Origin of the sequence: Roseovarius amoyensis, from assembly GCF_003260265.1 — a bacterium.
In the GTDB taxonomy this organism is placed as follows: domain Bacteria; phylum Pseudomonadota; class Alphaproteobacteria; order Rhodobacterales; family Rhodobacteraceae; genus Roseovarius; species Roseovarius amoyensis.
The window spans coordinates 169845-226030 of sequence record NZ_QITQ01000003.1 but is presented as its reverse complement, the minus strand read 5'-3'; the positions used below and the strand labels follow the sequence as shown (position 1 = coordinate 226030).

The 56186-nt window shown below is 64.0% G+C and carries 55 protein-coding genes (2 of these 55 cut by a window edge); 32 read left to right on the top strand and 23 right to left on the bottom strand.

What is annotated here, in order from left to right:
• Both bmt and DL899_RS04900 read right to left on the bottom strand, forming a co-directional pair.
• Positions 1–335 carry the start of a betaine--homocysteine S-methyltransferase gene (bmt, locus tag DL899_RS04905; RefSeq protein WP_111732859.1) on the bottom strand. Its footprint begins 691 nt before the window's first position, so only the first 335 of its 1026 coding nucleotides appear in the window; its start codon is at positions 333–335; its stop codon lies beyond the left edge, outside the window.
• 85 nt (positions 336–420) lie between these two features.
• A complete protein-coding gene (locus DL899_RS04900; protein ID WP_111732858.1) occupies positions 421–735 on the bottom strand; it encodes a DUF1476 domain-containing protein in 315 nt (104 codons plus the stop codon).
• Positions 736–927: 192 nt separating this feature from the next.
• On the opposite strand from DL899_RS04900, the gene purC reads away from it, so the two are divergent.
• The 6 genes from purC (at position 928) to DL899_RS04870 (ending at position 8915) form a co-directional block, all read left to right on the top strand.
• On the top strand, positions 928–1689 hold the full coding sequence (gene purC, locus DL899_RS04895; RefSeq protein ID WP_111732857.1) for a phosphoribosylaminoimidazolesuccinocarboxamide synthase: 762 nt from the start codon (positions 928–930) through the stop codon (positions 1687–1689).
• Between the two features lie 28 nt (positions 1690–1717).
• Positions 1718–1957, top strand: a complete 240-nt coding sequence (gene purS / locus DL899_RS04890) for a phosphoribosylformylglycinamidine synthase subunit PurS (RefSeq protein ID WP_111732856.1) — start codon at positions 1718–1720, stop codon at positions 1955–1957.
• Positions 1957–2625 (top strand): phosphoribosylformylglycinamidine synthase subunit PurQ, encoded by a 669-nt coding sequence (purQ, locus tag DL899_RS04885; RefSeq protein WP_111732855.1) that lies wholly within the window; start codon positions 1957–1959, stop codon positions 2623–2625. Before purS ends, purQ begins: the two co-directional genes overlap by 1 nt.
• Positions 2626–2664: 39 nt before the next feature.
• Complete coding sequence (locus DL899_RS04880; RefSeq protein ID WP_111732854.1) at positions 2665–4449, top strand: sensor histidine kinase; 1785 nt, start codon at positions 2665–2667, stop codon at positions 4447–4449.
• 20 nt (positions 4450–4469) lie between these two features.
• On the top strand, positions 4470–5804 hold the full coding sequence (locus tag DL899_RS04875) for a sigma-54-dependent transcriptional regulator (RefSeq protein WP_111732853.1): 1335 nt from the start codon (positions 4470–4472) through the stop codon (positions 5802–5804).
• A 414-nt stretch (positions 5805–6218) separates the two neighbouring features.
• Positions 6219–8915: an Rne/Rng family ribonuclease gene (locus DL899_RS04870; RefSeq protein WP_111732852.1), complete on the top strand. Its 2697-nt coding sequence runs from the start codon at positions 6219–6221 to the stop codon at positions 8913–8915.
• A gap of 27 nt (positions 8916–8942) precedes the next feature.
• On the opposite strand, the gene DL899_RS04865 is transcribed toward DL899_RS04870, so the two are convergent.
• Positions 8943–9179 carry a sulfurtransferase TusA family protein gene (locus tag DL899_RS04865; protein WP_111732851.1) on the bottom strand — a complete coding sequence of 79 codons (237 nt, stop codon included), beginning with the start codon at positions 9177–9179 and terminating at the stop codon, positions 8943–8945.
• 92 nt (positions 9180–9271) lie between these two features.
• On the opposite strand from DL899_RS04865, the gene DL899_RS04860 reads away from it, so the two are divergent.
• The 3 genes from DL899_RS04860 (at position 9272) to DL899_RS04850 (ending at position 12671) form a co-directional block, all read left to right on the top strand.
• Entirely contained in the window at positions 9272–10024 is a 753-nt protein-coding gene (locus tag DL899_RS04860) for a cytochrome c biogenesis CcdA family protein (protein ID WP_111732850.1), read from the top strand.
• A gap of 62 nt (positions 10025–10086) precedes the next feature.
• Positions 10087–11286: a hypothetical protein gene (locus DL899_RS04855; RefSeq protein WP_420820948.1), complete on the top strand. Its 1200-nt coding sequence runs from the start codon at positions 10087–10089 to the stop codon at positions 11284–11286.
• Positions 11283–12671 (top strand): cytochrome P450, encoded by a 1389-nt coding sequence (locus DL899_RS04850; RefSeq protein WP_111732848.1) that lies wholly within the window; start codon positions 11283–11285, stop codon positions 12669–12671. The genes DL899_RS04855 and DL899_RS04850 overlap by 4 nt, the downstream gene beginning before the upstream one ends.
• A gap of 55 nt (positions 12672–12726) precedes the next feature.
• Here DL899_RS04850 and DL899_RS04845 read toward each other — a convergent pair whose 3' ends face one another.
• Together DL899_RS04845 and DL899_RS04840 are read right to left on the bottom strand one after the other, a co-directional pair.
• Positions 12727–12843, bottom strand: coding sequence for a lipoprotein (locus DL899_RS04845; protein WP_111732847.1), 117 nt, complete (start codon positions 12841–12843; stop codon positions 12727–12729).
• 35 nt (positions 12844–12878) lie between these two features.
• A complete protein-coding gene (locus tag DL899_RS04840) occupies positions 12879–14723 on the bottom strand; it encodes an extracellular solute-binding protein (protein ID WP_111732846.1) in 1845 nt (614 codons plus the stop codon).
• Positions 14724–15059: 336 nt separating this feature from the next.
• Between DL899_RS04840 and DL899_RS04835 the strand changes: the two genes are divergently transcribed.
• Positions 15060–15833 carry a 3-hydroxybutyrate dehydrogenase gene (locus DL899_RS04835; RefSeq protein WP_111732845.1) on the top strand — a complete coding sequence of 258 codons (774 nt, stop codon included), beginning with the start codon at positions 15060–15062 and terminating at the stop codon, positions 15831–15833.
• A 58-nt stretch (positions 15834–15891) separates the two neighbouring features.
• Here DL899_RS04835 and DL899_RS04830 read toward each other — a convergent pair whose 3' ends face one another.
• From DL899_RS04830 to DL899_RS04820, 3 genes are read right to left on the bottom strand one after another with little or no spacing between them, the layout of a single operon-like run.
• Positions 15892–16554, bottom strand: a complete 663-nt coding sequence (locus tag DL899_RS04830) for a cytochrome b/b6 domain-containing protein (protein WP_111732844.1) — start codon at positions 16552–16554, stop codon at positions 15892–15894.
• Positions 16547–18220 (bottom strand): tetrathionate reductase family octaheme c-type cytochrome, encoded by a 1674-nt coding sequence (locus DL899_RS04825; protein ID WP_111732843.1) that lies wholly within the window; start codon positions 18218–18220, stop codon positions 16547–16549. The genes DL899_RS04830 and DL899_RS04825 overlap by 8 nt, the downstream gene beginning before the upstream one ends.
• Before the next feature lie 44 nt (positions 18221–18264).
• Positions 18265–18975, bottom strand: coding sequence for a DUF502 domain-containing protein (locus DL899_RS04820; RefSeq protein WP_111732842.1), 711 nt, complete (start codon positions 18973–18975; stop codon positions 18265–18267).
• Between the two features lie 248 nt (positions 18976–19223).
• Between DL899_RS04820 and rpsB the strand changes: the two genes are divergently transcribed.
• Positions 19224–20105 (top strand): 30S ribosomal protein S2, encoded by an 882-nt coding sequence (rpsB, locus tag DL899_RS04815; RefSeq protein ID WP_111732841.1) that lies wholly within the window; start codon positions 19224–19226, stop codon positions 20103–20105.
• A gap of 76 nt (positions 20106–20181) precedes the next feature.
• Positions 20182–21060 carry a translation elongation factor Ts gene (gene tsf / locus DL899_RS04810; protein WP_111732840.1) on the top strand — a complete coding sequence of 293 codons (879 nt, stop codon included), beginning with the start codon at positions 20182–20184 and terminating at the stop codon, positions 21058–21060.
• A 90-nt stretch (positions 21061–21150) separates the two neighbouring features.
• On the opposite strand, the gene aroQ is transcribed toward tsf, so the two are convergent.
• Positions 21151–21594, bottom strand: a complete 444-nt coding sequence (gene aroQ / locus DL899_RS04805) for a type II 3-dehydroquinate dehydratase (RefSeq protein WP_111732839.1) — start codon at positions 21592–21594, stop codon at positions 21151–21153.
• A gap of 368 nt (positions 21595–21962) precedes the next feature.
• On the opposite strand from aroQ, the gene DL899_RS20065 reads away from it, so the two are divergent.
• The 7 genes from DL899_RS20065 (at position 21963) to DL899_RS04775 (ending at position 27696) form a co-directional block, all read left to right on the top strand.
• Positions 21963–22097, top strand: coding sequence for a hypothetical protein (locus tag DL899_RS20065; protein WP_275426782.1), 135 nt, complete (start codon positions 21963–21965; stop codon positions 22095–22097).
• Positions 22097–22945 carry a hypothetical protein gene (locus tag DL899_RS04800; RefSeq protein ID WP_111732838.1) on the top strand — a complete coding sequence of 283 codons (849 nt, stop codon included), beginning with the start codon at positions 22097–22099 and terminating at the stop codon, positions 22943–22945. Before DL899_RS20065 ends, DL899_RS04800 begins: the two co-directional genes overlap by 1 nt.
• A 79-nt stretch (positions 22946–23024) precedes the next feature.
• Complete coding sequence (locus tag DL899_RS04795; RefSeq protein WP_162685508.1) at positions 23025–24626, top strand: hypothetical protein; 1602 nt, start codon at positions 23025–23027, stop codon at positions 24624–24626.
• On the top strand, positions 24623–25195 hold the full coding sequence (locus DL899_RS04790) for a hypothetical protein (RefSeq protein WP_111732836.1): 573 nt from the start codon (positions 24623–24625) through the stop codon (positions 25193–25195). The genes DL899_RS04795 and DL899_RS04790 overlap by 4 nt, the downstream gene beginning before the upstream one ends.
• Entirely contained in the window at positions 25192–25878 is a 687-nt protein-coding gene (locus tag DL899_RS04785; RefSeq protein WP_111732835.1) for a M15 family metallopeptidase, read from the top strand. Before DL899_RS04790 ends, DL899_RS04785 begins: the two co-directional genes overlap by 4 nt.
• An 80-nt stretch (positions 25879–25958) precedes the next feature.
• Positions 25959–26390 (top strand): hypothetical protein, encoded by a 432-nt coding sequence (locus DL899_RS04780; protein ID WP_204355249.1) that lies wholly within the window; start codon positions 25959–25961, stop codon positions 26388–26390.
• Positions 26391–26496: 106 nt separating this feature from the next.
• Positions 26497–27696 carry a rolling circle replication-associated protein gene (locus tag DL899_RS04775; RefSeq protein WP_162685507.1) on the top strand — a complete coding sequence of 400 codons (1200 nt, stop codon included), beginning with the start codon at positions 26497–26499 and terminating at the stop codon, positions 27694–27696.
• A gap of 583 nt (positions 27697–28279) precedes the next feature.
• Here DL899_RS04775 and DL899_RS04765 read toward each other — a convergent pair.
• The gene (locus DL899_RS04765; RefSeq protein ID WP_111732832.1) at positions 28280–29503 is read right to left on the bottom strand and encodes an acyl-CoA dehydrogenase; all 1224 of its coding nucleotides are present in this window, start codon (positions 29501–29503) and stop codon (positions 28280–28282) included.
• 104 nt (positions 29504–29607) lie between these two features.
• On the opposite strand from DL899_RS04765, the gene DL899_RS04760 reads away from it, so the two are divergent.
• Entirely contained in the window at positions 29608–30519 is a 912-nt protein-coding gene (locus DL899_RS04760) for a LysR family transcriptional regulator (protein WP_111732831.1), read from the top strand.
• Positions 30520–30539: 20 nt separating this feature from the next.
• Here DL899_RS04760 and DL899_RS04755 read toward each other — a convergent pair whose 3' ends face one another.
• Genes DL899_RS04755 through DL899_RS04745 form a run of 3 tightly spaced genes read right to left on the bottom strand, consistent with a single transcriptional unit; the run spans position 30540 to position 32641 of the window.
• Entirely contained in the window at positions 30540–31067 is a 528-nt protein-coding gene (locus DL899_RS04755; RefSeq protein ID WP_111732830.1) for a gamma carbonic anhydrase family protein, read from the bottom strand.
• Positions 31064–31705: a guanylate kinase gene (gene gmk / locus DL899_RS04750; RefSeq protein ID WP_111732926.1), complete on the bottom strand. Its 642-nt coding sequence runs from the start codon at positions 31703–31705 to the stop codon at positions 31064–31066. Before gmk ends, DL899_RS04755 begins: the two co-directional genes overlap by 4 nt.
• A 48-nt stretch (positions 31706–31753) precedes the next feature.
• Positions 31754–32641: a YicC/YloC family endoribonuclease gene (locus DL899_RS04745; RefSeq protein ID WP_111732925.1), complete on the bottom strand. Its 888-nt coding sequence runs from the start codon at positions 32639–32641 to the stop codon at positions 31754–31756.
• A gap of 198 nt (positions 32642–32839) precedes the next feature.
• Between DL899_RS04745 and DL899_RS04740 the strand changes: the two genes are divergently transcribed.
• Positions 32840–33469, top strand: a complete 630-nt coding sequence (locus DL899_RS04740; protein WP_111732829.1) for a PAS domain-containing protein — start codon at positions 32840–32842, stop codon at positions 33467–33469.
• Here DL899_RS04740 and DL899_RS04735 read toward each other — a convergent pair.
• The gene (locus DL899_RS04735; RefSeq protein ID WP_111732828.1) at positions 33466–34842 is read right to left on the bottom strand and encodes a class II 3-deoxy-7-phosphoheptulonate synthase; all 1377 of its coding nucleotides are present in this window, start codon (positions 34840–34842) and stop codon (positions 33466–33468) included. The genes DL899_RS04740 and DL899_RS04735 overlap by 4 nt on opposite strands.
• Before the next feature lie 170 nt (positions 34843–35012).
• Here DL899_RS04735 and DL899_RS04730 point away from each other — a divergent pair, with 170 nt between their 5' ends.
• From DL899_RS04730 to DL899_RS04695, 8 genes are all read left to right on the top strand, one after another.
• Positions 35013–36017 (top strand): GlxA family transcriptional regulator, encoded by a 1005-nt coding sequence (locus tag DL899_RS04730; protein WP_111732827.1) that lies wholly within the window; start codon positions 35013–35015, stop codon positions 36015–36017.
• Positions 36018–36181: 164 nt separating this feature from the next.
• Positions 36182–37369, top strand: coding sequence for an ABC transporter substrate-binding protein (locus tag DL899_RS04725; RefSeq protein WP_111732826.1), 1188 nt, complete (start codon positions 36182–36184; stop codon positions 37367–37369).
• A gap of 112 nt (positions 37370–37481) precedes the next feature.
• Complete coding sequence (locus tag DL899_RS04720; RefSeq protein WP_111732825.1) at positions 37482–38264, top strand: ABC transporter ATP-binding protein; 783 nt, start codon at positions 37482–37484, stop codon at positions 38262–38264.
• A gap of 102 nt (positions 38265–38366) precedes the next feature.
• Positions 38367–39083: an ABC transporter ATP-binding protein gene (locus DL899_RS04715; protein ID WP_111732824.1), complete on the top strand. Its 717-nt coding sequence runs from the start codon at positions 38367–38369 to the stop codon at positions 39081–39083.
• Positions 39084–39088: 5 nt separating this feature from the next.
• Positions 39089–39526 carry a hypothetical protein gene (locus tag DL899_RS04710; protein WP_111732823.1) on the top strand — a complete coding sequence of 146 codons (438 nt, stop codon included), beginning with the start codon at positions 39089–39091 and terminating at the stop codon, positions 39524–39526.
• Positions 39527–39687: 161 nt separating this feature from the next.
• Positions 39688–40698: a branched-chain amino acid ABC transporter permease gene (locus DL899_RS04705; protein ID WP_111732924.1), complete on the top strand. Its 1011-nt coding sequence runs from the start codon at positions 39688–39690 to the stop codon at positions 40696–40698.
• Positions 40695–41999 carry a branched-chain amino acid ABC transporter permease gene (locus tag DL899_RS04700; protein ID WP_111732822.1) on the top strand — a complete coding sequence of 435 codons (1305 nt, stop codon included), beginning with the start codon at positions 40695–40697 and terminating at the stop codon, positions 41997–41999. The genes DL899_RS04705 and DL899_RS04700 overlap by 4 nt, the downstream gene beginning before the upstream one ends.
• 212 nt (positions 42000–42211) lie before the next feature.
• The gene (locus tag DL899_RS04695; RefSeq protein ID WP_162685506.1) at positions 42212–42391 is read left to right on the top strand and encodes a hypothetical protein; all 180 of its coding nucleotides are present in this window, start codon (positions 42212–42214) and stop codon (positions 42389–42391) included.
• 13 nt (positions 42392–42404) lie between these two features.
• Here DL899_RS04695 and DL899_RS04690 read toward each other — a convergent pair whose 3' ends face one another.
• Together DL899_RS04690 and DL899_RS19335 are read right to left on the bottom strand one after the other, a co-directional pair.
• Positions 42405–43091, bottom strand: a complete 687-nt coding sequence (locus DL899_RS04690) for a sulfotransferase family 2 domain-containing protein (RefSeq protein WP_111732820.1) — start codon at positions 43089–43091, stop codon at positions 42405–42407.
• Positions 43092–43268: 177 nt separating this feature from the next.
• Positions 43269–43415 carry a hypothetical protein gene (locus DL899_RS19335; RefSeq protein ID WP_162685505.1) on the bottom strand — a complete coding sequence of 49 codons (147 nt, stop codon included), beginning with the start codon at positions 43413–43415 and terminating at the stop codon, positions 43269–43271.
• 367 nt (positions 43416–43782) lie between these two features.
• On the opposite strand from DL899_RS19335, the gene DL899_RS04685 reads away from it, so the two are divergent.
• The 3 genes from DL899_RS04685 to DL899_RS04675 are packed head-to-tail and all read left to right on the top strand — an operon-like array spanning position 43783 to position 47035.
• Complete coding sequence (locus tag DL899_RS04685; protein ID WP_162685504.1) at positions 43783–44802, top strand: sugar transferase; 1020 nt, start codon at positions 43783–43785, stop codon at positions 44800–44802.
• Between the two features lie 9 nt (positions 44803–44811).
• Entirely contained in the window at positions 44812–45993 is a 1182-nt protein-coding gene (locus DL899_RS04680; RefSeq protein WP_111732818.1) for a glycosyltransferase, read from the top strand.
• The gene (locus DL899_RS04675; RefSeq protein ID WP_111732817.1) at positions 45965–47035 is read left to right on the top strand and encodes a GNAT family N-acetyltransferase; all 1071 of its coding nucleotides are present in this window, start codon (positions 45965–45967) and stop codon (positions 47033–47035) included. Before DL899_RS04680 ends, DL899_RS04675 begins: the two co-directional genes overlap by 29 nt.
• A 6-nt stretch (positions 47036–47041) precedes the next feature.
• On the opposite strand, the gene DL899_RS04670 is transcribed toward DL899_RS04675, so the two are convergent.
• The 7 genes in view from DL899_RS04670 to DL899_RS04640 are tightly spaced (at most 15 nt apart) and all read right to left on the bottom strand, a layout consistent with a single transcriptional unit that may run on beyond the window.
• Positions 47042–48202, bottom strand: coding sequence for a glycosyltransferase family 2 protein (locus DL899_RS04670; RefSeq protein WP_239494600.1), 1161 nt, complete (start codon positions 48200–48202; stop codon positions 47042–47044).
• Positions 48199–49410 carry a glycosyltransferase family 4 protein gene (locus tag DL899_RS04665; RefSeq protein WP_111732816.1) on the bottom strand — a complete coding sequence of 404 codons (1212 nt, stop codon included), beginning with the start codon at positions 49408–49410 and terminating at the stop codon, positions 48199–48201. The genes DL899_RS04670 and DL899_RS04665 overlap by 4 nt, the downstream gene beginning before the upstream one ends.
• Positions 49407–50828, bottom strand: coding sequence for an O-antigen ligase family protein (locus DL899_RS04660; RefSeq protein WP_111732815.1), 1422 nt, complete (start codon positions 50826–50828; stop codon positions 49407–49409). Before DL899_RS04660 ends, DL899_RS04665 begins: the two co-directional genes overlap by 4 nt.
• Positions 50825–52060: a polysaccharide deacetylase family protein gene (locus tag DL899_RS04655; protein WP_111732814.1), complete on the bottom strand. Its 1236-nt coding sequence runs from the start codon at positions 52058–52060 to the stop codon at positions 50825–50827. The genes DL899_RS04660 and DL899_RS04655 overlap by 4 nt, the downstream gene beginning before the upstream one ends.
• Before the next feature lie 5 nt (positions 52061–52065).
• The gene (locus DL899_RS04650; RefSeq protein ID WP_111732813.1) at positions 52066–53727 is read right to left on the bottom strand and encodes a GumC family protein; all 1662 of its coding nucleotides are present in this window, start codon (positions 53725–53727) and stop codon (positions 52066–52068) included.
• Positions 53728–53742: 15 nt separating this feature from the next.
• Positions 53743–55128: a hypothetical protein gene (locus DL899_RS04645; protein ID WP_162685503.1), complete on the bottom strand. Its 1386-nt coding sequence runs from the start codon at positions 55126–55128 to the stop codon at positions 53743–53745.
• Positions 55129–55140: 12 nt separating this feature from the next.
• Positions 55141–56186, bottom strand: the 3' portion of a protein-coding gene (locus DL899_RS04640) for a lipid II flippase MurJ (protein WP_111732811.1). 418 nt of this gene lie beyond the right edge of the window; only the last 1046 of its 1464 coding nucleotides appear in the window; the start codon falls outside the window, past its right edge — the gene reads right to left on this strand; its stop codon occupies positions 55141–55143.

The window sequence follows — 56186 nt, the reverse complement described above, 5'->3', positions numbered from 1 at the left end:
CCCACCGAGCCGGCCACGATCACCGGGCGGTCCTGGCGATCTGCCACCTCGCGCCCGATCTCGGCGGCGATGCGCGACAGCGTCCGCGCGCGCCGCTCGGCGCCGTGCAGTTTCAGCCGCGCGGCATTGCCGCCGAAGGAGTTGGTCAGAAACAGGTCGCTGCCCGCATCGACCGCAAGCGTATACAGCTTTTCGATCCGCTCGGGGTGCTCTTCGTTCCACATCTCGGGCGCGTCGCCCGAACTCAGCCCCATGTTGAAAAGGTTGGTGCCGGTCGCACCGTCCGCGAGAATCCACTCGCGGTCTTGCAGCATGCGGGAAAGGGCGTTGGTCATGATCGGTCCTGTTGGATGAAGAGGCGTGCGTGCAGCCTTGCGGCGCGGCTGCGGGGGTGTTTTCCGCAGCCGGCCGGGCGCGGTGTCAGGCTTCTTTCATCACCTGGTCCTTGGCGACGATCGTCAGCTCGTCCATCTTGGCGCGGATGGTGTCGGCATCGGCCAGATCGCCCAGATCCTGAGCCACCTTGCGGATCACGTCCTCGTGCCCGGCCTCTTCGAAATCGGACTTGACCACCTCGATGGCATAGGCATTTGCGTCTTCGCCGGTCTTGCCCAGCAGCTCTGCAGCCCAGAGGCCCAGCAGCTTGTTACAACGCATCTGCGCCTTGAACTTCATTTCTTCGTCATGCTTGTACTTGTTCTCAAACGCGTTTTCGCGATCGTCGAAAGTGGTCATAAGGCCGCTCCCTGGCTGGGCGATTCAATCGCGACAGATATGCCCGCGGGGGGCGCAAACCGCAAGGGGGCAGGGCGCCGCGGTGCCAAAAGGCCGGCTCTGTGCGCTTGCGGCTGCCCCGGCCTTGGACTATTGAGACGCCAAGGCCCCGCGCGACAGGCGCGCCAGGGTCCGCACAGGTTTGGAGTGATCATGGCGCGGCGCAAAAAGATCTACGAAGGCAAGGCCAAGACGCTTTTCGAAGGGCCGGAGCCCGGTACCATTGTTCAGTACTTCAAGGATGACGCCACCGCCTTCAACGCCCAGAAAAAGGACGTGATCGAGGGCAAGGGCGTGCTCAACAACATGCTGAGCGAGTATTTCATGAACGGGCTGACCAATGTCGGCATCCCCAACCACTTCATCCGGCGCCTCAACATGCGCGAACAGCTTGTGCGCGCCTGCGAGATCGTGCCGCTCGAGGTGATCGTGCGCAACTTTGCCGCCGGGTCGATGGCCCAACGGCTGGGCATCGAAGAGGGCACCACCCTGCCGCGCCCGGTTGTGGAATACTGCCTCAAGGACGACAAGCTGGGCGACCCGCTGGTGACCGAAGAACATATCGCCGCATTCGGCTGGGCCAGCCAGCAGGACATGGACGACATCCTCAGCCTGGCGCTGCGGGTCAACGATTTCCTGTCTGGCGTGATGTACGCCGTCGACATCAAGCTGGTTGATTTCAAGATCGAGATCGGCCGCGTCTATGACGGCGATTTCCAGCGCCTGATCGTCGCCGACGAGATCTCTCCCGACAGCTGCCGGCTGTGGGATATCGAGACCGGCAAGAAACTGGACAAGGACGTGTTCCGCCGTGACCTGGGGTCGCTCACCGATGCCTATACCGAGGTGGCCAGGCGGCTGGGCGTGATGCCCAAGGGCGGCACCCACATGACACGGCCGACACTGGTGAACTGAGGATACGGGGCGCAGAAAGGGCAGGGCGATGAAGGCACGGGTGCAGGTGATGCTGAAGGCGGGCGTGCTCGACCCTCAGGGCGAGGCGGTGCGCCACGCGCTGAGGCAGCTGGGATTTGACGGGATCGAGGGCGTGCGCCAGGGCAAGGTGGTAGAGCTGGACCTGGCTGAAACCGACAAGGCAAAGGCCGAGGCGGCCGTTACAGAGATGTGCGAAAAGCTGCTCGCGAACACAGTGATCGAAAGCTATTCGATAGAGGTGTCGTGATGCACGCCGCGGTCATCGTCTTTCCCGGTTCCAACTGCGACCGCGATCTGCGGGTCGCGTTCGAGGATGCGGGCGCCAGGGTCTCGATGGTCTGGCACAAGGATACCGACCTGCCTGCCGATGTCGACGTGGTCGGCATTCCGGGCGGCTTTTCCTTTGGCGATTACCTGCGCTGCGGCGCCATTGCCGCCAATTCCCCGATCTGCCAGGCGGTGGTGGCCCATGCCGGGCGCGGCGGCTATGTGCTGGGCATCTGCAATGGTTTCCAGGTGCTGACCGAAACCGGGCTGCTGCCCGGTGTTCTGCTGCGCAATGCCGGGCTGAAATATGTCTGCAAGCCCGCGCGGCTGACGGTGGAAACCACCGACAGTGTATTCACCCGCGGTTATGAGGCGGGGGCAGAGGTGACCTTTCCCATCGCGCACCATGACGGCAATTATTTCGCCGACGAGGCGACGCTTGACCGGCTCGACGCCGAGGATCGCGTTGCGTTCCGCTATTGCGACAATCCCAACGGCGCGGCCCGCGACATCGCCGGCATCCTGTCGGAAAACCGCCGCGTGCTGGGGATGATGCCACACCCCGAACGCATGGCGGACCCGATTCACGGTAACACCGAAGGCCGGGTTCTGTTTGATACGCTGGTCTCTGCCCTTCAGCCCGCGTGAACGCTTGAGACGGCGCTGGCAGCGGCGTAGTCTGTCGCAATGACCCCGCCCGCCACCACACCCGATCCCAGGCCGCGCGGCGCGATCCGCACGCTGAGTTTGCGCGCGCGCCTGATCCTGCTGGGGTTGGTGGTGCTGGCCATCGCGACCGTGGCGGTCACGAACCGTTTTCTGACCGACCGTTTCACCGAAAGCACCCGCAATCGCGCCGTGGTGCGGCTGGCGCTCTACAGTGGTAACCTGCTGAGCGAGCTGCGCCAGAACGCCATCGTGCCGCAACTGCTGGCCCGCGATCCAACGCTGATTTCTGCGCTGGCCAGCGGCGACTATTCGCAATCCACCCAGCGGCTTATCTCGTTCAACGAGGAAATCTCGGCCGCGTCGCTGACGTTGCTCGACAGGGATGGCCGCGTCGTCGCCTCGACCAACCGTGAAACGCTGGGTGAGAATTATCGCGAATCCCCGGTCTTCGTCGAGGCGCTGAGGTCAAAAGACAATATTTTCAATATCCTGCAGGATGAAGGTCGGCGTTTCCGCTTTTTCTATTCCCGTCGGATGGAAACGCAGGCAGGGCTGGCCGGGGTGATCCTGGTCGAGGTCGGGCTGGGCAAGTACGAACGCGCCTGGTCGGGCATTTCCGACGCCGTGCTGGTGACCGACAGCGAGGGCCGCATCATCCTGGCCACCGAACCGCGCTGGCGCGGCCTGACCGAAGAAGAGGCGCTGGCGCGCGAACCGCCGTCAAGCGCGATCCAGCGGGCGTTGCAGGCCACCGCTGACTGGAACACCCTGCCGCCCGACGCCTGGGTCGAGGGCGAGGCGGTCATGCGCGTGGGCGGGCGGGTCAGCTTTCGCGGCTGGCGCATCGCCAGTTTCACCACCTATGCCAGCGTGCGCGAAAAGGTGAATGGCTTTCTGGCGCTGGAAATCATGTGCTTTGCCATCCTGCTGGCGTTGGCGTTCTATGTGCTGAACCGCCGGGCAACGCTGCGCATGGCGATCTTTCAGCGCGAATCGGCGGAGCTTCGCGCATTGAACGCGCGGCTGCAGCGGGAAATTGCCGAACGTCAGAGGGTGCAGGAGAACCTGGCGGTGGCCGAACAGACGCTTGCGCAAAGCTCCAAGCTGGCGGCCCTGGGCGAGATGTCGGCGGCAGTCAGCCACGAGCTGAACCAGCCGCTGGCGGCGATGAAAACCTACCTTGCCGGCGCGCGTCTGCTGTTGGGCCGCAACCGCCCCGAAGAGGCGGTGACCGCGTTCCAGCGCATCGATGACCTGATCGAACGGATGGGCGCCATCACCAAGCAGCTCAAGTCATATGCCCGGCAGGGCGGCAAGGAGTTTGCCCCTGTAAATCTTGGCGATGCGCTGAATTCCGCGCTGGCGATGATGGAGCCGCAGCTACGTCAGCGACAGGTCAGGATCACGCGAACCCTGCCCGAAACACCGGTGCTGGTGATGGGGGACCAGGTGCGCATCGAACAGGTGATGATCAACCTGTTGCGCAACGCGCTGGACGCCATACGTAACGTCGACGATCCGGCCATCGACATCCTGCTGGCCGCGGGCGAGACGGCGGTGCTGACGGTGCGCGACAACGGCCACGGGCTCGAGGATATCGATAACCTGTTTGAACCCTTCTACACTACCAAGGAGCCGGGCGAAGGGGTGGGTCTGGGGCTTGCCATTTCCTCGGGGATCGTGAACGACATGGGCGGGCGGCTCACCGCGCGCAATGCCGCGGGCGGGGGGGCGCTGTTCGAGATGCAACTGCCGATTCTGCCCGAAGAGCCGCGCACAGGCGGGCAATCCGCGGCGGAATGACAGGCGACGGAGAAAACCGAATGCCAAGTGCCATGAAAATCGCGATCATCGACGACGAACGCGACATGCGCCAGTCAATCAGCCAGTGGCTGGCGCTGTCAGGCTACGACACCGAGGCGTTCGCCTCGGCCGAAGAGGCGCTGAAGGTGCTGGGACCCGACTATCCCGGCATCGTGGTCACCGACATCAAGATGCCCGGAATGGACGGCATGCAGTTTCTCAAGAAGCTGATGGGCACCGATTCCAGCCTGCCGGTGATCATGATCACCGGACATGGCGACGTCCCGATGGCGGTCGAGGCGATGCGCCTTGGCGCCTTCGATTTCCTGGAAAAGCCATTCAACCCCGACCGGATGACGCAACTGGCCAAGAAGGCGGCGAATGCACGGCGGATGACGCTGGATGCGCGCGCGTTGCGGCGCGAGCTGTCGGATGGCGGGCAGCTGATGAAAAAGCTGATCGGCCACAGCCCGGCGATGGAGCGGCTGAAAGAGGATATCCTCGACCTTGGTCAGGCCGACAACCACGTGCTGATCGAGGGCGAGACCGGCACCGGCAAGACGCTGGTGGCGCATGCATTGCATGCGGTGGGCGCGCGGGCAGGCCGCAAGTTCGTGCTGCTGGCCTGCAAGGCGTTCGACGAGGATGCGCTGATTGCCCGGCTATTCGGCCCGTCAGACAACGCCGCCACCCAGCTGCCCGCGGTCGAAGAGGCGCGCGGAGGCACCCTTGTGCTGGAGGATGTCGAGGCGCTGAGCGAGGCCACCCAGGCCCGACTGCTGAGCTTTATCGATGCCGAGGGCACCCCGCCCGAAACCCGCATCATAGCCATCTCGAACATCCAGGAGCAGAATCGCACCTGCGAGGACGTTCTGCGCCCCGACCTGTTTTTCCGCCTGGCCAGCCTGCGCATCACCGTGCCGCCGCTACGCCAGCGGGGCGAGGACATCCTGACGCTTTTCGCCCGCTTCTGCGAACAATTCGCCGAGGATTACGGCTGCGAGGCGCCCCAGGTCAGCGCCCAGGAGGCGGCGCAGCTGTTGCAGGCACCGTGGCCCGGCAATGTCCGCCAGCTGGTCAACATGGCCGAGCGCGCGGTGCTGCAGGCCCGGCGCGGCAGCGGCACCATTACCTCGCTGATGATGTCGGACCACCAGGAAATGCAGCCGGTGATGACGACCGAGGGCAAGCCACTAAAGGAATATGTCGAAGCCTTCGAGCGCATGCTGATCGATAACACCATGCGCCGGCACAAGGGCTCTATCGCCGCGGTGATGGAAGAACTGTGCCTGCCACGGCGCACCCTTAACGAGAAGATGGCCAAGTATGGGTTGCAGCGCTCGGACTATCTCTGAGTCGCCTGAAAAGGTCATTTTCCGATTGTCTTTCCGTCTGTGAAGGCTTTACTGTGAATTGCACCGCCTGCTTTTCATTGTCGGCGGACAAGAGATTTTCTGTATCAGATGCCGGCGGATCGACGTTTCCGCATTTCTGGACAGACCGATCGGACCCGTAAATTTCGGGCCACCCATGTTCCGGCACACCGCAACAGGCGGTAGCGGCCGGTTCCGAATTGGTCCCGCAAGGGGCCGGAGAGCAAGAACCGCGATGAAGCGCGCGCAACCCAGACAGGCAATCTGCACCGGCCTCGCGGCCAGTGTCGGACCCCTTGTACTGCTGGATGTGCGCGGCATTGCCCCCAATCAGATGCCGCCAACCTCTACCGCCCCGCCAGGGTCGGTCGGATGTCCGCGGCCGAGTGATATCACATGGCCAAGAAAATGCTTATCGATGCCACCCACGCGGAAGAGACCCGCGTCGTGGTGGTTGACGGAAACAAGGTCGAGGAATTTGACTTTGAATCAGAAAACAAACGGCAACTCGCCGGTAACATCTATCTCGCCAAGGTAACCCGGGTCGAACCGTCGCTTCAGGCGGCCTTTGTCGATTACGGCGGAAACCGGCACGGTTTCCTTGCCTTTTCAGAGGTCCATCCGGACTATTACCAGATCCCGGTCGCGGACCGAGAGGCGCTGCTGGAAGAAGAGCGCGCCTATGCCGAAGCGCAGGAAGAGGATGGCAACGGCGAAGCTCGTCCCAAATCCCGCGGACATTCGCGCAGAAGCCGGTCCAGGTCGGAGAAGACCACGTCCAAGGATGCGGTGACCGCCTCTGAAGAGATCTCGGGGATGGAAACCATCGACCCCGCTGTCGATGGCGACGCGGATGACGAGGCGGTTTCGCCGATGGAACGCGTGGCCGAGACCCCGGTCGAGGAGCCCGTCGAGAACGGGCAGGAAGACACCGCCGCCGAAAACGACGGCAACAACGGCGATGCCGCCGATGACACGGCGCACGCCGATCAAGACGAGGCGCCGAACGGCGACGACGATGACGCCCGCCCCGATGCCTCGGCGCGCGACGATAGCATCGAATCGATCGCCGAAGAGGACGATCACGAGGATATCCGCCCGCCGCGCAAACCGCGGCCGCGCAAATACAAGATCCAGGAAGTGATCAAGGTGCGTCAGATCCTGCTGGTGCAGGTGGTCAAGGAGGAACGCGGCAACAAGGGCGCGGCGCTGACCACTTACCTCAGCCTTGCCGGGCGCTATTGCGTGCTGATGCCCAACACCGCCCGTGGCGGCGGCATCTCGCGCAAGATCACCAACGCCGCCGACCGCAAGAAGCTCAAGGAAATCGCGTCTGAAATCGACGTGCCCCGCGGTGCCGGGCTGATCGTGCGCACCGCCGGCGCCAAGCGCACCAAGTCGGAAATCAAGCGCGACTACGAATACCTGCTGCGTTTGTGGGAACAGATCCGCGAACTGACGCTGAAATCCATCGCCCCGGCGCAGATCTATGAAGAGGGCAACCTGATCAAGCGGTCGATCCGCGACCTCTATAACCGCGAGATCGACGAGGTTCTGGTCGAGGGCGAGGCCGGCTATCGCGTGGCCAAGGACTTCATGAAGATGATCATGCCGTCCCACGCCAAGAACGTGAAACACTACCAGGATGCGATGCCGCTTTTCGCCCGCTACCAGGTCGAAAGCTATCTGTCCTCGATGTTCAACCCGGTGGTTCAGCTCAGATCGGGGGGCTACATCGTCATCGGTGTGACCGAGGCGCTGGTCGCCATCGACGTCAACTCGGGTCGGGCGACCAAGGAAGGCTCGATCGAGGAAACCGCGCTCAAGACCAATCTGGAGGCCGCCGAAGAGGTGGCGCGCCAGTTGCGCCTGCGCGACCTTGCCGGGCTGATCGTGATCGACTTCATCGACATGGAAGAGCGCAAGAACAACACCGCCGTCGAAAAGCGCCTGAAAGACAAGCTGAAATCTGACCGCGCACGCATCCAGATCGGCCGTATCTCGGGCTTTGGCCTGTTGGAGATGAGCCGCCAGCGCCTGCGCCCCGGCATGATCGAGGCCACGACCCAGCCTTGCCCGGCCTGCCACGGCACCGGGCTGATCCGGTCGGACGACAACCTTGCGCTGTCGATCCTGCGCCAGATCGAGGAAGAGGGCGTGCGCCGTCGCTCGCGCGAGGTACTGGTGCGCTGCCCGGTCGGCATCGCCAACTACCTGATGAACCAAAAGCGCGAACACGTCGCCCATATCGAGGCGCGGTATGGGCTGTCGGTGCGTATCGAGGGCGATCCGGCCTTGGTCAGCCCCGATTTCACGCTTGAAAAGTTCAAGACCGCCACCCGCAGCGTGCCAGAGGCGGCAATGGTGATCTCGGTCGACAGCACCTTGCCGGAAGATATCGTCGAGGAAGAGGAAGCCGAGACCGAAGAGACGGTCGAGACGCCCGAAACCGGCGGCGAAGGAGAAAAACCCAAGAAAAAGCGCCGCAGGCGGCGGCGGTCCAGGTCGCGTTCGCGCAAGGATGACGGGACCGAGACGGAAGAGGGCGCCGAGAACGGGGCCGAATCCGGATCAGAGGGCGAAGCCGAGGCACCTGCCGAAGCACCGGTCGAGGCGGAGGCCGTCGAGGCAGCCGATGCGCCGGCAGAAGAGGCTGAAAAGACCGCCGAAAAGCCCAAGCGCACCCGCAAGCCGCGCACCCGCAGCACCACCAAGGCGGCCAAGCCCGAGGCCGAGGCCGAAACGCCTCCGGAGGCCGCTGATGCAACCCCGGCTGACGCTGCCGAAGCCGCCAAACCGGCCCCAAAAAAGCGCACCACCCGCGCCCGCAAGCCGCGCACCCCCAAAGCGGCAGAGGCGGAACCGGCGCCAGTGGCCGCGACTGCGGACGCAACGCCAGAGCCGGCGCCAGAGCCGGTGGCGGAAACGGCCCCTGAACCTGCGCCGGAACCCGCCCCCGTGCCTGAGCCAGTGCCGGAACCCGCCCCCGTGGCGGAACAGAAACCGGAGCCGGCAGACGCCGCGGATGCAGCTGAGGAACCCGCCAAGGCGCGTGCGCCCAAGCGGCGTGGCTGGTGGGCGCTGGGGCGCTGATAATAACGTGACAGGACCGGCGGGGCCCTAGGCCTGGCCGGTCTTGCGTACCGCGAAGGCGTTAAAGCCGTCGCATTCACTCATGCCCAGGAAATCATGGCCGGATTCGGTGCAGAAATGCTGCACGTCGATCACCGCTGCCGGGTCATCGGCCCAGAGTTCCAGCACCTCGCCGGCGGCCAGCGATTTCAATCTCTTGCGCAGCTTCAGCACCGGCAACGGGCACAACAGGCCGCGGGCATCAAGGGTGTGATCGGGCGTCATGAGGTCCAGATAATCCGGCGCTCACCGCCTGTCCACAAGGTTGTGACATCGCGCCTCGTGACGGTGCCCGGTAATTCGATTATGTGAGGCACATGTTCGGAATCGAAATCATAGACGCCGCGCTCTTGCCGGCGATGACCGTCGCGCTGCTGGCTGGCATCATCTCGTTTCTCAGCCCTTGTGTGTTGCCGGTGGTGCCACCCTACCTTGCCTATATGAGCGGGATCACCCTGCAGGAGCTGTCCAACTCGGGGCAGGCGCGGGCGCGGGCGGTGGTGCCGGCGCTGTGTTTCGTGCTGGGGCTGTCGACGGTGTTCCTGATCCTGGGGTTCGCGGCATCCTCCGCGGGGTTGGCATTCCTGCAATATCAGAGTTATCTCAATACCTTCGCGGGCATAGTTGTGATGATTTTCGGGGCGCATTTCGTCGGTGTCTACCGGATCGGCTTTCTCGACCGCGAGGCGCGGTTCGACGCGGGCGACAGGGGCGGGTCGGCCTTTGGCGCCTATATGCTGGGGCTGGCCTTTGCTTTTGGCTGGACACCCTGCATCGGCCCGCAACTGGGCGCGATCCTGTCGCTGGCGGCGTCCGAGGCATCGGTTGTGCGCGGTACGGCGCTGTTGGCGGTCTATGCTATCGGCCTGGGCGTGCCGTTCCTGCTGGTGGCGGCGTTCCTGCCGCGGCTGACCGGGTTCATGGCATGGATGAAGCGCCACATGGAGCGCATAGAACGCATCATGGGCCTGCTGCTGTGGACGATCGGCCTGTTGATGCTGTCGGGCGGCTTTTCGGCCTTTTCGTTCTGGCTGCTTGAGATGTTTCCGGCGCTCGGGCAACTCGGTTAAGTCTTACTCTCGCCCGAATGCCACGCTAGATTTGCGCGCAAACCAGACGAGGTATCAGCAGTTTGCCGCAATCATCCGTGCGCCGGCGGCGCGTCTTCTACATTCCGGGCTACGACCCCATCCATCCCCGTCGCTACCGCGAGCTGTACCGCAAGGAAGGCGCCGCGCAGGCGAAGATTTCCGGCTATTCCATTGACCTGAAGGGGAAAACCGGCAGCGCCCGCTATGGCTGGCAGGTCACGGCCGAGATCGAGGACGAAAGGGTTACAGCCGATATCGACGTGCTGGTGTGGTCCGACATCGTGCGCGACAGCATGGCGCAGGGTATCCTGGGCACCTACCTTTTGCTGGCGCGCACGGCCTGGACCTATTTCGCCACGGGCGCGCTGTGGCGGCTGATGCGGCTGCGCAAGGGCCCCGTCATCGCCGCGCTTTATCCGGTGGGGTCCCTGCTGGTGCAACTGGCACTGGCGCTGCTGCTGGCCTGGGGGCTGGGGCGGCTGTTGGCGCTGGCGCACCCCTGGGCGGCCTGGGGCGGGCTGGTGGCGGTGCCGGTGGCGCTGGAATGGTTCCGCCGGCAGGACAACCGTTTTTTCGCCTATTACCTGATGCATGACTATGCCTATTCCGCCCGCTATCGTGGCGCCAACCCGCCAGAGCTGGAGGCGCGGATGAGCGGCTTCACCGACGAGATCGCCGAGGCGCTGACGGGCGACGCGGACGAGGTGCTGGTCGTGGGCCATTCATCCGGCGCGCATCTGGCGGTTTCGGTGCTGGCCGACCTGATCCGGCAGGGCAGGGTGCCGAAGAACGGCCCGGCGCTGGCGCTGCTGACGCTGGGGCAGGTGGTGCCGATGGTGTCGTTTCTGCCCGACGCCCACCGGCTGCGCGCCGATCTGCGGTATCTGTCGGCGCGCGACGAACTGACCTGGGTCGACGTCACCGCGCCGGGCGACGGCTGTGCCTTTGCGCTGTGCGACCCGGTCGCCGTCTCGGGTGTCGCGCCCGAGGGCAAGCGATGGCCGCTGGTGCTGTCGGCCGCGTTCACCCGAACCCTGAGCTCTGAACGCTGGCGGGCGCTGCGCTGGCGCTTTTTCCGGCTGCATTTCCAGTACATGTGCGCCTTTGACCGCCCCGGCGACTATGACTATTTCCGCGTCACCGCCGGGCCGCTGACACTGGCCGAACGGTTCGAAGGCCGCCCGCCGTCGCCCAGCCGGATCGAACGCGCGGCGTCGAAATACACGGGGACAGTGGCATGACCCAGCCCCCCAAACCCCCGGCGCGGCAGGGGCGCGTGTCGCTCTGGCGGTATCTGCGGCTTTTTCGCCAGGACATCCTGTCGGCCCAGCCCGCGCGCCTTTACCGCGCGTGGATGGCCGAGTTTCGCACGCCGTTTTTCCGGTCTTACCTGTGCAATGAACCGGCGCTGGTGGATCTGGTGTTAAAGGGCCGGCCCGACGACTTTCCCAAGTCGAACCGCATCCGCGAGGGGCTGACGCCACTTTTGGGCAATTCCGTCTTTGTCACCAATGGCGAGACATGGCGCCGCCAGCGGCGCATCATCGACCCGGCGTTCGAGGGCGGGCGACTGCGCGATACGTTCCCGGCGATGCGCACCGCGGGGCAGGGGGCGGTCGGGCGGCTGCGCGACCTTGCCACCGGCGATCCGGTCGAGATCGAGGCCGAGACCAGCCATGTCGCCGCCGACGTCATCTTTCGCACGCTGTTTTCGATCCCGATCCAGCATGACACCGCGCGTCAGGTTTTCGACGCCTTTCGCGAACACCAGCGCAGCCAGCCGGTGTTGAACCTTGGTGCCTTCGTGCCGCTGCCGCGCTGGTTTCCACGTTTTCACGGCCGCCGCGCGCGGGCCACGGCGGCGCGTATCCGCCAGCTGATCGAGACGCTGACAGCCCAACGCATGGTCGAGATCGAGGCGGGAAAGGCCCCCGACGACCTGGCCACCAAGATCATGACCACCGCCGACCCCGAAACCGGCGAACGGTTCGAGGTTTCCGAGATGGTCGACCAGGTGGCGATCTTTTTCCTGGCCGGACACGAAACCAGCGCATCGGCCCTGGCCTGGGCGCTGTACCTGCTGGCGCTCTTCCCCGACTGGCAGGACCGCGTGGCAGAAGAGGCGGCAACGGTCATCGGCCCGGATGGCCCGGAGTTTTCGGATGTCAGCCGGCTGCGCATCGCCCGCGATGTGTTCCGCGAGACGCTGCGCCTATATCCGCCGGTTCCGATGATGGTGCGCCAGGCCACGAAGTGCGAACATTTCCGCAAACGAGAGGTGCGCCCGGGCAGCCAGATCGTGCTGTCGCCCTGGCACCTGCACCGGCATGAACGCCTGTGGGAACGGCCCGACGATTTCGACCCGGCGCGCTTTGGCACCGATAACGGCAAGGGGTGTCTGCGCTCGGCCTATATCCCGTTTTCCGCCGGTCCCCGGGTCTGCACCGGGGCGGGGTTCGCGATGATTGAGGGGCCGCTGATCCTGTCGATGCTGACACGCGCGTTCCGGTTCGAGATCGACCCGACGCGCCCCGCGATGCCGGTGGCGCATCTGACCGTGCGCGGAAAGACGGGTATCTGGCTGAAGATCACGCCGCGCGACGAAACAGGCCGGGATCGCGGGTGAACCCCGGCCGGCTGTAAGCTTCCAAGAATATGTGTCGTGTGATCTGCGCCTGCGTTCAGAACCAGCTTTGAACGCCGCGCGCCGCGCCGGAGATGTCGCGACCGACACCGTCGACCGTGGCACAGCCGGTTAGTGCCGCTGCGACCAGCGCCAGAGCAATCAGCCTTTTCATGCGTCGTGCCTCGTTAGGTTTGTTGTTGCCTGTTTTTATTCTTCTGCCTCGAACCACCAGACCGTGGGAAGGAACCATATTCCATCGCCATAGACCGGCAGCCTGTCCTGTGGATAACTCAATTGTCGCAGATGGGCAATGCGGCCAACCGCATAGCTGTGGATCGGGATGACGTAGCGACCTGAAATCAACACCCGGTCCAGCGCGCGGGCGGCGGCGATGAACTCCTCTCGCGTGCGCGCGGCAAGGATGGCGTCGATCATCGCGTCAGCCGCCGGGGATTTCATGCCCATCAGGTTGCGGCTGCCGGGCTGGTCGGCGGCGGCGGAGCCCCAGTAGAACCTCTGTTCATTCCCCGGGCTGAGCGACAGCGACCGACGCATGAAGGTGATATCGAAATCGAAATCGCGTTCGCGGGCCAGATACTGGGCGTTGTCGATGCGTTCGACATGCAGCTCGATCCCCAGCCGCCGCAGCGCTTGGGCGTAGATATCCATGTAGGCGGTGACCTGCGCCAGCAGCGCATCCTGGCGCAACAACACGTTCAGCCGCAGCGGCCGCCCTTGGGCGTTGCGCAACACCCCGTCATCGGCGACGTGCCAGCCGGCCTCGTTCAGGCGTTTCAGCGCCTTGCGGATATTGGCGCGGTTGCGCGGGGTGCCGTCACCCCGGGGCAGGGTATAGCCCTCCAGCGTGCCGGGCAGCAGGGTCTCGGCGAAGGGTGTCAGCAGCTCGCGCACGCGCCCCTCGGCCGGGCCGGGCCGCTGGCCGAGATCGGAGTTCGAGAAATACGAGGCGATGCGCGGCTGGCGCCCGCCGGTCAGCGTGTCGTTCATGTATTCAAAGTTGAACGCCAGGATCAGCGCCTCGCGCACGCGCCAGTCATCCAGCGGCGCGCGGCGGGTGTTGAAGACGAAACCGGTCATGCCGGTGGGCTTGCCGTGGGGGATTTCGCTCAGCACGATGTCGCCGCGCCGCACCGCCGGGAAATCGTACTGGGTGGCCCAGTCCTCGGCGTTGAATTCGCGCAGGTAGGACAGCGTTTGTGCCTTGAACGCCTCGCGCAGGACGGTGTTGTCGCCGAAGAACTCGATCCGGATTTCGTCGAAATTATGGGTGCCGAGCCGCAGGGGCAGGTCGCGGCCCCAGTAATCGGGGTTGCGGCGCAACGTGACATGGCGGCCGATCTCGTAGTCAGCGACGACATAGGGGCCAGAGCCGATGGGAATATCCTCAATCCGGCCGGCGGCGAAATCGCGGTCCTGCCACTGGGCCTTTTTCAGGATCGGGCGCAGCCCTGCCAGCAGCGCCAGTTCGCGGTCGGCGGTGTTGAAGGTCAGCCGCACGCTGCGCGGGCCGGTGGCCTCGATCGACGCGACCTTGGTCCAGAAGGCGCGATAGCGCGGATGCCCCTCTTGCCCCAGCGTGTGGTAGGACCAGATCACGTCCTCGACCGTCACCGGGCTGCCGTCGGAGAATCGCGCGCCGTCGCGCAGGGTGAATTCGACCCATTCCCGATTCGGCCCCGTCGCAACCGATTCGGCCAAAAGCCCGTATAGGGTGAACGGTTCGTCCCAGGACCGCCCCATGAGCGATTCGTGCGTGAGCTCCCGCAACTGCCAGGGCGGCTCGCCCTTGAGTGTGAACGGATTGAGCGTATCGAACCCGCCCACGTTGCCGGTGACGACGCGCCCGCCCTTGGGCGCGTCCGGGTTCACATAAGGCAGAGACACAAAATCAGGTGGCAGGGCAGGGGTGCCATACATAGCTATGCCATGCCGGGCCTGCGATTCCGCCACCGAGGGGCCAGAAAGAGCCGGCAGCAGTAGGGCGGCGGCGGCGATCCTGAGGCAAAGCGCGACGAAAAAATCTGGTCTCATTCCGGCAACAATCCCGTTCGCACCTTGTTTGTCAGGCCCCGACCGTAAAGACGGATTCACGTCTTTTCAAACTTTTAGCTTGGATCGCGGCGACGGATTGCTTATAAAGGGGGCACTGCTCGATAGGTTTCTTGCCTGTATGAAACCTGCCTCAATAACTTAACGCCGGCTTCGTGCCGGCGTTTTTTTTGGCTCCGCGATCGGGCGTCAAATCATCCTTTCACGGATTGCATAACGCGCTGGTGACGGCTGCATCGCCGGTGCGCAATATCGCATTTCGCCTGCGCCTGCGCCGTGGCAGAAAGGGGCATACTCGCAACATCGGAGAACAGCCAGATGCAACTCAAGGGCAAGACAGCGGTCGTCACGGGATCGAATTCGGGAATTGGCCTCGGCGTGGCGCGGGGCTTCGCCGCCGCCGGTGCGGATGTGGTGCTGAACTCATTCACCGATTCGCCCGAGGATCACCGCCTGGCCACCGACATCGCCGCCGAGTTCGGCGTGAACACGCGGTATATCCAGGCCGACATGTCAGACCCGGACGCCTGCCGCGCACTGATCGAAAAGGCCGGCGCCTGCGATATCCTGGTGAACAATGCCGGTATCCAGCACGTCGCCCCGGTGGATGAATTCCCGGTCGAGAAATGGAACGCGATCATCGCCATCAACCTCAGCTCGGCCTTTCACACCACCGCCGCCGCGCTGCCGCTGATGCGCGCCGCCGGCTGGGGTCGGGTGATCAACATCGCCAGCGCCCACGGGCTGCGCGCCAGCCCCTTCAAATCGGCCTATGTGGCGGCCAAGCACGGCGTCGTCGGGCTGAGCAAGGTCGTGGCGCTGGAAACCGCGCGCGAGCCGATCACCTGCAACGCGATCTGTCCGGGTTACGTGCGCACGCCACTGGTTGACGCCCAGATACCCGACACCGCCAAGGAATACGGAATTTCCGAGGAAGAGGCGATTGAAAAGGTGATCCTGCTCAAGCAGCCGTCAAAGGAATTCGTCAGCGTCGAACAGGTGGCGGGCATCGCCACATTCCTGTGCTCGGACGCGGCCGAGCAGATTACCGGCACGACGATTTCCGCCGATGGCGGCTGGAGCGCCCAGTAACGGCACCAACAGAGTGGGGGGACGTCCCCCACCCGACCCGGTGAAACGGCGGCGGGGTTCAGTCGCGCGGCTTGATGCGGGATATCTCGTTCGCTTCCAGGTAGGCCTCTTGTTCGGGGGTCAGGTCGACCTTGTCAAAGCCGGTGATCATGGGGCGCAGGTGGTGGCGGAACCCCGGCGGCACCGTCAGCAGATAGACATGCGCAATGACAAAGGCGGCAATCGCCCAGGCCGCCAGCAGGTGGATCTGGCTGACCCAGTAGACCAGCGTCAGCGCCTGGGGTGCGTCCTCCCACAGGTTCCAGCCCAGCACCAGCAGCCCAGTCACCCAGATCGCCGGAAACAGCACCAGCTTGAGCGCCAGATAGGTCAGCGCCTGCATCGGGTTGTGCTTGCGCCAATAGGCCTTGCGATAGGGGTGGGGTTCGCCTTTGAATATCCCCCAGGCATAAAAACGGGCGACCTGCGGCAGGCCCCGCAGCGTCGGCAGGTAATGCACCCAGGTGCCGGTGGTCAGGTGCCAGAAGATGGCAAAGACCCACAGCGCGATCAGCACCAGCGCGGCCACCACATGCAGGCCGAGCGCGGTGCTGAAATGGATGACATGGTGCAGACCGCTCAGCCGCATCCCGGTGAACAGCAGGGCAAATATCAGCACCACCTGCGCCCAGTGCCAGAAGCGCTCGAAACGCGGGAATATCTTGACGCTGCGTTCAGTCATGATCGCCCCTTCGGCGGCCGACAAGCCGCAGCAACAGATGCAACATCACGCCGCCCAAGGTTGCCAGCACCAGCGCCAGCCCGGCGATGCCGGCGGGGCTGTAGGGCCGCGTGCCGGGCAGGTTGATGCCCTCGATCCCGTCCATGCGACCGCCCTCGGCGTGGCAGTTGCCGCAATGCAGGGCGTCATGCTTTGGCGCGACCATGTGGGTGATCGGCCAGTACATGTAGGTATCGACGAAATCGAAATTGCCGGAATAGGTCTCATCCGCGGCCTCCATCCCAGCCTGGATCGCCTTGGCCCAGTCGAAATTGGTCCACAGCGCGGTGTCGGTGTCGGGCCCCCAGACATGGGAATAGACCAGTTCGTTCAACTCGGCGTCATAGGCCTGGCGCCCCTCCATCCGTTTGAACGGCCAGATCCGGCTGTCGGCCCCGTCAGGGGTGCCGTGGATGGGGTTGATCTCGACCGGGGCGGATGGGTCGATCTTGCGGTCAGCAGTGGTATAGTCGACGGCGCCGTTGAACCAGGCATAGACCGGCGGCACATCTTCGCCCCAGTCGAAATCGCCCTTGGTCGAAAGATATGTGTGGCGGTGGTCGCCATCGGATTCCAGGTAGTCCGAGATCGCCAGCGCGCGCCCCTCTTCATCCAGCTTGCCGGCGGTGGACCAGTCCCACCAGGTCTTGGTGGCGACGCCGCCGCGGGCAAAGGCGGGGATGTGGCAGCTCTGACAGGCCAGGGTGTCTGTATGATCGTTCAGCTTGAGCCCGATGATATTGGTGTCATGCGGGGTGTCGGTGTGGCAGCTCTGGCAGCTTGCGGCGCGGCGTGGCCCGCCGGGCCTGGCCGGCTCGCCCCCGCCGACGGCGGTGATATTGTAGCGCGAGCCGGACCAGGTGTGACGGTCGCTGACATGGCAGGTGGAGCAGGCGAAATTTTCGCCCTGCGGCGACATATGCACGTCGACGTCGAGCGGCGGGTCGTAAAGCGCCGACGAAAGATCCCCGTGTTTCACGTTGTCGCCGCCGCCGCCGTAGAAATGGCAGTTGCCGCAGTTGTCGCGCCCCGGCATGCCGACGCTTTGCGCGGCCTTGGTCAGATCGACCGGCTTGGCCGGCGCCCCGGTGATGGTCACGGCACCATCCGGCAGCGGGGCCAGGGCCGGGTGACCAGCGCCGGTCGATGTCTTGGCGTATTGCCCCGAACGGTCGTGACAGGCCAGGCAGTCGGGCGTGACCCCGGCCTCGACCGGGCTTTGGTGCATGTCATCCCAACCATATCCGGCATGGCACGAGGTGCAGCGCGCCTCGTTCCCCACGACGTTGCCGCAAAACGAGTTGATGACATGCCGCTTGCCCAAGAGCTGGCCGGTGGCGGGCTGCTCGAACTCCCAGGTGAAATGGATCGAATGCATCACCTGGTCATCGGCCTCGGTATGGCATTGCAGACAGGCGCGCGTCACCTCGGGACCCGAGGTGAACTCACGCTGCAGCGGCTTGAGCTTGCTATGGTCGGTGGTGCTTGCCGAGAGCGCTGCTTCGGCCTCGGGCGGCTCGGGCGCGGCCGCCTCCTGCGTCGAGGCCACGAGCGGCAGGGCCGCGAGGGCGCCAGCCAAGGCAAGGGCCGCTGGCAGACGCGGCAGGGGGCGGAAGGAAAATCTCATTCCCCGATCTGAATATATGCCCGCGGCGCGCGCATTGATTCAGATCAAACGTCGCGATCAGGGCTGCCGGTGGGCTTGCGTTTGCCGCTCGCCTCGCCCTGACCCGGGTAGACGAGCCCTGCCGAGATCACCAGCTTGGCGGCCTCCTCGATCGTCATGTCCAGTTCGATGACGTCCTCGCGCGGCAGAAACAGCAGGAACCCGCTGGTCGGGTTGGGGGTGGTCGGCAGAAAGATCGACAAAAGGTCGCCGCCGGTTTCGGCCTTTTTCAGCACCTCGCCCCTGGCCTCGGTCGAGATAAAGCCGATGGCCCAGATCCCCTTGCGCGGATACTGGATCAGGCAGGCCTTTTCAAAGCTGCGCTCGCTTTGGGCAAAGACAGTTTCTGCGATCTGTTTGACGCCGGAATAGATTGACCGGACGACCGGCATCCGGTCGACCAGCGATTCAGCGATACGGATCAGCGACGCGCCGATCAGCCCCTTGGCAACCCAGCCCACGGTGATGGTGAAGATCAGGAAGATGATGACACCGAGGCCGTGCAGGTTGATGCCGATATACTGTTCGGGGCGGAACCTGTTGGGAATGAGGGGCAGCACCACGCTGTCGACCCATCCGATCAGCGTCCACAACAGCCATATTGTCAGCCCGACCGGCAGTATGACCACGACCCCGGTCAGGAAGCTGCTTCTCAAGCTGTGAAACAGGCCCGGGCGTTTACCGCGTTGCGGTTCTTCGTCAAAAGGCGTGTTCATGAGGCAATCATTGTTCCCTTGCTCTGGCGATATCTAAGCACTCGCACGCCTCGCGGCAATGGCGATTCGCCGCCGGCGGAGCAGGGGGGTTGCGCAGGCCCCGGCAGGGGGGTATACGCGCGCCACCTGAACTTCGCAGGTGCGGGGCCGGGCCGGCCCGGGGGAGACATCCCCGGCGGTCCACCGGTTGAGGCGAAACGCCTCTGTTTATCCCCGCACCGAGGCACAAACCGGAAAGGAAACGAGACATGGCTCTTCCCGAGTTTTCCATGCGTCAGCTTCTCGAAGCGGGCGTTCACTTCGGCCACCAGACCCAGCGCTGGAACCCGCGCATGGGTGAATTCATCTATGGTGCGCGCAACGGCATCCACATCATCGACCTGACCCAGACGGTGCCGATGCTGGACGCCGCGCTGAACGCGATCCGCGATTGCGTTGCCAAGGGCGGCCGGGTGCTGTTCGTCGGCACCAAACGCCAGGCCAGCCAGCCCGTCGCTGAAACGGCCGAGAAATGCGCGCAATACTACATGAACCACCGCTGGCTTGGCGGCACGCTGACCAACTGGCAGACGGTGTCCAAGTCGATCCAGCGCCTGACCCAGCTGGACGAGATGCTGGTCGGCGGCGCCGAAGGGCTGACCAAGAAGGAACGGTTGGGCATGGAACGCGAGCAGTCCAAGCTGCAGGCCAGCCTCGGCGGCATCCGCGAAATGGGCGGCCTGCCGGACATGCTGTTCGTGATCGACGTCAAGAAAGAGGCGCTGGCGGTGGCCGAGGCCAACAAGCTGGGTATCCCGGTCGTGGCCGTGGTCGACACCAACTGCTCGCCCGATGGCATCGACTATATCATCCCCGGCAACGACGACGCCGCACGCGCGATCGCGCTTTACTGCGACCTGGTTTCGCGCTCGGCGCTGGACGGCATGACGGCGCAGATGGGCGCCGCCGGTGTTGACCTGGGCGCACTGGAAGAAGCGCCCGTCGAAGAGGTTGCAGTCTCGACCGGCGTAGAGACCGGCAACGTCAGCGAAGAGACCGCGCATGACGACGCCGTCGCCAAGGATGCGCCCCTCGACATCGAGTCGACCGAAGAGGTAAAGGCCGAAGCCGAAGAGAAGGCCGAAGGCTGAGCCGCGCGCCTGTAACTGACATTGGCGGCGGGCTGGTCCGCCGCCGCACGATTTCGAAGATTTGAGGAGAGCCGAGATGGCGATCACTGCTGCGATGGTGAAAGAACTGCGCGACATGACCGGCGCAGGAATGATGGACGCGAAAAAGGCGCTGACTGAGACCGGCGGCGAAATGGAAGCCGCTGTCGACTGGCTGCGGACCAAGGGCCTGGCCAAGGCGGCCAAGAAATCGGGCCGCACCGCGGCCGAGGGTCTTGTCGCTGTGCGCGTCGAGGGTGACCGCGGCGTTGCCGTCGAGGTCAACTCCGAAACCGACTTTGTCGGCAAGAACGCTGAATTCCAGGAAATGGTCGGCGCGATTGCCGGTGTCGCGCTGAACGCCGCGGATATCGAGGCGCTCAAGGCCGCCGATCTGAACGGCAAGAGCGTGGCCGACACGATCACCGACAAGGTCGCCACCATCGGCGAGAACATGACCCTGCGGCGGATGGCGTCGGTCGAGGGCGATACCGTCGTGGCCTATGTCCACAATGCGGTTGCCGATGGCATGGGCAAGATCGGCGTGCTGGTCGCGCTCAAGGGTGGCGATGTCGATTTCGGCAAGAAGGTCGCCATGCATATTGCGGCGACCAACCCTGCCGCGCTGGACGAGGCGTCGCTTGATCCCGCGATCGTGGAAAAGGAACGTCAGATCCAGATCGACATCGCGCGCGAATCGGGCAAGCCCGACAACATCATCGAGAACATGATCAAGGGCCGGATGAAAAAGTTCATGGCCGAGGTCACGCTGCTGGGCCAGTCCTTTGTCATCAACCCCGATCAGACCGTCGCCGCCGCGGCGGCCGAGGCCGGCGCCGAAATCACCGGCTTTGTCCGGATCGAGGTGGGCGAGGGGATCGAGAAGGCCGAAGAGGACTTCGCCGCCGAGGTCGCCAAGACCGCCGCAGGCGCCTGATCCGGAAAACAACAACGAAATCGGCGCCTTCGGGCGCCTTTTTCATGTCTTTCGAGGCGGTGACAAGCGCGTTCAGTTCGTCGCGTGCGATCAATCGCTGCCTCTCAGATGCTCCGCCAGCGCATCGATGGCCAGCTTGTACCCATTCGGGCCAAAGCCGCAAATCACCCCCAACGCCACCTTGGCGATATAGGAGCGATGGCGAAAATCCTCGCGCGCATGGACATTTGAGAGGTGAAGCTCAACTGCCGGCAGCTCGACCGAACTCAGCGCGTCCATCAGAGCGATCGAGGTGTGTGTATAGGCGCCGGCATTGATGACGATGCCGTCATGCACGCCGCGTGCGGCGTGGATCATGTCGATCAGCGCGCCCTCGGAATTGTCCTGACGAAAGTCCAGCCCGAGCCCCAGCGCCTTGGCATGGGTGCGGCAGGCGGTTTCGATCTCGGCCAGGGTGGTGGCACCGTACACCTCTGGCTGGCGCTGACCCAGCAGGTTGAGGTTGGGACCGTTGAGGATCAGGATCGAGGTCATTGTCGCGGGCACCCGAAATCGGTTGAAACATGGCTGGCGCGATTTAAGCCGCGCCAGCCGGCCGTGTCGAGAACCGGGATACCACGGCGCCATCATTCGGGGCGAGTGTGACCCAGTTGCAGAATTTCCGGCAGGTGCGAAGAACGTGCAAGCCGCGCCGCGATGGCGCATTGATGAGCTTTAGCCGGCAAGCACTTGATATAATGCAGGTACATAGCGCTTTGGTGGATTTTTAATCTATGTTATAGTTAACATAATATTGATTATGCGCCTTCGGCTAGGCGGCGTTGCAACTGCAACGTGAAAATCAACCTCCGGCCTCCTTGGTTCAACTGGTAGTTGAAACGCAACATATAGGAGGTTCCACAATGGAAAAACTCAAGCTGAAAGCGGTGCTCGTGCTCGCCCGTAAGCTTGCGCCGGTGGTGCTGGGTGCGGTTGGGGGCTTCGTCGCCTCCACCTACCCCGGCACCTTCGCGGCGTTCTGCGGCGGTGGCATGTGATGGACCCCGCAGTAACAGGTGCGTTGATCAGCGCCGGGTCAAATCTGCTGGGCGGGCTATTCGGTGGCTCGTCCAGCAGTGATATGGCGAAACAGTACGTCTATAACATGTTCGCCACCAAGAACACGGCGTTGAAGCAACCGCGCTGGCTCCGGGAAGGTGCAGAAGCGGCGGGTTTCAACCCGCTTACCCTGCTTATGTCTGGTGCCGGTCAACAGCCTCTTGGGGTTTCACCTGGCGGCGGGGGGTCACTCTCGACCGCCGAGTTTCTCGGGAAAGCTGTCGGTGACGTTGCCGAAACTTGGTTCAATCGTGAGCAAATCGCCGATCAGGCGGAACTTGACCGGATCAAGGTCGAGATGGCGCGCGAAGAACTCGCGTATTGGAAGAACCGAAACAATGGCAAGGGACCGAAACCCGATATTGATTTCGGGTATGGCCTAGCTGGCGGTACTCGGACGACTACACGGCAGGAAGCGCCAGCGCCAACGCTGTCGCCTAACGTTGTGCGCCCGCGAGCCCGTCCTTTTGGGGTTATTGAGCGGTTCGACGGGTCGCAATGGTTCTATCGTACTGACCGCATGTCGGCACAAGAAGCGCAAGACATGTACGGGGAAGTAGCGGAGCAAGTAACCGGCGCCCGGAATTATAAAGAGGATGCCGAGTATAACCGCCAGATCGCCTTGGCGCGGGAAGGCGTTTCCGATGAAGATTGGACCGTGAAAGGCGCTCTGCGGCCGGTGTTCGGCGGGCCGCGCGATCCATATCTTTCAGAGAAACCGCGAAAAACTCGGAAAGAAAGAGCCGATGAATATCGGTCCGGCATTCCCGAGTGGATGCGGAATTGAGTCGCTGCAAAGGCTGTGCGCGGCGGCGTCGCGCACTGCGAAAGTTTGTTCTGAAACTGCGTAAGAAAGGAAGACGCAAATGAAACTGACAGAAGTTATCTCCGCCAGTCCGGCCAGTATGCCACAGTCTGTGCGGCGCAATGATTGGCGCTGCCTGACAAGTGCCGACCCCGGCAAAATCATACCCCTCGCGTATGCGCCGCTTCTTCGGGAAGATCGTGTGTCGCGCGGTGCGGCGCGTATCCGCGTTGAAATGGCCGAGACCGTGCTGCCGCTGCTTAACGCGGTCGGCGTTACGGCCTATGCGCATTTCGTGCCGTTCCTGGCGTTTGATCGCTTCAACGGTCTTGACCAGTTGAACCGCTCCTACATGGGTCAGCCGGAAACCGATGGCGGCGCAGTGGTGCCTTTCTTCGAAACGATCACCTATGACCCAGAAGAGGCGATCTTTAAGACCATGGGCATTCATGCCCCGGATGAAAGCGAGATCAACAGCGCCGTGGTTGAGGCGTACAACGTCCTCGTGAACTTCCGGCGCAAGGCGCGGTCCACAAAGTTGCCGTTGCGGCTCAAGGATGAAACGACGCTCGCAACGGGCTTTTGGCGCAATAGCACCATGTCCCACATCGTGCCGGATTACGATGCGGCCATGCTGGATGGCGAAGTGGAGCTGGCGCTTGATGGTGAAGTGACGTTTCCGTATACCATTGGTGGTAATGTCGCCTTCAGGAACGCGCAAGGTATTGCGCCAAGCGGCAATAGCGCCCCTGCGTTTTCGTCGGGTACCGAGACGGCGCTTTTCGGGTCATGGTATCGGCATGAAGATTTGCGCCTGCTTATGGACAACATAAAGGGTGAGTTGGCGCAGGAAAGCGTCACTCTGTCGCTCAACAATATCGAGCAGGCGAAGCGCACGGTTGCGTGGGCGCGTGTCCGCGAACAATACTCGGGCCTTGATGATGATCATATCATTGACATGCTCATGTCGGGCATTCGGGTGCCCGATGCTCAGATGGCCCAGCCTATCCTTTTGGATCGTCAGACCACGATTGTGGGAATGAACCAGCGTTTCGCGACGGATAGCGGCAATCTCGATAAGTCGGTTACTCGTGGCGAGGCGTTCCTTTCGCTCAATATGCGCACGCCTCCGATGAATACCGGCGGTATCATCCTGATCACGCTTGAGGCGGTGCCGGATCAGCTATTCGAGCGTCAACAGGACCATTTCCTTACGACAGTCGACGTGGATGATCTGCCGGAAGCGGTACGCGACGATTTGGATATGGATAAGGTCGCGGTGGTGCCGAACTCGCATGTTGATGTTCTGCATTCGCAACCGACCGCAACCTTCGGTTACGCGGGCCTTAATTACCAGTGGAACCGCAACATCCCGAACATCGGCGGCAAGTTCATGCGCCAGCTTAACGATCCGTTCGTAGAGGATCGGCAACGCATCTGGTCACCGGAAACGGTGGACCCTGAGTTGACCGAAGATTTTTACCTGGCGAACGGCGTGCATAAGAAGGTCTTCGCGGATACCCTCGCGGAGCCGTTTGAGATCACCACCATCGGCGGACTTGAAATCGTCGGTAAGACCGTGTTCGGGCGTCGTCTGCAGGAAGACGTTGGGGCCTATGAAGCGGTTGAGGAGAAACAGCCTGTTGAGGAGAGCGGGGAATGAAAATCTTCGACATAAAAAACCCCTCCGATTGGGTGGCGGTGCAACCTGGCGAAGCGCTAAAGATGGAAATTGCCAAAGGCAATCGGCGCGCGCGGCTTCATGTCAATGCCTCCGCACGTGTGTCCTTGCTGGTCTCGGCAGGGCCGGGAACAGAGCCTGTGCTTGTGGGCTGTTCGGACGGTCTTTTTGAGGTGTGCTTTACGGCAGATGGGACGCGGTTCGTTGAGTTCCATGCGCCCAAAAACACCTTGATCTTTGTGCGGCCTGAGACGGCGTCTCAGATGGTCGGCAAAACTGGCCTCGTGAAGTTCACGAACGTGGAAAACGTGGGGGGGCGGCACTCGGACCTTGACCGGATGATGCACTACATGCGCCGGAATGAGGAAAGGCGCGACAAGGCGCTAGAGGCCGAGCGGCAAGAGCTTCGCGAAATGCGAAAGCGGATCGAGGCGAAGGATGCCGAGCGGGCTGAGCGAAAACAGCTTCCGAAACCGGATGAACAATCGACGGTTGAAGGGGAAGATCCCGCGGAACAACCGGAGGGCGATAAGGAAGGCGGTGAAGAATGAAGTGCGCGAAACGGGTGATCCAACGGTTCATCCGGCGCGGCTTCAACAAGGCGGGGGGCGAAATGCCCCTCGCCGGGTCGCCCGGTGATGTTGTTCGCAGACTGCCACAGACCTACCAGGCGGCGGCGGTCAATCTGGTGAACTTCCCGTATCTAAAAACGCGGGATTACAGGCATAAGAAGGAAAAGACGGATCGCACGGGTGTGCATCCGTGGGTTATCGAGTTCTTCCTGTCGCTGCAAAAAGAGTTCGAGCGGCGCGGCTATCCGATGTTCGCGTTTGAGTTTTACCGCTCGGACGAGCGTCAACAGGCGCTTTATGTCAAGGGTGTCACAAAGGCGCGCGGCGCGCAGTCGGCCCATAATTGGGGCTGCGCGGTCGATATTGTGCATTGTGAACGCTTCTGGGACCTGACCCCGAAAGAATGGGGGGTTATCGGCGCTATCGGCAAGGAGGTTGCGCGTAAGCGCAATCTCCAAGTCGTATGGGGCGGCGATTGGGACTTTTATGACCCCGCACATTGGCAACTGGCCCATTGGCGCGACGTGCGTAATCTTTGGGAAGATCGGTTCGATTGGCCGGAAATCATGACGACAGCGGATTTTCTAGACATAGAAAGCCGGCTGTCGGCCAAGCGTTTGAACGCGCGGCTTAAACAAATGCCGTCGCATTTGCGGCCATGACGGTCGCGGCGCTGTGCGTGTGTCGCGGGTCGCCCTATTGGGCGATGCCGGGGGTCGAGTGCTTCGACCTGGCGCGAGATATGCGGACCTTCGACGGCGGGATGCCTGTTGTTGCGCATCCGCCCTGCCGTATGTGGGGCCGCTATCATTACAAGGCGCTCGGGTCTGAGCGTGAAAAGGAGCTGGCGCGTCTGGCGGTCGTCCATGTGCGTCGATGGGGCGGTGTTCTTGAACATCCGTCCGGTTCCAAGCTTTGGGCCGATGTGGGCCTGCCGCGACCTGGTGCGCCGCCCGATGTGTTCGGCGGGCGCACGTTGTCTGTGCGTCAATGCGATTGGGGCCATAGGGCGATTAAATCGACCTGGCTTTATGTTTGCGCCCCGTATCTGCCGCCTCGTCCGGTTGCTGCGACCGGTCCATTTGTTCCGGTTGAACATATGGGGCGGCAGGAGCGAGAGCGGACGCCACCAAAATTTGCGGAATGGCTAGTTGCCATAGCGCGTTCAGCGTGATCCGCGAGCCGTGCCCGAAACGGAAACTCCAAGTATTGGAGTTTCGGGCACGGCGAAACTCCCTCCCCTTGTGGGGATATACATTTAGTGACAGGGAATGAGGCAAATGTGCATCTCGCCGGGCAGGCTTTACGATGACGATTACGACGAAGGGTTTGTTCTCATTCCCTGTCGCAATTGCTGGCAATGCAGGAAAAACAGGGTCAATGACCTCGTTGGGCGGTGTATCGCGGAAAGTAAAACAGCAGATCAGACGGTTGCCGTAACCTTTACCTATGCCGGTGATAGTCCGAATTGCGCGACCTTGGTTTACAAGGATTTTCAGGATTTCATGAAGCGCCTTCGGTATGAGGGCTACCGCGTTCGGTACATCGTGGCGGGCGAGTACGGCAGTGAAAGGGGGCGCGCCCACTGGCACGCCATTCTCTTCTTCTATGGCAAAACTCTTGTGGCAAGGGATGCGGCGGAGCCGCGAACGGAATGGGAAATTCGCTTCGCCCGATACAAAAATGACGCTGCCGCTAGAATATTCTGGCAACCGTGGTCCGCCCATTTCAGGGGCGAGCCAAAAACAAGGGGCTTCGTCTATTTTCAGCGCCCGGACTATGAGAGTTTCGGCTATGCCCTGAAACAGATTGTTGAGTATGCGCTTAAAGACAGTGGCACCTTTCAGGCGGCGCATGTCGGCCATGTGTCCATGTCGAAAAAACCGCCTCTCGGGCATGATTGGTTCATTGACCTGGCGAATAGGTACATTCAGCAAGGGTTGTCACCACAGAACCCGGGCTATTCCTTCCCTGATGTGTTCGACAGTGAAGGGAAGCGGCGCAAGTTCTGGCTTCAAGGCCGGATGCGCGAAATGTTCGTCGAGTACTTCATGTGGGCGTATCGCTCCTATCACGGGCGTGAATATCCGTTCTCGGAATTGCTCGCGGAACATCAAACGCGCATATATGAGGAGCTTTGGGACCATGATGTTTGGGAAGCCGCGCAGCGGCGTATGGAAGAGGCAAAGTCCGCTCAACCGGCGCGTAAGCGCGTGCCCGAATGGCTGCGCGTTCCCGGATGGGATTATAAACGGTATTTTTGGGACGGAAAGGAGTTGCGCGGCGGTGGACGCCTCACCTGTTTGAACGGTCTCACGGTCCGGATCGGACCGGGAATAGCGTGGATAGAAAAGGAGTTTGAGCTATGGCTCGTAAGCGATCCAAGCGATCTCGTAAGAAGGATGATAAGGCTCGGCGCGACCCAGATAGAAGCGGAGCAAGCGCGCGATCACCTGCGAGAAAGCCAGCAAAAAAAATAAGAGAAACCCCGCTCTCTGTGAATTGGGACAAATACGAAACTCCCCGCATTCTGTCGCATCGGTCCAGTCGGAGAGGCTACGGCGGAACGTTGGCCGGAATATCGGTGGCGCGTAGCGCCCCCTCCCATCGGGAAAAGGGGGGATTGGGGGGGTCTGGGGGGGCCAAGGGGGGCAAAGCCCCCCTTCGCACCCCCAGGACGGTTGCAGCTGGGTGGACGGTCGGTCAAAGGCATGATCGTGATCATTCGCAAAAAGCGCGCCGGAAGACCTGTAAAGAAAGGCCACAGTCTGCTAACAAACGCGGGGGCGGCGGGGGACCACGCCGCGAATTTGTACCTTGGTGTGATAGGAGTTGAGACGATGCGGTTTCTCTTTGCGTGCCTCGTTATCATCATCTTTGTGGCGATGGTGCTTTAATCGCAAGATGCGGTTGACACACACAACATCTTGTGAAACTGATTGGCGGTAGTTGGCCAGTGGGCCGGGGGCGAATGCACTTTATTGGTGTTCGCAATTTATTGATTATACGCCTTTTGTACACGGCGCGACGGGGCCGCTTGGACGGCCCCGCCTCTGGCAAATCTCAGAAAAACGCCTGCAGCCCGGTCTGTGCCCGCCCCAGGATCAGCGCATGCACGTCGTGCGTCCCCTCATAGGTGTTGACGGTTTCCAGGTTGACCATGTGGCGGATGACCTGGAATTCGCCAGAGATGCCGTTGCCGCCATGCATGTCGCGGGCCATTCGGGCGATGTCCAGCGCCTTGCCGCAGTTGTTGCGCTTGATCAGACTGATCATCTCGGGCGCTGCGATAGCCTCGTCCATCAGGCGGCCGACGCGCAATGCTGCCTGCAGGCCCAGCGTGATTTCGGTCTGCATGTCCGCCAGCTTCTTTTGATAAAGCTGGGTGTTGGCCAGCGGACGACCGAACTGGTGCCGGTCCAGCCCGTATTGCCGCGCCGCGTGCCAGCAGAATTCAGCCGCGCCCATCACGCCCCAGGCGATGCCGAACCGCGCCCGGTTGAGACAGCCGAACGGCCCCTTGAGCCCCTCGACATTGGGCAGCAGCGCATCCTCGCCCACCTCGACGCCGTCCATCACGATTTCGCCGGTGATAGATGCGCGCAAGCTCAGCTTGCCTTCGATCTTGGGCGCGGACAGACCCTTTTGCCCCTTTTCCAGCACGAAACCGCGGATCTTGCCGTCATGCGCCTCGGACTTGGCCCAGACGACAAAAACATCGGCGATCGGACTGTTCGAGATCCACATCTTGGCCCCGGTCAGCCGATAGCCGCCGTCGGTCTTGACCGCGCGGGTCTTCATCCCCGCCGGGTCTGAGCCGGCATCGGGTTCGGTCAGCCCGAAACAGCCAATCAACTCGCCTGTGGCGAGGCCCGGCAGGTATTTGCGGCGCTGTTCCTCGCTGCCATAGGCGTAGATGGGGTACATCACCAGGCTGGATTGCACGCTCATCATGCTGCGATAGCCGGAATCGACGCGCTCGATCTCGCGCGCGACCAGGCCATAGCTGACATATCCGGTGCCCAGCCCGCCATATTCCTCAGGGATGGTGGTGCCCAACAGCCCCATCTTGCCCATCTCGCGGAACAGGTCCGGGTCGCTGGTTTCGTTCTCATAGGCCTGCGCGACACGCGGCGCCAGCACCTCGTTGGCAAAGCTGCGGGCGCTTTCAGCGATCATGCGTTCGTCTTCTTCCAACTGTTTTTGCAGGAAAAACGGGTCTTCCCAGTTGAAAGAACTCAGTCCGGGCCGGTCCTTGGCGCGAAGCGTCGGGGCGTCGAGGCTCATGGCATCTCTCCTCATGCGGTATGCTCAATTCATTTGCATTCTAGTTCGGTATCAGGCAGGGAAATAGCGAAAATTCCGCATTCTTGCATGAGTATATCGCATATATGCCCCCTACCCCACGCCGCTTTCTGCCTTCTACCGCCAGCCTGCGCGCGCTCGAGGCGCTCGACCGGCTGGGCAGCGCCACCGCCGCCGCCGAAGAGCTGAACCTGTCCCAAAGCGCCGTCAGCCGGCAGTTGCAGACGCTGGAGGATCAGCTTGGCGTGCGGCTGTTGCTGCGCCACGGCCGCCGTTTGGCGCTGACGCCGGAGGGCACCGACTACGCCGCCTCGGTGCGCGAGGCGCTGCAAAAGATCACCCAGGCGTCGCAACGGCTTACGGTGAACCCCTCGGGCGGGTCGCTGGACCTGGCGATATTGCCGACCTTTGGCATGCGCTGGCTGGTGCCGCGCCTGCCCGATTTCGCGCGCCGTCACCCGGAGGTGACGATCAACCTCGCCACTCGGCTGCGACCGTTCAACTTTGCCTCTGAAGGGTTTGATGCGGCTATATTTTTCGGTGACGGAAATTGGTCCGGTACCGCCACGTTAAAGCTGCGGGACGAGGCGCAGGTCGCGGTTGCGGCGCCCGCGCTGCTGGAGACCGATACGCCAACCACACCGCGCGACCTGCTGCGGCTGCCGCTCTTGCATATCGAAACCCGGCCACGGGCCTGGGCGGGCTGGTTCGCCGCGCACGGGGTGACGATCGAGACGGTCACCGGCACGATCTACGACCAGTACGGCACCATCACCCAGGCGGCGCTGCATGGGCTGGGGGTGGCGCTGTTGCCCGATTACCTGGCGGAACAGGACCTCGCCATCGGCCGGCTGCGCCGCGCATGGGGCGGGCCGACGCCGCTGTCGGGGGCCTATTACCTGGTCTGGCCCGAGGCCAGGACGCGCCACAGCGCGCTGGTCACCTTCCGCGACTGGCTGGCGACACAGGTCGACGACGACGAGCGCCTGCCGCGCTAGCCCTGCGGCGCGCCCCGTGGTCATCCCGTGACTGGCGTCAGCCCCTCGCGGAACCGGCGCATGTTGCGCTGATAGTTGCGCGCGCTTTCGCGCAGCCCCTCGATGGCGGCGTCATCAAGGCTGTGCACCACCCTGCCCGGTGCGCCCATGACCAGGCTGCCGGGGGGGATTTCCTTGCCCTGGGTCACCAGCGCGCCGGCCCCGATCAGGCAGTTTTCGCCGATCACCGCACCGTTCAGTACCGTGGCGCCCATTCCGATCAGCGTGTTCTGCCCCAGCGTGCAGCCATGCAGCATCGCCTTGTGGCCGATGGTGCAACCCGGCCCGATGGTCAGTGGATAACCCGGATCGGTATGTAGGACGCTGTTTTCCTGGATGTTGCTGCCCGCGCCCACGACGATAGTTTCGTTGTCGCCCCGCAGCGTGGCACCGAACCAGATCGAACCGCCGGCCTCCAGCACCACTTTACCGATCACGTTGGCATCGGGGGCGACCCAGGTGTCTGGGTCGATCTCGGGCACGCGGCCCTGCAAGCTGTAAATCGTCATGTCTGCTCCTCGAATTCCCGCTGCAGCCGTTGGACATGGGCGTTCAGCCCGGGTTGCTGCACGCGTTTCAGCCGCGTGGCGCTGACGATGGTTGTCAGGCGCGCGAACGTGTCTTCCAGATCGTCGTTGATCAGGACGTAATCGTATTCTGCCCAGTGGCTGATCTCGTCCCAGCTTTTCAGCATCCGCCGGGCGATCACCTCGGCCGAATCCTGCCCGCGCTTTTCCAGCCGCCGGCGCAATTCGGCAATCGAGGGCGGCAGGATGAAGATCGACAGGGTGTGTGCGCTTAGGGTGGAAGTCTGAACCTGCTGCGCGCCCTGCCAGTCGATATCAAAGAGCACATCGCGCCCCTCGTTGATCGCCGCCTCGACCGATGCCTTGGGTGAGCCGTAGAAGTTGCCGAAAACCTGGGCGTGCTCCAGCATTTCACCGTCATCCACCTGGCGCTTGAACTCGGCCTCGCTGAGGAAATGATAATCCTGCCCGTCCACCTCGCCCGCGCGGGGCGGGCGGGTGGTGGCCGAGACGGAAAACGAAATGCTGGGGTCCCAGTCCCGCAGCCGCCGCGACAGCGTCGATTTTCCCGCGCCCGAGGGCGACGAAAGGATGATCAAAAGGCCCCGCCGTTCGGTCATGTTGCGCCCTGCCCCGCCTTTGTTACCGGCCATGTGCCGGCCCTGTCTTCATTCCACATTCTGCACCTGCTCGCGCATCTGGTCGATCACGGTTTTCAGCTCCAGCCCCAGCGCCGTCAACGCCGCGTTCTGCGCCTTGGAACACAGGGTGTTGGCCTCTCTGTTGAATTCCTGCATCAGGAAATCCAGCTTGCGGCCCACCGGACTGCCCGCCGCCAGCAATTCGCGCGCGGCGGCGACATGGGCGCGCAGGCGGTCGATTTCCTCGGTCACGTCCTGCTTGACCGCCATCATCGCCATTTCCTGCGCGACACGGGCCTCGTCGGCCTGCACCGTCTCGGTCACTCGCGCCAGCGCCAGGGCGAATGCACGCCGGGTTTCCGGCAGCCGCGCCTCGGCGGCCTCGGCCGCGGCCTCGGTCAGGCGTTCGATCGCGTCAAGTTGCGCCGTCAGCACGCGGGCCAGCGCCTGGCCCTCGGCCTCGCGCATCTTCAGAAAGGCCGCCAGCACAGGCTCCATATCCGCCACCAGCACGGGCGTCAGCGCCTCGGTGCCGGTGTCGTCGGACGGGGTGTCAAAGATGCCGCGCAGCGCCAGCAGGTCGGCCGCCGTGGCCGGGGCCAGCGCGACGCCGCGCTCCGCTGCACGCGCCTCGACCACCTCAAGCGCGCTCAGCGCATCCTCCAGCCGCGCGGGGTTGACCGCCAGCGCACCGGCGCCTTGGTCGCGCGCAACCTTCAGCGTCAGGTTCACGTTGCCGCGCGCCATCGCCCCGGCCAGCCGCGCGCGCAGCCCGGCCTCCAGCCCCTCGATCCAGTCGGGGACGCGCAGGCGCATATCCAGCCCCTTGCCATTGACGCTGCGCAGCTCCCACGTCCAGGAAAACCCTTCGCCGCCCCCTCGGGCGGTGGCGAACCCCGTCATTGATCTGAGCACGCCCATCCTCCTGCGACATCCTGGTGCGGGCCTGTCCTAGTCGCTCACCGGGCCAAGGGCAAGCGCGCCTCCGGTTAACCAATCACGCGCAATCCGCGCGCAATCCCCGAAAAACTGCGGTAAATTGTAATCGAATTGCCAGCAACCGGGCGCGGCGTTTCACGCCGCTGCCGCAAGAACCGCCGACAGGATGCCTGAATGACCGACCTGGTTCACTATCCTGGCGCCGCCGCCCCGATTCATGATGCCGGGCTGCGCGCCCTTTATGCCTATTGGCGGGGCCTGTGCCGGGGCCCGCAATTGCCAAGGCGCGCGGATATCGACCCGCGGCGGATCGAGGCGGTGCTGCCCAACGCCTTTGTCCTGGAACGGATCGCGCCGGGCCTGGCCCGGTTCCGGGTTGCGGGCACGCACCTGGCCGATCTGATGGGCATGGATGTGCGCGGCATGCCGGTCAGTTGCCTGATCCGGCCTGCCGGGCGCGAACATTTCGCCATCGCGCTGACCTGCCTGTTTGAGAACCCGGCAAAGCTGGATCTGTGGCTGACGGCGCCGGCCGGGCCGCTGCGCGGGGCGCAAAGCGGGCAGATGATCCTATTGCCGCTGCAGGGCGATCGGGGAGAGGTCGACCGGGCGCTGGGATGTCTTGTCAGCACGGAGGCGACGGGGCACGCACCACACCGGTTCGACCTGTCGCGCATCCATGTGACACCGCTGAGCGCGCAAGCGGCCGAGCCCCCTGCCCCATCGACCCGCCCGGCCCTGCGCGGCAAACGCCCATGGCTGCGGTTGGCCGCCAGCGATGGCGTGCGCCGGCCTGCGCCTTAAACGGCGGCGCGGGCCTCGGCGGCGCGGGCGGCGCGCAGGCCAGACAGCTCTTCGGCCACGAGGAACGCCAGTTCCAGCGATTGCGAGGCATTCAGCCGCGGGTCGCAGGCGGTGTGATAGCGGTCGGCAAGGTTTTCCTCGAGCACCGCATGCACCCCGCCGGTGCATTCGGTCACGTCCTGGCCGGTCATCTCGAAATGCACGCCGCCGGGGATCGTGCCCTCGGCCCGGTGAATGGCAAAGAACTCCTGCACCTCGCGCAGCACCGAGTCGAAGGGCCGGGTCTTGAACCCGGTCGCCGATTTGATGGTGTTGCCGTGCATCGGATCGCACACCCAGACCACGTCGGCTCCCTCTTCGCGCACGGTCCGGATCAGGCGGGGCAGATGTTCGCCCACCTTGCCGGCGCCGAAACGCGCAATCAGCGTCAGCCGCCCGGCCTCGTTTTCCGGGTTCAGCCGCGCCAGCAGGCGCTTGAGGTCGTCGGTTTCCATCGTCGGGCCGCATTTAAGGCCGATCGGGTTCAGCACCCCGCGGCAGAATTCGACATGGGCGCCGTCAGGCTGGCGCGTGCGGTCGCCGATCCACAGCATGTGGCCGGAACCCGCCAGCCACTTGCCAGAGGTGGAATCGAGTCGGCACAGCGCCTCTTCGTATTCCAGCAGCAGCCCCTCGTGGCTGGTGTAGAAATCGACCGATTGCAGCGACGGCGCATTGGTGCTGTCGATGCCGGCGGCGCGCATGAAATCCAGCGTATCGCTGATCCGGCCCGCCATCTCGCGATAGCGTTCGGCCTTTTCGCCCTCGGCAAAGCCCAGCGTCCACTGGTGCACCTGGTGCACATCGGCATAGCCGCCGGTGGAAAACGCGCGCAGCAGGTTCAGCGTCGCCGCCGCCTGGGTATAGGCCTGCAGCATCTTGCGCGGATCGGGTGTGCGCGCCTCGGGCTTGAACGCCAGTTCGTTGATGATGTCGCCGCGATAGCTGGGCAGTTCGACGCCATCCAGGGTTTCGGTCGGGGCCGAGCGTGGTTTGGCGAACTGCCCGGCCATGCGCCCCACCTTGATGACCGGCACCTTGGCGCCGTAGGTCAGCACCATCGCCATCTGGAGCATCACCTTGAAGGTGTCGCGGATCGCATCTGCCGAGAACTGGTCAAAGGCTTCGGCGCAATCGCCACCCTGCAGCACGAACGCCTCGCCGCGCGACGCCGCGCCAAGCTGACGCTTGAGCCGCCGCGCCTCGCCGGCAAAGACCAGCGGCGGAAACTTGGCAAGCTGCGCCTCGACCTCGGCCAGGGCCGCGGGGTTGGTATAGTCGGGCATCTGCACCCGGGGCTTTTCGCGCCAGTCGGATTTCTGCCACTCGGTCATTGCGTCTCTCCGCCTTCGAAAACGTTCTTGAATATACAGGAGCCGCCCGCCAGAGGCCAGAGACGAAACGGACAGGCGCTGTCGTTTTTGAACGCCCGCGGCCTTGTCAATTGCATCCCGATCGTGAAAAGAGGCAGGTGGATGACGCCACGTCGCAAGGATTCGTCGCCATGCAGACAGAGACAGTCACGCTCGATGCACGGCCGCAAGGCACGCCGAAACGCTTTGTCTTTGTTCTGCTGGAAGACTTTACCCTGCTGTGCTTTTCCGCTGCGGTGGAAAGCCTGCGCATCGCCAACCGCATGGCGGAAGAAACCCTTTATACCTGGGCCATCGCCGGCGAGAACGAGGACGGAACCGTCCGCTGCTCTGCCGGGGCGAATTTCCGGGTCGACATGGGTCTTGACGAGCTGAATCGCGACGACGTGGTGATGGTCTGCGGCGGCATCGACGTGCACAAGCATACCAGCCGCAAGATCCTGAACTGGCTGCGCCGCGAGGCCCGGCGCGGGCTGCGCATCGGCGGGCTGTGCACGGCGGCCTACACGCTGGCCAAGGCCGGGCTGCTGGACGGCAAGCGCGCGACGATTCACTGGGAAAACCAGGACAGCTTTGCCGAGGAATTCGACGAGGTGGAACTGACCAAGTCGGTCTTCGTGATCGACGGCAACCGCATGTCGACCGCCGGCGGCACCTCGTCCATTGATCTGATGCTCAAGATCATCGCCGACGATTTCGGCGAAAAGCTGGCCAATGCCGTGGCTGACCAGATGATCTATGCCTCGATCCGCACCGATCAGGACACGCAGCGCCTGTCGGTGCCCACCCGCATCGGCGTGCGTCACCCCAAGCTGAGCCAGGTCATCCAGATGATGGAGGCCAACATCGAGGAACCGATCAGCCCGGCGACGCTGGCGCGCGATGTCGGCATGTCCACCCGCCAGCTGGAACGGCTGTTCCGCCGCTATCTCAACCGCAGCCCCAAACGCTATTACATGGAACTGCGGCTGCAAAAGGCGCGCAACCTGTTGATGCAGACCGACATGACGGTGATCAACGTGGCGCTGGCCTGCGGCTTTGCCAGCCCGTCGCATTTCTCGAAATGCTACCGGGCGCATTACGACACCACCCCCTATCGTGAACGCGGCAGCCACGCGGCCCGCCTGTCGGTCTGACGCAGGCGCAAAGCCGCCGTTACATACCGGATGAGCCCCCTGCCCGCGCGGGCTGCGACATAAACCGGCGCCCACGGCGTGACGCTGCAATCCCCCTTGCTTTTTGTGTTTGGAACGCAATAGGTTCTTGCCCAGAGACATCCTTTGGACAGGGAGAAAATCCGATGAAGAAGTTTCTTGCAACAACCGCCATCCTGGCCCTTGGCGCCGGCTCGGCGATGGCCGCCGACGATGTCAAGATCGGCATCATCCTGGGCTTTACCGGCCCGCTGGAATCGATCACCCCGCACATGGCGGGCGGCGCCGAACTGGCGATCAACGAGGTGTCGGAAAGCGGCAAACTGCTGGACGGCGCAACGGTCGTGCCGGTACGCGCCGACAGCACCTGCATCGACGCCGCCGCCGCCACTGCCGCGGGCGAACGGCTGGTTACCTCCGATGGCGTCAACGGCATCATGGGTGCTGACTGTTCCGGCGTTACCGGCGCGGTACTTGCCAACGTGGCGGTTCCCAACGGGATGGTGATGATTTCACCCTCGGCCACGTCGCCCGCGCTCAGCACGGTCGAGGATAACGGGCTCTTCTTCCGCACCGCGCCGTCGGATGCCCGCCAGGGCGAGATCATCTCGGACGTGCTGAAGGACCGCGGCATCACCTCGGTCGCGATCTCTTATACCAACAACGACTACGGCAAGGGGCTGGCCGATTCGATCAAGGCTTCGGTCGAGGCCGCGGGCGGCACGGTCACCATCTCGACCGCGCATGAAGACGGCAAGGCCGACTATTCGGCTGAAGTCGGCGCGCTTGCCTCTGCGGGCGGCGATGCGCTGATCGTGGCCGGCTATGTCGACCAGGGCGGCTCGGGCGTCATTCGCGCCGCTCTCGACACCGGCGCCTTCTCGACCTTCGTGTTGCCAGACGGCATGTACGGCACCGTTCTGGAAGAGAAGTTCGGCAGCGAACTCGACGGCTCATTTGGCACCGTGCCGGGCACCGACAGCCCCGGCGGCAACACCCTGGTCGAAATGGCGGATGCAGCCGGCATCGAAGGCACTTCGTCCTTTGTCGCCGAAAGCTATGACGCCGCGGCGCTGCTGCTGCTCGCCATGCAGGCGGCCGGGTCGTCGGCTCCGGCCGACTACATGGGCAAGGTCATGGACGTCGCCAACGCCCCGGGTGAGCCGATCTATCCCGGCGAGCTGGGCAAGGCGCTCGACCTGGTCGCCGCTGGCACCGACATCGACTATGTCGGCGCCTCCTCGGTTGAACTGATCGGCCCCGGTGAATCGGCCGGCTCCTTCCGGGAGTACGAGTTCAAGGACGGCAAGATCACCACGGTCGGCTATCGCTGATCCGGTGACATGATTGGACAGCCCGGCCATGCCGGGCTGCCTTTCGTCATCATAACAACAACTTCGCCGCCAACCTTCAGGTCGAGCGGGGCATCCTCACGGGGGGGCATGCATGATCGTCGTCGAAGACGTTCACAAGCATTTCGGCGGGTTTCACGCCGTCGACGGCGCCAGCCTGTCGATCCGCGAAGGGTCGATCACCGGGTTGATCGGGCCGAACGGCGCGGGAAAAACCACCCTTTTCAACGTGATCGCCGGTGTTCTCAAACCGACGTCGGGGCGCGTCACCATGGCGGGCGAGGACATCACCGGCCTGCCGCCGCACGAGCTGTTTCACAAGGGGCTACTGCGCACCTTTCAGATCGCGCATGAATTCTCGTCGATGACATGCCGTGAAAACCTGATGGTGGTGCCGGGGCAGCAGTCGGGCGAACGGCTGTGGAACACCTGGTTCGGCCGCCGCCGCATCGCCGACGAGGAACGCGCGCTGCGCGCCAAGGCCGACGAGGTGCTGGAATTCCTGACCATTTCCCACCTGGCCGATCAGCGTGCGGGCGAAATTTCCGGCGGTCAGAAAAAGCTGCTGGAACTGGGCCGCACCATGATGGTGGATGCGCGCATCGTGTTCCTGGACGAGGTCGGCGCCGGGGTGAACCGGACGCTTTTGAACACCATCGCCGACGCCATCGTGCAGCTTAACAAGGAACGCGGCTATACCTTCGTGGTGATCGAACACGACATGGATTTTATCGGCCGCATCTGCGACCCGGTCATCTGCATGGCCGAGGGCAAGGTTCTGGCCGAGGGCACGCTGGACGAGATCAAGGCCAACGAGCACGTCATCGAGGCCTATCTTGGCACCGGCCTGAAGAACAAGGAGCTGGCAGGCGCATGATGGAAGCAGCCGCAGCATTCGGGGGCTCTGCCCCCGCCGCCCGTGCCGGGCGGCCCCCCCGGGGTATTTCTGACCAGAAAGAAGCAGCGGGGGCGCGCGCCCATGTCTGAGCCATTCCTGATCGGCGAAGGGATGACCGGCGGTTACGGCAAGTCCGGGCCGGACATCCTGCATGACTGCACCATCGCCGTCGAACGCGGCCAGATCGCCGTGATCGTGGGCCCCAACGGCGCCGGGAAATCGACAGCGATGAAGGCGGTGTTCGGCATGCTGAACCTGCGCAAGGGGCGTGTGCTGCTGGACGGCGAGGACATCACCGCGCTCAGCCCCCAGGCGCGGGTGCGCAAGGGCATGGGCTTTGTCCCGCAGAACGGCAACATCTTTACCTCGATGACGGTCGAGGAAAACCTCGAGATGGGTGCCTTTATCCGCGAGGACGATATTTCGGGCACGATGGAACAGGTCTATGATCTCTTTCCGATCCTGCGCGAAAAGCGCCGCCAGCCGGCGGGTGAATTGTCGGGCGGACAGCGCCAGCAGGTGGCCGTGGGTCGCGCCCTGATGACCGAGCCCAAGGTGCTGATGCTGGACGAACCCACCGCCGGGGTCAGCCCGATCGTGATGGACGAGCTTTTCGACCGGATCATCGAGGTCAGCCGCACCGGCATCCCGATCCTGATGGTCGAACAAAACGCCCGCCAGGCGCTGGAGATCGCCGATCGCGGCTATGTTCTGGTGCAGGGCGCCAACGCCTATACCGGGACCGGCAAGGAATTGCTGGCCGATCCCGAGGTACGGCGAAGTTTTCTGGGAGGATGAGAACCATGCGCAAGATTATCGCAGGGCTGGTGACGCTGGCCGCACCGCTGGCACTGGCCGGCTGCGGCGGCGGCGGAGCCGACCCGGTGGCCGAGGCGGCCGCGTCCAGAACAGCGCATGCCAACATGGTCGCCGGGCTGGGGAACAACTTCATCTGGGATTGCACGCTGGAACACGAAGAACCCGGCGGCATGCCGTGGCAGTTCGTACTGCAGCGTCGGGGTGAAGGCTCGCGCGCCGAGGTTGTGGCCCTGGAGGCCAGCAAGAGAGTGGCGCGCCGGACGGAGGTGCGCAAGGACAATGCCGCGCGCATCTATATCATGCATGACGGCAGCCGGGTTCTGATCGCTGCCGATGGCGAGGTGCGCGCCAGAGGAACGGGTGTGGCGAGCGCCTCGGACCATCCCGACGGGCGCTGCCGCAAAGGCGGGCAACCAGTATGACCGCGCGGGGCCTGGATCGCGCCTTTTGGGCATCGCGCGGGATGCGCGAGAGTGTTGAAAAGCCGATAGTTGGCGAGGGAAGCTGTGGATAAATATGGGGATTTCTTGTGGATATCTGACATCCACGCCGATTTCGGCGCCCGGATCGGGGGGCGCGCATGATCGAGTTCCTGAACGCGCTGGTGGTGCTGACGAACTTCGTCCTGGTCCCGGCCATCGCCTATGGCAGCCAGCTGGCGCTGGGGGCGCTGGGGGTGACGTTGATCTATGGCATCCTGCGGTTTTCCAACTTTGCCCATGGCGACACCATGGCCTTTGGCACCATGGCCACGATCCTGGTCACCTGGTGGCTGCAATCGCTGGGGCTGAGCCTGGGGCCCCTGCCCACCGCCCTGCTCGCACTGCCTGTCGGCATTCTTGTCTGCATGGCGCTGGTGCTGTTCACCGATCGCGCGGTCTATCGCTTTTACCGCGAGCAGAAGGCCAAGCCGGTGATCCTGGTCATCGTCTCGATCGGGGTGATGTTCGTGCTCAACGGGCTGGTACGCTTTGTCATCGGCCCCGGCGAGCAGCGGTTTGCCGATGGTGAACGGTTCATCATCACCGCCCGCGAATTCCGTGACTGGAGCGGGCTGAGCGAGGGGCTGGCGCTCAAGACCACGCAGGGCATCACCGTGGTGACGGCGGTGATCGTCGTGGCGGCGCTGTTCTGGTTCCTGGGCCGCACCCGCACCGGCAAATCGATGCGCGCCTATTCCGACAACGAGGATCTGGCGCTACTGAGCGGCATCAACCCCGACCGGGTGGTGATGGTGACTTGGCTGATCGTCGCCGGGCTGGCGACCATCGCCGGCGTGCTTTACGGGCTGGACAAGACCTTTAAGCCCTTCACCTATTTCCAGCTTTTGCTGCCGATCTTCGCCAGCGCCATCGTCGGCGGACTGGGCAGCCCGCTGGGCGCCATCGCCGGCGGCTTTATTATCGCCTTTTCCGAGGTGACGATCACCTATGCCTGGAAAAAGGTACTGGTCTATCTGCTGCCTGACGCGTTGGAACCTAGCGGCCTGGTGCAGTTGCTGAGTACCGATTACAAGTTCGCGGTCAGTTTCGTGATCCTGCTGATCGTTCTGCTGTTCCGGCCCACGGGCCTGTTCCGGGGGAAATCGGTATGAGCCAGACTCTGAAAAACTTTGGCCTTTTCGCGGTTGTGGCGCTGCTGATCGTGCTGACCGGCGTGATGCAAAGCTGGGGCACGGCGCTGCTGATCCTCAACATGGGGCTGGTTTCAGCGGTGATGAGCCTGGGCGTCAACCTGCAATGGGGGTTTGCCGGGCTGTTCAACGTCGGGATCATGGGCTTTGTCGCGCTTGGCGGGCTGGCGACAGTGCTGGTGGCGATGCCGCCGACGGTCGACGCATGGTCGGCCGGCGGTGCAAGGGTGCTGGCGGGGCTCTTGACCGGGGCCGGCGTGATCGTGGCGGCGGTGCTGGTGCGCCGGCGCATGGCGCCCTCGCGGTTGCGCGGGCTGCTGACCGTGGCGATCCTGGCGGGCGGTTTCTTTCTTTACCGCTGGGTTTTCGACCCCGGCGTCGCGGCGGTCGAGGCGGTCAACCCCGCCGGCACCGGCTATCTGGGCGGGCTGGGCCTGCCGATCCTTCTGTCCTGGCCCGTGGGCGGGCTGCTGGCGGCCGGGGCGGCCTGGATCATCGGCAAGGCGGCGCTGGGGCTGCGCAGCGACTATCTGGCCATCGCAACGCTGGGCATCGCCGAGATCATCCTTGCGGTGATGAAGAACGAGGACTGGCTGAGCCGCGGCGTCAAGAACGTGGTCGGCCTGCCCCGCCCGGTACCCTATGAGGTCGATCTGCAGACCGATCCGGGTTTCATCGAAAGCGCGGCGGGGCTGGGGCTGGACCCGGTGATCGCCTCGTCGCTTTATATCAAGCTGTCCTATGCGGGTCTGTTCGCGGTGGTGCTGGCCGTCATTCTGGTTCTGGCGCAGCTGGCCCTGGCCAGCCCCTGGGGCCGGATGATGCGCGCCATCCGCGACGACGAGGTCGCGGCCGAGGCGATGGGCAAGGATGTGACGCGCCGGCATCTGCAGATTTTCATCCTCGGCTCGGCGGTCTGCGGCATTGCCGGGGCGATGATGACCACCCTTGACGGTCAGCTTATCCCGACCTCCTATCAGCCGCTGCGCTATACCTTCCTTATCTGGGTGATGGTGATCGTCGGCGGTTCCGGCAACAACTTCGGTGCCGTTCTGGGCGGGTTCCTGATCTGGTTCCTGTGGGTCCAGGTCGAACCGATCGGGTATTGGCTGATGCAGGTTATCACCACGCCGCTCGCCGATGGCAGCGCGCTGAAGGAGCACCTGCTGGGCAGTGCCGCGCATATGCGGTTGCTGACGATGGGTCTTATCCTATTGCTGGTGCTGCGTTTCAGCCCGCGGGGGCTGATCCCGGGGAAATAGCCAGGGCAGATTTCAGCGGTTTCTCTGTTTCCCCTGACACGACAATTGTTGTGTCAGGGGCCATTAGTCTCTAAAATAGTGACAATTATGTCAAGAAAGTACCTTCTGCCAACGGTCAAGCCGAATTTTCGCCACTTTTGTCAACTCAGGGTATAGAGGATAGTTATCCACAGGCGGATTGCGCCGCCATCCTGGCCTTGAAAGGGCACGTAGTGATTGACCGCATTACCATTTTTGCCCAGGAGGAGTCTGGCGCCATCTCCATCGATTGGATGGTGTTGACTGCAGGCGTGATGATGCTGGGCCTGACCGCTGTTGCCGCCGTCAAGACGGCCTCGGTCGAGAGTGTATCGGGCGTGCTCTCCAGCATCTCGGTGCCGGGAAGCCCCTGAGCCCCCTGCCCGATCAGTCGAAGCTGTATCCCAGAAGTTCTATTTCATCCGCGAACTGACGCGCGACAATGTCGCGCCCGGCTGGTGAATAGGCGGCGCGAAAATCGCCCCCCGGACCTTTGATCTCGTGCGGCAGTTCGACGTGCGCCAGGCCAACCCGGTCGCAGACGGTCGCAAAGTCCTGGTTCAGGTTTTCGAAGCGGCCGATGAAATCGACCAGAACAGTGCCATCCTCACCGCAGATGAACGCGGTCTGCGGCTTCAACTGTGGATCGGCGGCAAAGCGTTCAAGGAATTCATCGAATTCCATCGGCGCATCAATGCCGTATTCGCCGGTCTTCCAGTCGCCCGACATCAGCTTGCGATAGACGGAATACAGCCTGTCCCACGGATTGCGCACAAAGGCGAACTTGAAATACGTGTCGAACTGCGCCTGGGTGACGGTCAGCATGCTGCGCGGGTTGGCATAGGGAAAGCCGGCGCGCAGCGCGGCCATGCGGCTGGCATAGCGCATGTGGCAGACTGATCGACGTGCCGCAGCCACGATCGGGTTCGGATGCGGTTTCAGCCGTCGAATGGTGCGATGATCCTGGCGGCCATAGCCGGAAAAATCGGCGTGGTGGCCGAGCACCGCCTCGATGCTGGTGCCGGCGCATTTGGGAATATGGATAAAGATCGCCTTGTAGTCGTGGCTGATCATGGGTACCCCCGCCGCTGACCCGGGATCGGGTGCGGGAACCTGATCGTTCGCGCGTCAGGAAATGTCAAGCAAAGCCGCAAGCCGCCGTTGCCGCCCAGGGCGCGCGATTCGCCTGTCATGGGGTGGTGCGTGCCCTATCAGCGCCATATCCGGTTACCGAGGGGGCGCCATGGCATTTCACTGCGCAGTGTTGCCATTTCGTGCCGGCGCGGGCGGGAATCCGCCCGTTCTTGCAAAAATCATATTTTCCAATAATATAACCAACAGATGTTTCTGCTTTAGGGGATGCATGAAGCGGACGGTGAGAAGAATGATGGCCGCCATGACGCCGTTTTCCCGCCGCGATTCTCTGGTCGTGTTGACGCAGTCTTTACCAATTTCTAGATGATGGGTCACGAGACAGTGAACAATTGGCGCACACGAAAAGGTCAGTACGGGCGGCTAACAGACGAGATCAACAAGGGCTTGAGAACGACACCGCGGTGCCGGGTTCAAAAGGCACCCCGTTTACACCCTGACCCGAGCATTTGGAGACGACAGTATGGGCAATGAAGGCCCTCTGACGACCGGGGCCCCCGCGCCCGTGGCACTGGCTGTCACAGATGCGCATGCGTGCCCCGCGCCGGCATCGGTGTCGGCCGTCAGACCTGCGGGTCACCGCCGCGCCCACCGTCGCCTCGGCCCCGGTTTCGTGCCCCGAAACGAAACCCTGCACAGGATTTACAATCTTGCCGTCGTGATCCCGATCACCATCGTGGCGCTGCCGGTCATGGCGTTGATTTCGCTTGCGCTGCTCTTTACCCAGGGCCCCGGTATCCTGCATTTCGGCGAACGGCTGGGGCGCGACGGGCGGCGTTTCAACATGATCAAGTTCCGCACCCTCGATACCGAGGCACAGCGCCTCAGCCGTACCGGCGCGCTGCCCAAGGACAGCGGCCTGGAAACCCCCTTGGGAAGGTTCCTGCGCGCCTCGCGGCTTGACGAATTGCCGCAGCTTTTCAACATCTTGCTTGGCGACATGAACATCTACGGCCCGCGCCCTGTGCGCCCGGTTCTGGCCGAGGCGGAAATGCGCAGAAACCCGCTTTATGGTATGCGCTTTCACGTCAAGCCGGGGCTGATCGGGCACACTCAGGCCTACATGCCCCATGATGCCACGCGGCGGCTGCGGGCCAAATACAATTACATCCTGTGCACTAATCCGGTCTACTACCGGATGGAGCTGGCGCTTTGCCTGCAGGTGGGGATGCGGGTGCTGTCGCGCGCGCTGGTCGAGATCTGGCTGCACCTGCGGCCAAGGAAAGACCACGCCGCTGCCGCGCAAGAGGCGCGCCGCGCCCGGCGCTGGCAATTGGGGCTGCGCCTCGATACATCCAAGACAGAAATCCCGGTCATCGGCATCTCTCATGATCGTATCATTATGGCCCAACGGCTGTCACAGCCCATGCCCGGCCGCGTTGACCTGATCATCCGGGTCCGCCCGACGGGAACCCGCAAGGCCGTGATTTCGCTGACTGAAATCGGCCCGGTCAGGGACGGCTATGCCTATGCCTATGCCCCCGGCAACGAGGTTGCGATCTATATGATCGACCGCTACCCGATGAGCGAACCCGCGATCCCGCCGCGCCCGCCGAAACCAGTTTCCGCCCCCTTCCGGCAGGCCGACCGGCAAGGCCCCATGACCGGGGCAAAGGGCATTTCGGCAAAGTGACCGATCCCTTTGCCTGCCACCCCCAACGATAGTCGGCCAAAGGCGGGGCCACCCCCGCACCTTGCGCTGCTGCTGCCGCATCTGCGCCTTGGCGGCGTGGAAAAAAGCCTTTGCACCCTCGCCGCGCCGCTGCAGGCCAGAGGCTGGCGGGTCAGCGTTGTGGTGCAGGCGCGCGAGGGCGCGTTGCTCGACAGCGTCAGTTCCGACATCGCGCTGCATGACCTTGGCGGGCGCAGGCTACCGGGGGCGTCGTGGGCGCTGGCACGGCTGATGCGGCGCGAGGGCTTTGACATGGTCTACAGTGCCACGAACGCCACCAATATCATCTCGCTGCTGGCCCGCAGGCTGGCCTGGCGTGACGCCATCACCGCCTGCGCGATCAGCGAGCACACCCCGTTGGAGCCCTTTCTGGCCGTGGCCAAGTGGCCCTGGCCCCGGCTGGCGGCGATACGCCTCTTTTACCCGCGCGCGCAGGCGCTCTGCGCCCCAATGCCCGAAATTGGCGCCGAACACGACGCGCGCCTGCCCGGCATCCTGCCGCCATTTCATGTGCTGCCCAACGCCGTGGTTGGCGAAATCCCGCCCTGGCCGCCGCTGGCGGACACCGCGACGCGGCTGGTCTCGATCGGCCGGCTGAGCCGCGAGAAACGCTTTGATCTGACGATACATGCCTTTGCCCGGCTGCACGCCCAGCATCCCGACGCACGGCTGACGATCCACGGCGACGGCCCTGAACGCGATGCGCTGCAATCGCTGGTGCGCGAGCTGAACCTCGACGGCGCCGCCACCCTGCCCGGGCAGACCCGCGATGTCGCGGGCGTGTTGGCGCAGGCGGACGGGTTTCTTTGCACCTCGCTGCGTGAAGGGCTGGGCAACGCCATCATCGAGGCACAGGCGGCGGGTGTTCCGGTGCTCAGCGTCGATTGCCCGTTCGGCCCGCGCCACCTGTTGCGTGACGGACGCGCCGGGTTGTTGCTGCAAAACGATGACTTGCAGTCGCTGGGCGAGGCATTGATACGGTTTTCTCATGACAAGCCCGCCCGCGAGGCTTGGCGCGAGGCCGCGCGTGACGTGGCGACAGGGTATACGGTAGACGCTGCCGCGGACAGCCATGACCGCCTGTTTCGCGCCATTCTCGCCGAGCACCGACAGGAGCGCCGCAATGGAGATCAGACGCCTTACAGGGGATGAGGCCCACGCATTCGGTCCGCAATTCGTCGCGCTGATGGCGGAGATCTTCGATGCCGATGCCGCGGCGCGCAAGCGGGATGCGTGGGACTGGCTATTTGACACACCGTTGGCGGCCGAGGGCCACCGTACCGAGGTATTGGCGGTTTTCGACGGCGAAACCGCGGTCGGCGGCGCCTTGATGCTTCCGGTCATGGTCGCGCTCGACGGCCGGCTTGATGTCTGGCGCCACCCTATGGGAGTGATGGCGGCGCCGGACAGGCGCGGCACCGGGCTGACACTGATCCGATCATTTTTTTCGACCTACGACAAGGTTATGGGATTCGCCCGCAACGATCGCGTGGAGCGGGTCTATCGCCGGCTGTCGGATGGGAAGGGCACCGGGATGGACAACCATTTCCGCCCGCTGCGCCCCGGCCGCATCGCCGCGCGGCGCAAGGAGCTGGGGGCGGTGGGGCGCGCGCTGCTGGCGCCCGCCGACCTGGCCTGGCGTTCGGGCGTGGGGCTGCGGCGGGCGATCAAGGGCGCGGCGCGGGGCTTCGAGACCGAGGAAATCACCGATTTCGGCCCCGAATTCGACCGTCTATGGCAGGATGCGCACGGGGGCTATTCGATCATTCACCTGCGCAATGCAGCGCAACTGAACTGGCGCTACCGCGATTTTCCGCTGGGGCGCTATCGCATCTTCCTGCTGCGCCAGGGCGGACAGCCGGCCGGCTATGTCGTTACCCGGCTGCAAGAGGGCGGCGGCCGGCGCAACCTGCTGATCGTCGACATCTTTTGCGCCAGCGGCGCAGCGGATGTCTATGCCGCGCTGCTTGACCGGGCCGAGGGCGCGGCGCTCGAGGCGCGCGCCGACCAGATCATCCTGCAGGCGACCCGGCACTGCTGGGCCAATGGCGTGATCGGCCGCGCGGGCTATCATTTCCGCAAGCCGGTCAACGACCTTCTGGTGCGCTCGGCCGATCCCGCGACCCATGCAAGGCTGGGTGAGGCCATAGACGGCTATCATTATTGCCGCGGCGACGGTGATGAGGATTACTGAGCCGCCTCAGCCCTTGTCGCGCACCGGCTGCCAGAGAGAGCTTTTGACCCCGCGCCAGTAGGCCATGACCCCCAGTGCCATCGCGATATTCGTCATCACGAAGAACATCGCCTTGCCCACCAGCGGCAGCCGCCGCAGCGGGGGCATGTACCACGCCGCCAGCACCATGCCATAGCCCGCGACCTGCAGCCCTGCAAAGGCGGTATAGAACCAGCCCTGCCCGATCAGCACCAGGCTGCTGACCAGCAGCAGAGCCAGAAAAACCGGCATCATCCGGCGCAGGAACTTGTGAGAGAAGAGCTGCCAGCCATAAAGCCCGGTCCTGAACGGGTTCATCAGCCCCTTGACCGACATCAGTCCGCGCCAGCCCATCTCGGTCGAACGAACACGGCGCGCCATCTCATCCGCCGCGCGTTCGGTGACCTCTTCATGCGCCTGCGCACCCGGTGCGAATGCCAGCCTGTACCCTTGGGCGACCACGCGCACCGACATGATGAAATCGTCCGACACCCCTGGTGGCACCGGCGCGCACAGGTGCCGGCGCACCGCATAGATCGACCCCTGCGCCGAAACCACGCCGCCCATGTGATCCTCTGCGGCCTTGAGCGCCTGATCGTAGCGCCAGAAAAAGCCCTCGGCCCGACCGATGCTGCCGGCGGTTTCGGGGTCGATGCCGATCCGCCCGCATACGCCGCCGACCTGGTTGTCGCCAAAGGGTTCTGTCAGCGCCGCCAGGCTGCCCTGCGCCAGCAGGCCGTTAGCGTCGGAAAAGACTACCACATCGCCTGTCAGCCGCTCCAGCGCCATGTTGAGGGCTGCCAGCTTGCCCACCCGGCCGGGGGTTTCGATCACTGTCACGCGCTCGTCCCTGACCGAACGCGCCAGGTCGGCGGTGCCGTCATCCGACCCGTCCGACACCACCAGCACCCGCAGCCGGTGGCCGGCGGGGTTGTCCTGGCTCAAGCAGTTCTCGATCTTGGCGACGATATGGGCGGCCTCGTTATAGGCGGCGATCAGGAAATCCACGTCCAGCGGTCCCACCGGCGGCGGTGCGGGCCGGCGCGAAAACAGGCGCGACAGCACCACCAGGCACAGCCCGTAGCCGACCACCGTATAGGCGGCGGCGACAAGGCTCAGCCAGAATACCCATGTTGCCAGGGTGATCACGTTGTCGCCTCCATCATCGCCAGCAGCGCCGCAGCGTTGCGGTCTATATCATATTCCTGCGCCACCAGTGCCCGGCCCGCCTGCCCCAGCCTGGCGGCCGCGTCATAGTCATCGTGTGCCCGCGTCAGCGCGGTGGCAATGGCGCCTGCGTCGCCGGGCCCGGCCAGCCAGCCGGTTTCGCCGTCACGCACCAGTTCCGGGATACCCGACAGGTTCGAGGCGATCACCGGGCGGGCCTCGGCCAGCGCCTCCATCAGCACAACGGGGATGCCCTCGCTCTGCCCGTCAGCGTCGGTGACCGAGGGCACCACCAGCACATGTGCCGCCTGCATGGCCGCGCGCACAGCCGCGGCCGCCTGCGGCCCCCTGAACCGCACCCGTTCCCCCAGCCCCAGCCTGGTGGCCAGCACGCGCAGCCTGTCGTCCTCAGGCCCGCCGCCCAGGATGTCGAGCCGCCAGTCGATGCGATCAGACAATGCCGCCACCGCCTGCAAGAGGTGTGCCACCCCCTTGCGCGGGATAAGCGAGCCGACGAAGAGGATGCGCAGCGCCCGCCCCTGCCCCGGTGCCGGCGGCAGTGGCGCCGGCGCGGAAAGGTTCACCCCGCAGCGCAGCACATGCAGCTTTTGCACCGGAAAGCCCGGCAGCGCTGCTAGGAACCGGCGGTTGTAATCCGAGATCACGCGCACGAACCGGGCCTCGCGCGCCTTGTCGACCAACAACCCATGGGTGACGAATATGTCGTGCATATGGGCGGAAAAGCTGAAAGGCACGCCCGATGCGCGCGCCGCGATCCAGGCCGCGGTTGCGGGATAGCCGGCGAATTCGGCATGGATGTGTTCGACCCCCTGTGCCCGCGCCATGCGCCCCAGCGCCAGCGCCTTGGGCAGGATGGCAAGCGACGCCAACAGTGGCCGCGGCTCGGCCCAGAAGGTCCGGCAGATCGCGCCCACCACCCCCAGCACTGCACCGGGGCGGCGCATCAGCCCCCAGGCCAGCGCCGCCGCCGACGCGCCGCCGATCCAGGGAAAGGTAAAGCCGCGCTCGACCACGGGACGGGTATGGTCATGCACCACCTCGTCCCGGCGAAAGGGCTTGAGGTGAAAGACCTGCGCGTCATGCCCCCGCGACAGGTAATGCAGCACGTTGTCCGCGACAAAGGTTTCGGTCACCTTGGGAAAGTCGCTGACCACGACCACGATCTTCACGATGGGTCCTCTTCGGTCTTGTCTTCCAGCCTGGGCACCGAAAGGCGGCGGTTTACGACCCCCACCGCCGGGCCGAGGCCAAGCAGGATCCAGGTGTATTTATTGTCGTCATGCGGGTTCATGACCGACGCGAAAAAGAACCCCGATGCGGCAAAGAGAAGCGCCAGCGCGATGGTGCGGATCTCGTCATTGGCGGGGGCGCGCAGAACCGATAGCAGGCTCTTGAACGACAACACGATCAGCGACATGAAAAAGAAGAACCCGACCAGCCCGTATTCCACCGCGACCGAAAGATACATGTTGTGCAGCGGGCGCGGCAGCATCGTGCGCCCCGGCAGATAGCGATAGGCGGGATCGGTGAACAACTCGTTGTAGTTCCCCGGCCCCACCCCGAAAACCGGGTGGTTCAGCAGGATGTCGAAGCCGGTGATCTGGTAGGTCAGCCGCCGCCCCAGCGTCCAGTCGGCACCTATCCCCTCGAACAGTGATGAGAAGCGTGCGAAATAGCTGGCCGGCACGAAGGGCAGCATGAAGACTGCGAATATCAGCCCCAGCAACGCCCCCGCCGGTGCATAGCGGCTGTGGCGATAGCGATAGGCCGCCGCGATCAGCACCAGCGCATAGACCAGCATTGCCGAGCGCGCGAAGCTGAAGATCAGCGCGACCGACCCGATGCCGGCGGCAACCAGCAACAGCGCCCGGTGGCGGTGCCCTTCGAGCGCCAGCATCAGCGCCAGCGTGACCACCATCAGCAGCATCAGCGCCGCCGTGGTTGGGTCATGGTTCGACCCGCCGGATGAGCGCGACACCCCTTCGGCCGTGGTCGCCATCAGCGCCGCCGTCGACGATGAAACCAAGGTCACATGCAGGAATATCTCGATGATCACGATGATGGCGGAAATCACCATGCTGCCGATCAACACGCCAATGACGATACGCAGGTTGCGCATGTTCTGCACGATCAGGATGGTGAGATACATCAGCATCGCCACCGACAACAGCCGCATCCCCTCGGTTGCAGCCATCCGCTTGTCGATGGCCAGCAGGGTGCTGATGGCGACGCAGGCAGAAAACGCCAGCCCCAGCCGGACAGAGGGTTCGCGCAGCGCGATCATGAGGTTATGCCGGCGCATGGTCGGCACCATCACCGCCCCGGCCAGGGTGATAAGGGCGATTGAACGGAACCCTGATATCCCCAGCGGCCCTGTCAGCATCTCTTCCACCGCATCCATCAGCGCGAAGAAGAACAACAGCCCCAACCCCAGGATCGGCCGCGTGAACATCAGCAGGGCGACCAGCATTCCCATCGGCACCGCCAGCGCCAGTTCTGCCTTGGTCGCCATAGCCGCCGCCAGCGTCGCCGCCGCCGCCAACAAGCCCGCCCCGACAGGCAGGAGGGTTGCCGCCCGCACGCTCATGCCGCCCGGTCCCCCGGCACCGCTCGGGCAGGTGTTTCGTATTCGATGGCGTATGTCTTCGCGCGCCGCCGTGCCGCCGCCCATGTGACCGGCAGCCACCACAATTCGCCCGCCGCGACGCCTAGCCGCGCGCGGAACACCAGCGCCTCGACCCAGAGCGGCATAGCGGGCCCGGCGGCGTGGTCATTAACATGGATGCGCGACAGCACCGTGGGGTCTTCGCCGGGGCGGTTCTGGCCGCGCCCGCCGGTAAAGAGGGTAAATCCCGCCTCGCGCGCCAGGTTCAGCGCCTCGGGCGTCACCCGGTCGAAGGGCCAGCACAGGAACGTCACCTCGCGCCCCAGCACCGCGCCCAGCCCGGCCCGCGCCCGGCGCAGATCGGCCAGGATGCGGGCGCACCGCATGGCGTCGGGTTCGGGGCCGGTTTCGGCATCCCAGCGACCGGCGCACAGCGCCGCGTCGGTCTGGGGCACCGGCGTGCCCAGCGGCAGCGGCGGGGTGTCGGCCTTGTACCAGCGCGCCTTGTTGCCCGGCATCTGTCCCCAAAGCCAGGGTGCGTGCCGTTTCCAGTCGCTCTTGCTCAGGCGAACGCCCTCCGGCGGGCCGATGGCGACCCGTGCGTGATCGGTGCCGTGGCAAGCAACCTCAAACAGCGGGTCGGCATCCATCGCGCGCAACTCATCGGCGTTCATGTAGCCATCCCACTGAACGCCCTGCTCGGCATCCATTTCCGGGCGCAGGCCGGTCGAGGGATCGATGAAATCGGTCGAGGCAAAAACCGTCGCTGGCATCCCATAGCGGCGCAGGAACGGCATCGCCGCGACGTGGTTGTCCAGATAGGCATCGTCGAAATGCAGCGCCACCGCCCGGCGCGGCAGCGCGCGCCCCTCTTGCCGCGCGCGGGCCAGATCCTGACTGGGGATCACCTGCCAGCCGCCCCTTCGCAGCACCCTCAGATGTGCCTCGAACACCTCGGGCCTGACCGAGATGTTGGCCGCCCAGGGCAGCCATTCCGGTGCAGCCGACACGCTGTGATAGACCATCACCGGCACGCCGCCGCGATCGTCAAGCGCGCGCAACGCCGCAACCAGCCCCACCGCCAGCGCCAGCGCCGCCGCCCAGCCCGGCACACCCGGCAAGACCAGCAGGACCAGCCCCACGCCGGCCCCCAGGGTCAGACCAAGGCCCGCCTGCAGGGCCCTGCGCCGTTTGCGCTGCCGCCGGTCCGGCATGTGCCCTAGTTCCAGATCAGCATGAACGGCCGGCGTGGCTTGCGGTTGCCGACCTTGTCGATCGAGCGCACCTCGATCTCTTCGACCTTGCCAGATGGCACCGCCACCACGATGGTGCCGTCGGGTTGATCATCCCATGATATCACCTCGGACACCGGCGGAATGGTCTCGACCTTTATCGCGCTGTCCTTGCCGTCGCTGCCGAACTGGATCTGGATCACGGTACGGATCACGGCGGCGACGCGGTCGATCTCGTTGCGGTCAAGAAACCCGGTCACCAGGACGGTGTGGGTGTCCAGCCCGGCGCCGGCGCTCATCCGCCGGGTCAGGCCGATGGTGAACTGCCTCAGCAGACGCCGGGCAAGGCGCCCGCCGGTAAAGTGCCCCTTGCGAAAATAGCGGCGGAACCTGCGATTGACGGTCGGCAGCGCGCGGGTGCCGATCACCACCTGCAGGTCGCCCTTGGTGCGCACCCGGGTGCCGACGGTGTCGATCAGGATGATGCCGGCCACAGTGAGCAACCCGCCGACGATCATCGCCACCACGGTATTGACCAGCACCTTGGGAAACTCGGGATAGACCGAGGCCACGGCCGGGCTGACGATACGCAGCTGCGACATGCGCGCATCTGTTCCCAGCTCCAGCGAAACGCGGCGTTCGCGCAGGGCCTCCAGGTCGGTGCGCGCGGCCTCTATGGCGTTGGTCAGCTTGTCCAGCTCGCGTTCCTTGAGGGCAAGACCGTTTAGTTCGTCGTCAAGCTCGGCGATGTTGCGGCGGCGCGCCTCGATTTCGTCCTGCTGGTCCGCGATCTTGCGGCGCTGGGGCTGCAACACGCCTTCGGTGTCGGCCTGGCGGCTGCCCAGGGTGCGCATCTGGTAGGCCAGTTCGTTTTGCAGCTTGACCAGTTCGATCTCGGCCTCCTGTAGCGCCTGCACCAGCGCCCGGCGGCTTTCCAGCATGATCGACAGTTCCAGTCCGATGTCGCGCACACCAAGTGCTTCGCGCAGTTTCTCGCGCTCGGCCAGCAGCTCGGCCAGTTCGGCTTCCTTGACGGCGATCTTGCCCTCGACCACCTTGACGGAGTCGAATATCTGGCCGCGGAAATCGGCGCTGGCGATCTCGGCATAGGCATCGGCAAAGGCGTTGGCGATACGCGCCGAAACTTCAGGGTACTGGCTCTTGGCCTCCAGCCGGATGATGTAGGAGCCTTCGACGAAATCGACGCTGATCGCGTTCTTGAGAATAGCCAGGTATTCGGTGCGTTTGTCCGGCGGAATGAAGAAGCCATAGTTCAGCGTCGCCCAGCTGCGCCAGACCGCGCCTTTGATCTTGTCGATCATGTCTGGCGGATCGACCGGGCGGTCGCCCTTAGCGCGCTCCATCAGGATATCAAGCGCGCGTTCGCGTACCGGGTCGCTGAGCAGACGTTCGATGTGGGTCTGGGTGATGATGGTGGAGGGGTTGAACTGCCCCGCATCCTTGAATTCACGGTTGAATCGCAGCGCCTCTTCCGACGGCTGCATGTTCATCGTCACCGACGAGACATAGACCGGCACGTATTTCAGCAACAGCAGACTGAACCCCAACGCCACCAGCCCGGCGACGGCGATGCTCAGGAAAATAGAACGTCGGAACAGGCGGAAGAGTTCACGATAGTGGTCAAGCAATGGCTTCGTCCCGGCTCATTTCGCCCCGATCAGGCCCAAAGGTACGGACCCACTAACCACAACGGCATCTTCACTGCAATTGTGTATGGCCGCGGACAGGGGCATCAGCGTTGCCTGCCGGCGTTCGGCATCATTGACACAGATCGCCATCGCGTCGCCCCCCTGCGTCGCCGCCAAAGTGGCCGCCGCCGCGCGGCCCAGCGTGACATGGCTGCGGCGGCCATCATCATACGCGATCTCGAACGCCCGGCTGTCACCGATGCGCCGCACCCCTGCCCCGGCCGGCAGCAGGCGCGACAGCAGGCGATAGGCGGCAACGCCCGGCTTGGGCCGGCGGTTTTGGTCGTAAAGCTGCACCCGCGAATTGCCCCAGGTCGAATTCACCTCTTCGCCCAGCCCGAACCAAAGGCAGAACCGCATCCCCCCGGCCAGAGCGTTGAGGTTGCGCTCGATGACCGAAACATAGTGCCGGTGTCCGGTATAGCCGCCGCCATAGGTCAGCGCCGGCCCGCCGCATTCGCTGGACAGGACCGGATGCCCTGAGAGTTGTTTCAGCGCCTTGATGCGGGCCGGGTCGCGGGATTCGGGGCCATAAAGATGGGCGTCGGCGATGTCATAGCGCGCCTCGCTCAGCACCCGTTTGAGCCGGTTTTCGAACATCTCGCGCATTGGCCCCGCCATCAGGTCGCTGCGCGAGATATGCCGGATCTTGCCCGCCTCATGTTCCTGCTGCAGCCCCATGTCGGCTCCCAGGACGATGGCGGCGGCGTCGATGGTAAAGACCGACAGCCCGCCCAGAACAAAGATGGCGTCGGGGTTGGCCGCCTTGACCGCGTCATGGGCCAAGTTGACATAGGCCAGCAATTCCTCGCTGCTGCCGCCCCAGCCGCCGGCGGTGTTGTTTACGCCCATGAACTCGTTCGCCGCCTGCCAGTACCGCACCGCGCCCCGCAGGCCCGGCATGTCGTCTGCGCCATCGCCATCGTAGCGTTCGACCACTCTGGCCACGAGACGCGACCATGCCTCGGGGTCGCGGGGCGTGGCATTGTTGAGGTGTTTCGTGGCGGGCATCACTGCCCATTCGGCATCGGAGGTGAAGGTGACGAAGGGCGTCAGCCCCAGTTGCTGCAGCCCCGCGATGCGGCGGTCGAGGGCGCGAAATTCAAACTGCCCCGGTGCGGGCTCGATATGTTTCCAGGCGGCGTCGATGCGCACCACGCCGATGCCGGCATCGGCAACGTATCGGTAAAGGGCGGGGTCCGCGCCGGGAAAGGCCAGGCCCAGCTGCGGCGTGATCCTGGCCTGCACGTCAAAGATCGCGCTAGCATCCTGCTGGGCCGGGGCTGCGCCCGATCCCAGCAATGTCACGGCCAGCGCCAAAGAGAGTATTCTCACCAACATTCCCACCTTTCCTTATGGCTCCTTCCGCCGGAGCATCCCCAGCAGGCCGAAACGGCGAACGAGGACAGCCACCGTGACCAGCCCGGCCAACGCCGACCCTGCCAGCGTCAGCATCGCCGCCGCGACCGGCGCATGCCCGCTGCCAAGCGTCTGTCCGCCCAGATGCCCCAGCCCCAGCGCCGCCAGCACCGCCACGACCGCCGCCGCGGGTCTGCCCGCAATCCGCCAGCCCTGCGGTGCGACCGGCCGGAACCCGCGATCACCCAGCATCATCAGTACCACCACCGCGATTGCTGGCCCTGCCGCCATTCCCAGCGTCAGCGCCTGCAAGCCGATCTGCGGCATCAGCCCCAGCGCCAGCGCCACGCGCACCCCCAGGTTGGCTGTGAGCGCGACAAGCATGCACCAGACCAGACCGGCACGACCGGCGGCGATGTTCCATATCGCCAGCAACTGGTAACAGAATACCACCAGCGGCGCCGCCGACGCCACCATGACCAGCGCCACCAGTTTCCGCAGCGCTGCCGGGTCCAGCAGGCTGTGCTCGAAGAGCAGCGACACCACCGCCCCGGCATTGATCAAGAAAAAGCCCTGAACACAGGCCAGGAACACCAGCCCCATCCGCAGTGCGCGCCCGAACGAGGCCGGGGTGCGCGCGCCCTCGTCGCGCGACCACCTGGCAAGAAACGGCATCACCGTGGCCGAGATGAACGCGCCGGAAATCAGTACCGTGATGCGCTGCGCAAGCTCCAGTATCGTCAGAGCCCCTTCGCCCAGTCGCACGGCGAACCCGATCTCGATCAGGCTGACAACCTGCGCGCCGCCGATCATCAGCAGCACCGCACCGACATCGCCGGGCGACCGCGCCCGGGGGGGCGATGAGGTTTGCATCGCAGGCACGGCGCGCGGACGTCTGGCCAGCCACAGACACCCCAGCACCAGGGCCAGGTTGCCCAGCACGAACCCGGCGGCGGCGGTTTTCACCAGCACCTGGCTGGCGGCCAGAAAAAAGGCGGCAAGGATGAACATGCGCGGCAGCAGCCGCAACAACGCCGGGG

What these genes read in the sequence shown, in the direction of transcription:
- DL899_RS04900 (WP_111732858.1), bottom strand. Translation starts at nt 735, where the DNA reads ATGACCACTTTCGACGATCGCGAAAACGCGTTTGAGAACAAGTACAAG.
- purC (WP_111732857.1), top strand. Translation starts at nt 928, where the DNA reads ATGGCGCGGCGCAAAAAGATCTACGAAGGCAAGGCCAAGACGCTTTTC.
- purS (WP_111732856.1), top strand. Translation starts at nt 1,718, where the DNA reads ATGAAGGCACGGGTGCAGGTGATGCTGAAGGCGGGCGTGCTCGACCCT.
- purQ (WP_111732855.1), top strand. Translation starts at nt 1,957, where the DNA reads ATGCACGCCGCGGTCATCGTCTTTCCCGGTTCCAACTGCGACCGCGAT.
- DL899_RS04880 (WP_111732854.1), top strand. Translation starts at nt 2,665, where the DNA reads ATGACCCCGCCCGCCACCACACCCGATCCCAGGCCGCGCGGCGCGATC.
- DL899_RS04875 (WP_111732853.1), top strand. Translation starts at nt 4,470, where the DNA reads ATGCCAAGTGCCATGAAAATCGCGATCATCGACGACGAACGCGACATG.
- DL899_RS04870 (WP_111732852.1), top strand. Translation starts at nt 6,219, where the DNA reads ATGGCCAAGAAAATGCTTATCGATGCCACCCACGCGGAAGAGACCCGC.
- DL899_RS04865 (WP_111732851.1), bottom strand. Translation starts at nt 9,179, where the DNA reads ATGACGCCCGATCACACCCTTGATGCCCGCGGCCTGTTGTGCCCGTTG.
- DL899_RS04860 (WP_111732850.1), top strand. Translation starts at nt 9,272, where the DNA reads ATGTTCGGAATCGAAATCATAGACGCCGCGCTCTTGCCGGCGATGACC.
- DL899_RS04850 (WP_111732848.1), top strand. Translation starts at nt 11,283, where the DNA reads ATGACCCAGCCCCCCAAACCCCCGGCGCGGCAGGGGCGCGTGTCGCTC.
- DL899_RS04845 (WP_111732847.1), bottom strand. Translation starts at nt 12,843, where the DNA reads ATGAAAAGGCTGATTGCTCTGGCGCTGGTCGCAGCGGCACTAACCGGC.
- DL899_RS04840 (WP_111732846.1), bottom strand. Translation starts at nt 14,723, where the DNA reads ATGAGACCAGATTTTTTCGTCGCGCTTTGCCTCAGGATCGCCGCCGCC.
- DL899_RS04835 (WP_111732845.1), top strand. Translation starts at nt 15,060, where the DNA reads ATGCAACTCAAGGGCAAGACAGCGGTCGTCACGGGATCGAATTCGGGA.
- DL899_RS04830 (WP_111732844.1), bottom strand. Translation starts at nt 16,554, where the DNA reads ATGACTGAACGCAGCGTCAAGATATTCCCGCGTTTCGAGCGCTTCTGG.
- DL899_RS04825 (WP_111732843.1), bottom strand. Translation starts at nt 18,220, where the DNA reads ATGAGATTTTCCTTCCGCCCCCTGCCGCGTCTGCCAGCGGCCCTTGCC.
- DL899_RS04820 (WP_111732842.1), bottom strand. Translation starts at nt 18,975, where the DNA reads ATGAACACGCCTTTTGACGAAGAACCGCAACGCGGTAAACGCCCGGGC.
- rpsB (WP_111732841.1), top strand. Translation starts at nt 19,224, where the DNA reads ATGGCTCTTCCCGAGTTTTCCATGCGTCAGCTTCTCGAAGCGGGCGTT.
- tsf (WP_111732840.1), top strand. Translation starts at nt 20,182, where the DNA reads ATGGCGATCACTGCTGCGATGGTGAAAGAACTGCGCGACATGACCGGC.
- aroQ (WP_111732839.1), bottom strand. Translation starts at nt 21,594, where the DNA reads ATGACCTCGATCCTGATCCTCAACGGTCCCAACCTCAACCTGCTGGGT.
- DL899_RS20065 (WP_275426782.1), top strand. Translation starts at nt 21,963, where the DNA reads ATGGAAAAACTCAAGCTGAAAGCGGTGCTCGTGCTCGCCCGTAAGCTT.
- DL899_RS04800 (WP_111732838.1), top strand. Translation starts at nt 22,097, where the DNA reads ATGGACCCCGCAGTAACAGGTGCGTTGATCAGCGCCGGGTCAAATCTG.
- DL899_RS04795 (WP_162685508.1), top strand. Translation starts at nt 23,025, where the DNA reads ATGAAACTGACAGAAGTTATCTCCGCCAGTCCGGCCAGTATGCCACAG.
- DL899_RS04790 (WP_111732836.1), top strand. Translation starts at nt 24,623, where the DNA reads ATGAAAATCTTCGACATAAAAAACCCCTCCGATTGGGTGGCGGTGCAA.
- DL899_RS04785 (WP_111732835.1), top strand. Translation starts at nt 25,192, where the DNA reads ATGAAGTGCGCGAAACGGGTGATCCAACGGTTCATCCGGCGCGGCTTC.
- DL899_RS04780 (WP_204355249.1), top strand. Translation starts at nt 25,959, where the DNA reads ATGCGGACCTTCGACGGCGGGATGCCTGTTGTTGCGCATCCGCCCTGC.
- DL899_RS04775 (WP_162685507.1), top strand. Translation starts at nt 26,497, where the DNA reads ATGTGCATCTCGCCGGGCAGGCTTTACGATGACGATTACGACGAAGGG.
- DL899_RS04765 (WP_111732832.1), bottom strand. Translation starts at nt 29,503, where the DNA reads ATGAGCCTCGACGCCCCGACGCTTCGCGCCAAGGACCGGCCCGGACTG.
- DL899_RS04760 (WP_111732831.1), top strand. Translation starts at nt 29,608, where the DNA reads ATGCCCCCTACCCCACGCCGCTTTCTGCCTTCTACCGCCAGCCTGCGC.
- DL899_RS04755 (WP_111732830.1), bottom strand. Translation starts at nt 31,067, where the DNA reads ATGACGATTTACAGCTTGCAGGGCCGCGTGCCCGAGATCGACCCAGAC.
- gmk (WP_111732926.1), bottom strand. Translation starts at nt 31,705, where the DNA reads ATGACCGAACGGCGGGGCCTTTTGATCATCCTTTCGTCGCCCTCGGGC.
- DL899_RS04740 (WP_111732829.1), top strand. Translation starts at nt 32,840, where the DNA reads ATGACCGACCTGGTTCACTATCCTGGCGCCGCCGCCCCGATTCATGAT.
- DL899_RS04735 (WP_111732828.1), bottom strand. Translation starts at nt 34,842, where the DNA reads ATGACCGAGTGGCAGAAATCCGACTGGCGCGAAAAGCCCCGGGTGCAG.
- DL899_RS04730 (WP_111732827.1), top strand. Translation starts at nt 35,013, where the DNA reads ATGCAGACAGAGACAGTCACGCTCGATGCACGGCCGCAAGGCACGCCG.
- DL899_RS04725 (WP_111732826.1), top strand. Translation starts at nt 36,182, where the DNA reads ATGAAGAAGTTTCTTGCAACAACCGCCATCCTGGCCCTTGGCGCCGGC.
- DL899_RS04720 (WP_111732825.1), top strand. Translation starts at nt 37,482, where the DNA reads ATGATCGTCGTCGAAGACGTTCACAAGCATTTCGGCGGGTTTCACGCC.
- DL899_RS04715 (WP_111732824.1), top strand. Translation starts at nt 38,367, where the DNA reads ATGTCTGAGCCATTCCTGATCGGCGAAGGGATGACCGGCGGTTACGGC.
- DL899_RS04710 (WP_111732823.1), top strand. Translation starts at nt 39,089, where the DNA reads ATGCGCAAGATTATCGCAGGGCTGGTGACGCTGGCCGCACCGCTGGCA.
- DL899_RS04700 (WP_111732822.1), top strand. Translation starts at nt 40,695, where the DNA reads ATGAGCCAGACTCTGAAAAACTTTGGCCTTTTCGCGGTTGTGGCGCTG.
- DL899_RS04690 (WP_111732820.1), bottom strand. Translation starts at nt 43,091, where the DNA reads ATGATCAGCCACGACTACAAGGCGATCTTTATCCATATTCCCAAATGC.
- DL899_RS19335 (WP_162685505.1), bottom strand. Translation starts at nt 43,415, where the DNA reads ATGGCGGCCATCATTCTTCTCACCGTCCGCTTCATGCATCCCCTAAAG.
- DL899_RS04675 (WP_111732817.1), top strand. Translation starts at nt 45,965, where the DNA reads ATGGAGATCAGACGCCTTACAGGGGATGAGGCCCACGCATTCGGTCCG.
- DL899_RS04660 (WP_111732815.1), bottom strand. Translation starts at nt 50,828, where the DNA reads ATGAGCGTGCGGGCGGCAACCCTCCTGCCTGTCGGGGCGGGCTTGTTG.
- DL899_RS04655 (WP_111732814.1), bottom strand. Translation starts at nt 52,060, where the DNA reads ATGCCGGACCGGCGGCAGCGCAAACGGCGCAGGGCCCTGCAGGCGGGC.
- DL899_RS04645 (WP_162685503.1), bottom strand. Translation starts at nt 55,128, where the DNA reads ATGTTGGTGAGAATACTCTCTTTGGCGCTGGCCGTGACATTGCTGGGA.